The following is a 57,671-nucleotide window of genomic DNA, read 5'->3' as shown; positions in this document are numbered from 1 at the left end:
GGGCGACAAAACGGTGACATGCAATCAATTCGGCTGACGAATGACAGGCTAGTGCCACTATTCTCTGACCACAGTGGATGGGCCATTGTCGGCACGTGGAGATGCCATCATGGAAAACTCAGAGCAGACACGCACGCCACCCTCAACCTCATGCCAGGGCTCGCCAACAACAGCTGTGTTTCCTTTGAATCTTCAGGGTGCATGGTGGCGTGCGTGCCACTTTTGGCTGGGGGTGCATGCCACAATTTGAGTTGGATGCACCCCAGGGACAAAGAAAGCAGCTTGCAGGACCCTGAGATGTCGGGCTGGACCAGCGTCGCGGCGAGGGGCGATGCGCACGCTGCTCCGCGCAGCCGTTTCGGTTGCCCCGCATCCCACCCGCGGTAGCGTCCGCACATGCTCGCAAGCATGGCAATCTCGCTAGTGCTGCTCGCGCCACCGCAACCGCAAGTCATCCCGCCGCCGTTCGCCGAGGCGCACGAGTACGTGACCCACGACGGACATCGCACGCGGTGGGCATCGGTGACCTACACGCTGCCGTCGGGCGAGACCGCTGAGGTCGTCATGGTCGCGGACGATGCTGGCGGCGGTGACGGCTACATCTACGTCGACGGTGAGACGCTCGTTCACACGAGCATGGCCGCAGGCGCGCTCGGTTGGTCGTCGAACGCACCTGGGGCTGACGCTCTCGCCCTTGTCGCGCTGGACGGCTTGGCGGCAGGTGGAGCCGCGGCCCTGGCTGGCGACGACGCCCTGAGCGGGTACTGCGAGTGAGCGACCTCGTGCCGGTGGATCCCGGCCCTCCTTGGGCACCTTGGCTCCGCGCTGGTCTCGTCGTGGTGACGATCGCCGTCGTCGTGCTCACGGGGGGGGTCGCCGGATCGCCACTCGCCACAGCCCTGGTGATCCTGGCGCTCGGTGGCGCTGGGCGCCTCCTTCTGCGAGCACGTAGGAGGAAGCGACTGCCACAGGAGCCCGGCGTTTAGGCTCGAATTGACGTGCGGCCTGCGACACGCGTTCGGCCCTTGCTACCAGTCGACGACGCGCGCGTGTCCGGACGCGACGAGCTGCTCGTTGAGCTGCTCGTCGGTGTCCGGATCTTCGATCTCCACCAACCAGCGCCCATACTTGCCGGTGCGATCTTTATAGGTGCGCACCCGCAGCGCCGGACCGTGCTGCTCGAGCCAGCTGGTGGCGAAGGACTTGGCCGCCTGCCCCAGCCGCCACTGCGAGCTGCTGCGGGGCACACCGTAGGTCTCTGGGGTGTCGATCCCCCGCAGTCGAACCCGCGCGTTGGTGTGAACGCGCAGGCCCAGGTCGATCTCCAGATCGAAGGTGTCGCCGTCGATCACCTTCAGGAGCGTCGCTCTGTACACGTACATGATCTCTTCCTAGCCGCTCAGCTCACGCTTCAACTGGCGCGGGCGCCTCTTCCGAGAGCTGCGGGGGCTCGTCCGGCTCATCTGGATCGGAGAGATCGAGCTCGACGAAGTCGCCGTCGAGTGACTCGTCGATCTCTTCGGAGGTCCCGCCCGCCGACATGCGCTGATTGATCAGCACCAACGAACGAAGCGCCCGATTGACGATGTCGTAGGATTCGGGCTCGTCGGGATCCGCCAGCGACTCTACCGCGCCCTTGTAGTGATCGATCCGCCAGCGCAGCTGGGTTCGCAGCTCGCGGAAGTCGTCGCCTGGCCGGTTCTCGCGGCTCATTCGCTCGGCGACCATGTCCTCATAGTGGACCTGCATGGTCGTGAGCAGCAGCGGCAGCGCTGGGCCGACGACCGCCTCTAGGTCTTTGCGCAGCCCGTCGGCTTCGATCATGCCCAGGATCGTTGCCATGGTCTGCGACTGCTCGATGAAGCTGCTCATCACCCATGCGGTCCCATCTGCCCCGAACAGTCGTTCGTGCAGGCTGCGCGCCTGTTTCGCGCGGACGCGGAGGGCCGGCAGGTCGACGGTGGCCTGTAGCGCTGGCGGCAACGCGTTGAGGCCCGGGTGGCTCAACACGTCGCGCCATCCTTCTAGCAGTTTGCGCAGCCACACCCACGAGACATCGGCGGCGCGATCAAACTCAATCTCGCTGGCGAGCACCTGTGGGTTGATCTCGCGGAATCGCCCGATGAGCGCGGCGTCGACCACTTCCACTTGGGTCGACAGCTTGCCGGCCGAAGTGTCGATCGTTTGATTGACTACATCTGGTCGATCTCGGAGCAGGGTTTTGGCAAGTCGTTGAAGTACCTTGATAGCGGCATTGGGAACCCGGGCTCGGTCGATTGAGTAGCCTTGTTTCATGGCGGTTAGACTAAGAAACAAGACGCGATGTGCCACCCATTAATTGGACGACTCGATGGGTTTTTTCGCGAGGTGATGCCGCATCGCTTCGGTGAGAAGGCGGCCCGTCGGCCGGCGCGATCCGGGCGCAGCGCGTTCGACAGTGCGCGACGTGTCTCGTTGGCACGCGAGCGAGGTGTCATGCGCTGCTTGTCGGCGCTGGGGACACCGTGCGCGCTCGCAGCGGAGGCCGGTATGGCGCGAGGGTATCTGCGACATGGTCTCGACCGTTTGCGTCAGCCCCCCGCGCTCGATCCAAAATGGTCGAGACCGTTGCGCCGAGGCCCTCTGGGTCGTGCGTCGGTGGTCTCGACCGTGCGCGCCCTACCCCCACGTGACTCCACAGCACGTGCAGACCGCTTCGGCGTGACTTGCCACGACCTCCCGCGTGGTCGCAACGTGGCTCGAACATGGGCCGGGGCGCCGCACGGGAGCTTGGATGGTGCCCTGGAAGTGACCGGCGGGTTCAGTGGCGCGCTCGGACTGCGCCTGATGCGAGGTCGCGGACAGGTCGCGGCGCTCGAGTCCCGCAGGCGGGGTCGCGCGAGGGTCTGAGCGAAACGGTCGAGACCATTTCGGAGCAAGCGAGGGGGTCTGAGCGAAACGGTCGAGACCATTTCGGAGCAAGCAAGGGGGTCTGAACGAAACGGTCCCCGATCAGTCATGATCGGCCACCAAGACAGTGGCCACGATCCCGTCAGCGCAGCGGTGACTGAACTCCGACCACCCCTCCCATCGCGCTCCTGACCGTATATCCGTCACTCAGCTGCGCAGCGGTCGTGTGTGTGGCTTCCAGCGCTGGCACGTGCCTTGCTCAATGGCGCTGCGGTCACCGACCAGAAAGAGACAACCAAACCAATGGCAGAAACCGTTCATTTGTCGCTCAAGTCCAATGGCACCGATATCGTGGGGGAGAGCTCGCAGACCAGCATGGGTCGGGAAGACACGATCGAATGCGTGTACTTCTCGGACTCGGTTCGAACCGCGCGGGAGAAGGGCTCGGGCGTGGCGACCGGGCGACGCACCTACGAGCCAATCGTGTTTCGCAAGCGGATCGACAAGTCGTCGCCGCTGCTGGCCAAGGCGCTGTGCAACAACGAGAACATCGAGGGCACGTTTCGGTTCTATCGGCCCAGCCCGGCCGGCGACGGCACGACCGAGCAGTTCTTCACGGTCGAGATCACCGCCGGCCGGCTCGCCCACATCAAGCGGGTGTCCCCCGATGCGATCGATCCCGCGAGCTCGGAGGAGCCGCCCACGGAGGAGGTTGGGATCGTGTTTCACACGATCACGTGGACCTACGAAGACGGCGGCGTGATGCACACCGACAGCTGGCGCGAGAGCGCCTGACAACCACCGCGGCGGCCCACGATCTGGGTCGCCGCGCCTTTTGCGCTCGCCACGACCATCATGAACACTCACAACAATCGTTTTTGCACCCTCGCCTGGTTCTGCGCGCTGGCCCTCGCCGGATGTAGCGACGATCCGCTCACCCTCGATGATCCCGAGTTCGAGGAGCAGGGCGATAGCTTCGAGAGCACGGGGCACCCGGACGAGGAGGCCCCCGCGATCGTCTGCCAACCGTCGCAGCGGCGCTGCGACGACGCGCGCACCCTTGGCGTGTGTGCGGCCACCGGACTCGAGTGGCAGCCGGCGCCTTGCGGCGCACATCAGCTGTGTGACGACTGCGTTGGCGACGCGTGTGAAGCTGCGTGTGTCGGGCCCTGTGAGGACCTGGGGAGCTCGCCAAGCTCGGCGGGTTGCTCGTTCTACGCGATGGCGACGGACCGGACTGACACGCTGCTCGTCACCAACCCGGACACGGATCGATCTGCGACCGTCGAGCTGCGCGCGGTAGCGAGGGGCACCCACGACGAAGCCGCCAGCTCGAACCCCGTCGTGCTCGATCCGGGCGAGTCACACACCTTCATCCTGCCCGCGACCGAGGACGTCTCCGAATTGTGGGTCTCCCCTTCCAGGCGCCAATCCGGCGGGATCTGGCACGTGGTCGCGGATCTGCCCCTCGTCGCGCGCCTGCACCATTGGGGCAAGGACGGCTCGGTCGGCGCGGCTTCGCTGTTGTTGCCCGAGCACATGATGACCGGTGACCACGTGATCTATGGCTATCCACCCCACCCCCAAGCGGGTGACGTCGCGCCCAACTACTTCACGGTCATCGCCCTCGAGCATCAGACCACGGTCCAGTGGTGGCCGACAGCCGCGACCGCGGGCGACGGCCTGCCGCTGCCCTTCGTGATGCCGGGCGCGAGGGGGCAGCAGCTCCTCAACCGCCACGACAACATCCGCGTGGCCGCGTCGTCGAAGCTGGCGGCGGCCGCGTGCCAGCAGGATCTCTCTGGCACGGTGATCGCCGCCGACGGGCCGATCTGGGTCGAGTCGACGGTGGAGCGAGCGAGCGTCCCCGGCTGCCCAAGTGATGGCTGCGAGGACGACGGGGACGCAGGCGAGTGGTGCGACTCCAATACCCTCGACATCATGATCGAGCAGAACCTGCCGATTCAATTTTGGGGCACGGACTACGTGGGGCCCCACGCACCGCTGCATGGCGACGAGATCCACCGCTGGCGAGTGTTCGCGGGCGCTGACGACGTCACGATCACCGTGCACCCGGATCAGCTTGGCGCGCCGATCCAGCTGGCGAAGCGCGGCGACTGGCGCGAGATCACGGTCCCGGCCGGTGACCACCTGCGGTTCTCGGGCGACGGTCCATTCATGCCCGTTCAGTACGTCGCGGGTGCGGTCGAGGCCGATGAATTCGGCGCACCCGCGATGGTCCAGATGGTGCCGACCTCTCAGTATCTCGATCGCTACGTGTTCGCGGTTGGCCAGGCTTCGGAGCCTGCGGTGGCCGAGATTCACTATGTCCAGATCACCCGCGCGAGCACGGGTGCGGATGTCCTACTCGACGGTGCGGTGATCGGCGCGGGTGAATGGGAGGCGTTCGGTGAGTGGCAGATCGCCACCCTCGAGGTCCTGGCCGGGACCCATGTGCTCGACAGCGTCGATCCATTTGGCGCCGTCGAATATGGCTACGCCGCTGGCGACTCCAACCTCCGATCAGGCTACGCCTGCCCCGTTGGAATGCGGTCACGCGACTTGTCCAAGCCGTGAGCAACGACCCACGACTTCGCTGCCCACGGTGAACCAGTCTACGAAGGCGTCCGCAAGCGGGCGAGAAGCCCTCGCCCGAGCTGAAAACACCCTCCACGCGCCGGATCCCGCCATGCCCGGGGGAGCTGGCGTACGTCAAGAGGCCGCAGCTGCGCGAGACGGCAGACTTGCCGGTGGCACGGTGTGGGCCGGCGTTTGCTGGGTCTCGCGAGCTGCGTCCTCCTCAGGTAGTCGGCAGCCGGGCGCTCTTGATCCCGAATCCAGGATTTTTTTTGCGATTTCGACGCGCGGATCCGCCCGTGGCACATCCATCTGCGATCCACATGACCGCAGCCTCGCCCCTCACTTCAACGCCTGCCCCCTGCCCCCCTGCTCCCCGCACAACATCTGCTCATGTTCGCAGCCCTGATGGGCTCGCCGTCCCCGGCCGCACCGCGCAGGTCTACCGCGCCCGCAGCAGGCGTTGCTCGGCCGCTTGGATCTTCGCCGCGAATTGCGTGAGCGCCGGGTAGTCCCCGACTTCGACAACCCCCGCCTCGAAGCTCGAGCGGCTCTCGAGCACCAGCTCGCGCTGGCCCACGCCGCCGCTGACGAGCTTGCGCGTGTAGCTGCCCCACGGGCCGCTCACGTTCACGTCGGCGGGCACCTCCGAGAAGCTTGGCCCATCGATCTCATAGTGGACCGTGGCCTCGAGCACCGGCGCGTAGGGGACGACCATCCCGCTCCAGCGCTTGGCCAGGCGGGTGTACCCCGTCGCGGGGTCGATCGGCACCGCCGCCGCCAGCATGATCAGCTCACCCGACTGCACGACCCCGGCGTTGCGGGCCTTCGCGGAGAAATTGATCACCAGCGGCAGCTCGAGCTCCCACTCGTTCTCGAACTCCAGGCGCTCGAGGTCCAAGCTGGCCCCCGGCAACATCCGAGACAGCTCGGCCTGGGTGAACACCTCGGGCCGGCGATCGACGTCGACCTGGTCGAACACGTTGCGCCAGATGATCGCCTCGAGCCCGCGCAGCTCGATCTTCCCGTTGACGTGCCCTGCCCCACTGCTGTCGAGCTGGATGTCGAGCTCCCAGCGGCGCAGATCCGCGAGCCGCTCCGGGTTGCCGGGCACGTCGACGTAGCCCCCGGCGGGCTCGTCGTCCTGCAGCTTCAGCCGCACAGCCCGACCGTTGGCGTAGCTGGGCGAGAGGTACCCGAGCGGGATGACCTCGGAGCTGGTCCCGACCAGCAGCGGGGTCTTGCCCGGCTCGATCACGGCGAGCATCGCGGTGTCGTAGGTCTCGACCAAGGGGTTGCCGCCCTCGTAGATGTTGGGCCCAAACCGGTCGCGCAGCAGCCACATCTGGTTGTCGATCCCGACCGCCTCGCACATGGCCCGCAGCAACATCAGGCGGCTGCCTTGGCGCGCGGCGAGGGTGACCGTGGCCGGGGTCGACAGGTCGCCGCCATCTTCGATCTCATCGACGACCCAGCGCCACAGCGCGTCGACCTTGTCGTAGGTGCTGGTGTACTGGCTGGTCAGATCGAGCGCGAGCGTGCGCAGCTCGGGGTTGCTGCGCTGGGCCGGACGCAGCTGGGCGGCCAGCTGATCGAGCCAGTCGTTGACGACCAGCGGCACGTGGACCTGGATCATGGGCAGCTCGTCGAGCATCGAGCGCGCGCCCGGCTCGGTGCCAAGCCGCGGGACTTGCCGGGCCAGGAAGGTCAGCTCGGTGAACTCGCCCTCGCGCAGGGTGACCGCGCGGCGCGTGGCCGTTGGCGGATTGTTGCGCGCTTCGATCTTCACCTGGCTGGCCAGCGCCTGCGGGGTGATGACGATCAGCTCGGAGCGATGAAACGGCAGCTCGGGCGACTGGAACCGGAACCGGCCAAGATCCACGTGGCCCGGCAGCGCGCCTTCGGGGTCCCGTTCAAAGGTGAACTCGATCTCGACGACGTCCCCGATCGCCAGCCCGCGCAGGCTCAGGCCGTCTTTGCCAGCGATCGACTCGGGCTCGACGATCGTGCCGTCGGGCTTGATCGAGTGCAAGGTCAGCAGCTTGACGCCGGGCTGGTTGAATTCGCCGTGGGCGTCGATCGCCTGGTCGCTGAGGATGTGGAACATCTGGTGGACGATGTGCCGATGTCCGCCGTTGGCGTACAGAATGCTGACCTCGCGATCGAGCAGCAGCACCTCGCTGACGCCCTCGGACGCGAGGCCCTGCTCGACGTCGCCGCGGTACTCGGCGAGCGCGGTGGCGCCGTCGATCCGCCAGCGCATCAGGTCGTCGGGGATCCCGATCCCCTGGGCGATCTCGCGGAGCGCCGAGCTGTGGGGGTAGCGATCGATCGCGCTCAGCAGCAGCTCGCGGGCGGCCTTGTTGTCTCCGGCTTGGGCCGCGAGGTCGGCGAGCTCGAGGTTGGAGAGCGCCCGGTACGGGGCCGCCTCGAGCAGGCGCCGCTGCCAGCTGGCGGCCTGGTCGTAGTCACCGGCCGCGATCGCAATGTCGGCCAGGGCCTGCATCGCGTCGAGGTCATCGGGGATCTGGGTCAGGCGCTCGGTCCACAGCCCGCGGGCCTCGTCGTAGCGCTGGCGCTGGGTTGCGAGCCGAGCCCGCACGCCAACGCTGCCGGGGCACTTGGCGAGCTCGGCGGAGATCTGATCCTCGGCGGCGACCTGGGTGCGCTCGCGGATCAGCTCGCGGCGGGCCATGAGCACCTCGCAGTTGTCGGGGTTGATCGCAATCGCGGCGGCCAGCGCCTGCTCGGCCTGAAAATCGCTGCCACGCCGCCGGTAGGCGTCAAACCGCAGCATCGAGAGCAGCAGCGCGCCCGCGCCCGAGACCGCGTCGTGGGGGATGTCCTCGAGCGCCTCGACGACCTCCGCGACCTCGCCACGATCGAGGCGCATCGAGAGCAGCGACAGGTGGGCCCGCCCCAGCGATGGATCGAGACCCAGGGCGATCTCGAGCTCGGCCTGCTGGCGGGCGGCCGAGCTGGTCTTGCCCCGCGAGGGATCCCGATGCTCGAAGTCGGCGAGGATCAGGTGGGCGTCGGCGAACCCATCCGACACCGTGCGCAGATCGGGGGCGATCCCTTCGGCCCGGTCGGTGTCGCCATCGGCGAGCGCGTCGTCGAGGGCCAGGTACGCGCGCAGCGGCGCGTACACGGGGCCGCGCAGCCCCAGCCCACCTTCGCTCCACCCCTGGATCTCGAGCATGTGCTCGGCGCCTGCCTGCTTGGGTCGGGTTGGATCGATGTCGAGGCGCCAGTCGCCCTTGGTCTGGCTGTCGGCTTTGACGGCGAGGCTGTGGCCGTCGAGGGTGGTCGCGCGCAGCAGGACCCAGGCGCGCTCACTGGGGATCGCCGTGCGGACCTCGACACGATGCACGCCGGGCCCAACCGGCAGCACCAAGGTGGGGGCTTCGACGGGGTAACGATCGGTGCGATCGCTGGCCCACACCAGCTGATCATCGACGTAGGCGCGGGCGGGATACTGGGCCCCGACCGACAGGCGAAGCTGACTCTGCGTCGCGGGGACCTCCACGGTGGTTCGCAGCCGCCGGATCGCCGAGCGGGGCTCGGCGTTGGGGACCCGAAACGCGCACGACAGCTGGGTTGGCTTGGCGCCGGTCTGGTCGAGGGTGAACGAGCGATCGATCTCCAGGCGCGCGAGCTCGAGCGGGCCGCGGTAGCCCTCGAGCTCCCCAACGACCCAGTCCTGCACGCATCCTTGCCGGGCATAGAACCCGCGGTAGTCCTCGCCCAAGCGCCGGGCGATCGCGGCCCGGGTGCTCAGCAGCTGCTCGACGGCCTCGCCCGGGAGCGCGTGCAGATCGAGGGCGTCGAACAGCGCGGTGAACTGCTTGGCGTCGTCGCGCCGCATGCCATCGAGGGAGTCGAGGGCGCGGGCAGCCACCGGCGCGAGCGCGAGCGCCAGGCTCCGATCGCGGCGGTCTTCTTGGCCTGGGGCCTCGCGCAGCAGCGCGGCGTGCTCGGTCCAGGCCCGATCGAGATCGAGGTGGCTCTGGGCCACCATCGCCCGCGAGAACCGAGCCAGCGGCGGCGGGGCCTCGAGCGCGGTCAGCAGATCCAGGTGCGTCGTCGCAGACTCGGCGTCCGCGAGGTGCAGCCAGTACACGTGCGCGAGCTCGAGGCGGGCGCGGTGATCGTCGGGGTGCTTGGCGAGCCAGGCCTCGAGCCGGGCGGCGTGCTCGGCCGCGGCGGTCTGATCGAACAGCTGCTCGCTCGGCCGCGGACGGCAGCCGCTCAGGATCAGCGTGCTCGGGATCAACAGGACCAGCAGGTACAGAGCGAGCGTCGCCAATGGACGGCGCGCCCGCGCGGGGGTGGTCAGCTTGGAATCGGACATGGACTCGTTCCAGATCGAGGATCAGCGGGTCGGGGCCGCTTCAAAGGCTTGGGCGAGGGCGGCGTCGACTTCACGCAGGAACTCGCGGAACGCCTCGTACTCGCCGGGCTCGACCCGCGCGCGTGAGAACTCGAGGGTGGTGGTGATCTTCGCGGTCCGCGGCTGCGGATCGATCTCGAGCACGAAGCGCCCAAACGGCGACTCGATCCGGCTGGGCTGCGGGGTGTGGCTGAACTCGAGCCCGCGCGGGAGCGTGTACTCGATCTCCCGGACTTCGCGGTTGGGGACGCCGAGCACGAGGGGCTGATCCCGCCGCGCTTGCGGGGCGATCGAGCGCAGCAGCTCGACCTCGTGACCGAGCACCCGAAACCGCAGACCTTGGATCCCGGAGCCCGCCCCGGCCTGCTGAACCTGGGCCCACCCGGGGATCGAGAGCTTGGCCTCGACGCGGACCGGGACCAGGATGTCCTCGATCCCCGGAAACTTGGCGCTGCGGACCTCGGTGCCCGGGAACGCCCGCGACAGCTGCTTGGTCAGCAGCTCGACGCGCTGTTCCTTGGACTCGAGGGTGCCCCGCCACGCGGCCGCGCCAGTCCCGAGCATCGTCATGTCGTGATCGATCTCGGCGCTGCCGTTCGGCTGCAGGCGAACCTGCTGGCGGTACTCGCTGTGGTTTTGATCGGGCGTCGCGTAGGGGATGGTTCGGAAGCTCGCGCCCTTGCCATCTTCGATCACGACCACGCTCGCGCCCTGATCCCCGGCCGGCAGCTCGAACGCGCCAGAGTGCTCGGCCGTGCCGTCCATGAACAGGTCGTACTTGGGGACGTAGATGATCGCGTGGTTGAAGGCCGAGAGGCTCGCGGGGCTGTCGGCGATCGTGCCGAGGTCGCGGGTCCGGGTCAGGACCAAGTGGCTGGTCACGCCGATCTCACCCAGCATGACCTTGAGCAGCGAGGCCTTGTCCTTGCAGTCGCCAAACCGCCGGTTGTAGATGTCTGTGGTGCGGTAGGGCTTGTACCCGTGGATTCCGAACTCGAGGCCGACGTAGCGGGTCTCGCGGATCACGTGGCGGTACAGCGCGGCGATCTTGTCGCGCTCGTCGGCGTCGTTGGGCAGCTCCGCGAGCGCCGAGGCGACCCCGGCCTTGATCGCGTCGTCGACCAGCAGCTGGCCCTCGACCAGGCCCCAGTACCAGCGGCCGACCTCGTCCCAGGTCGCGTAGCTGCTCACGTGCAGGTACTCGGCGACCTCGGTCCACCCGGGCATGTCGCCCTCGGACCGCAGGCCGGGGCGTTGGTCGCGGGTCAGCCGGTAGATCCGGGTGTTGCCGCCCTCCCCTGCCTCGCTGTCGACGGGGTGGTTGAAGTGCAGCTTCAGCTGCGTGGGGGCCTCGAGCACGTACTCGAAGTGACGGCTGGGCTCGATGCCCTGCAGCGGGATCAGATCGCCGTAGTAGTCGTCAAACTTGTTGCGCGTGGCCACGTCGCGGCGCACGAACGCGACCTCGATCACGTCGCCCACGCGCAGGCCTGGGAACTGCACGGCGACGCCGCGCTGGTCGTAGTACATGCGGTAGCCGGCGGCCCCGACCGAGTAGTAGCGGGTCACGCCAATGTCCTCGATCCGACCATCGGCCCGATACACCCGGGCGCGGCGAACCTCCACGTAGCTCTCGTCGGGCTCGTAGCCAAAATCGTGGCGCGACTGGCTGGCGATCCCGCGATCGTCGAGGATCTTGATGATCCGGTGGTCGAGCCGCTCGCCCAGGCCGCTGCTGCCGATCCGGGTTGCGATCATGCGGTGCAGCACCGCCGAGTCCCGGCCCTTCCAGCTCGCGGGCGTGCCGGCTTCGTCGGCGGCCTCGACCACGTCTTCGAGGTTCACGGCGTAGCGGGTGAACACGTCGTCGGCCGCGGCCCCGAGCGTGGTCAGCAGGTCGCGCAGCTCGGGCTGCTGGGGGTTGAGCTCCAAGCTGCGCTGCAGCGCGAGCACGCTGCCGGCCTGGTCGCCCGCGCGGCTCTGCAAGAACCCGAGCGCGGTGTGCAGCTGCGGATCTTGGGGGGCGAGCTCGACGGCGGTCTCGAGCGCGGCGACGGCCAGCTGGTAGTGGGTGGCCGCCTCCTCGATGCCGGCCAGGCGCTGCCACGCGCTGGGCCGCCCGGGCGAGGCCGCGACCAGGTTCCGGGCGAGGGTCACGGCCGCCTCGATCTCGCCAAGCTGCAGGTGCGCCTCGATCCGCTGATCGATCACCGCCGCGTCGCCGCTGTGGGCCTTGCTGTGCCGCTCGAGCAGCGCCAAGCCCTTGCGGACCCGCCCCAGCCCGATCTCGCGGCCAGCCTGATCGCGCGAGATCGTGGCGGAGTCGGGGTAGCGGCGGGCCAGATCCTCGAGCCAGTTCATCGCGGCGAGATCGAAGCCATCGCCGGCGAGCTGATCGAGCAGCGCGAGCTCGATCAGCGCGTCGTCGGGCGCGACGGCCCGGGCCTGCTCGAGCAGCGCCTTGGCCCGGCGCTCGAGCCCCAGCGCGGCGTTCGAGTAGGCCAGCTCGACCAACATCTGCGAGTGCTCGGCGCGGGCCGCCCCGCCCAGCTTTTCTGCGCGGGCAACCCCAAGCTCGAAGGCGGTCCGCGCTCGGGCGCTGTCGTCTTCGGCGAGGGCCAAGAACAGCGCGCTGCGGGGCGACTGCACGGCGGCGTCGGCTTGGCGGGCGGCGTCGCGGGCGGTGAAGTCCTCGCGCGAGAACGGGCCGACCCAGCTGTAGAACTCCGTGAGCGCGAGTTGATCGGCGCCGCTGGGCTTCTTGTTCAGATCGGGATCGACGGCCCGCTCGAACAGCCCGCGCAGCGACACGGGCGGCTTGGCCTCGGGCGCGTCGGGATCCACCTCAGTGGTGCCCGGGGCCGCGGCGGGCAGCTCGGTCGCGTCGACCGGCGGCGAACCGCTGGCCTCGAGCCCCGGGATCGGGGCCCCGTCGGTCGCGCTGATCCGCGCGTAAAACCCCCACGCGCCCGCTTCGCAGCCCACTTTGACGAGCACGCGGTTCCAGCCCTCCTGCAGGGTGATCGCGTAGGCGTCTTGCAGCGCGTTGGGCCGCCGGTAGGTCTGGCCTTGACCGACCAGCCGCTCGCCGACCCAGATCTTGTGCGCGCCGCCGGTGCCCACGTGGATCACCGCGTCGGTCTGCTTGGGCGCGTGGACCCAGGTCGTCGCGTAGGCCGTGACGTATTGGTTGGGCCGCAGGAACTCGTCAAACGAGATGTAGCCGCCGCCCATCGTGTTTTGCGGATCGTAGGGCCGCCAGTCGAGCGGCTCACCCGCGAGCTTGCCCTCGAAGCTCTGCTCGGGGGTCCACGCTTCGGTCTCTGGGCCAAACACCTGGTCGTGTCCGGTGCGGTTGGCGTTGTCGAAGGGCCCCAGGATCCGCCACGACAACAGCCGGCCCTGCTCGGCGTAGAGCGCCTGCGCGGCGGCGAGATCCCCCGCGTCTTCGTAGAGCTCGCCGCGGATGTCGGCGGCCAGCGAGCGGACCAAGGGGTGGCGGCGGCGATCGTCGCGGATCCCGTCGACGAAGCTGACCAGCGTGGCGCGATCGACCTCCCCCAGCAGCGCGGGCAGCAGGCCAAGCAGCGCCAGGGCGGCGACGTGGTCCCGGCCGCCGTGCTCGGCCAGCAGCGCCTGCCGACGGTCGAGCTCCCGCTGCCAGCGACCCACGTGACCCGCCGCCGGATCGAGCACGCCGGGCTCCCACAGCGGGGCGTCGAGATCGAAGACGCTCGGCCCTGGCCCCGGCTCGTCCGCCCCGACCTGCAGCTGGTTCGACTCCGCAAACCCAAACCCGATCTGCGCGGCGTCCGGCGTAGCGTGGGCCGGGGTTGAGCTCAGCGCGAGCACGGTCACCAGCGCGAGGGAGCAAGCAGACAGGCAGCGACGGACGTGAGAGCGCGGCATGGGCGGGAATTCCTCCAGGATACCCGCGATGGTTCTCACGGGCAGCGCCGCACGCCAGCTGGCGTGCGGTCGCTCGGAGGATGGAACATCCGGCGGCCACGTGCCATAGTCTCGCCCCGCCGTGTTCCTGGGCCTGCTCAAGACCCTCAGGCCGAAGCAGTGGATCAAGAACGCCTTCGTGGGCGTGCCGCTGTTGTTCGGCCAGAAGCTCCTGGACCTCGACGCGCTCTGGCGTGTCGCGGCCGCGTTCGCGTTGTTCTGCCTGGTCTCGGGCTGCGTCTACGTGATCAACGACATCGTGGATGTCGAAAAAGATCGCGCGCACCCCAAGAAAAAGCACCGGCCGATCCCCTCGGGCAAGCTGCCGCCGACCATCGCGCGCAACTTCACGATCCTCGCGGTGCCGCTCGCGCTCGGTGCCGCGTTCGCGCTCGAGCCCTGGTACGCGGCCACGCTCGGCGGCTACTTCGCGCTCAACATCGGGTACTGCTTCTACACCAAGAACCTGCCCTACCTCGACGTGCTGTCGATCGCCGCTGGCTTCGTGCTGCGGGTGCTGTCGGGCGCGCTGGTGATCTCGGTGGCGCCCTCGGCCTGGCTGCTCAGCTGTACGGCCTTGCTGGCGATGTTTCTTGGGTTCGGCAAGCGGGCCCACGAGCTCACGCAGTCGGGCTCGAAGACGCGCTCGGTGCTCGAGCACTACAGCGCCGACGCCCTGCGCTGGATCCTGCACACGCTCGCGCTGCTGACCGCCGTTGTCTACGGGCTCTACACCCAGAGCAGCCACGTCGCGCAGACCTTTGGCGACGCGCCGCTGATCTACACGCTGCCGTTTCCGATCATCGGGATCCTGCGCTTCATCCACCTGGTCACCGCGCGCCCCGACGCCGAGAGCCCAACCGAAGAGATGCTGCGCGACTGGGTGTTCATGGGTAACTTCGCGATCTGGCTGCTCGTGACCGGCTTCGTCTTGTATTTCCTATGACCCGCGTTCGGTTCGGGCGCGACTTTGGTGAGCTCGAGGTCTCGCTTGGGACCACGCTGTTGGCCGCAGCCGCCCGGGCAAAGGCCCCCCTCGGCAACGCGTGTCGCGGTCAGGGTGTGTGTCGAGCGTGCGCGGTGCGGGTGGTGAGCGGCGCACAGCTGCTCGACACGGCCGGCGAGCTCGAGCGTCAGATGCAGCTCGAGCCTGGGTGGCGGATGGCGTGCAAGACCCACGTTCAACGCCCGGGGCTGCTGCAGCTGTGGATCCCGCACTGGGGGGGCGACCCGTCAGCGCCCAGCGGGTGACTCGCGTGCACGAGCGTGCGCGCTTGACGTCGCACCCTCGCTGGAAAAACCTGGCACTCGATGGCCGCTAGCGAGACCCCTGCCCCGACCTCGCTCGTCGATGTGCTGCGTGACCGGGCCCAGCGGCACGGCGAGCGTCCGCTCTACCAGCTGCTCGTCGACCAGGCCGTGGTCGAGACGCTGTCCTACGCCGACGCGGATCGGCGCGCGCGCGCGCTCGCGCTCGAGCTGCGCGAGCACGCCAACCCTGGGGATCGCGTGCTGCTGCTGTACCCGTTTGGACTCGAGTATCCGGCGGTGTTCCTCGCGTGCCTGTACGCGGGGCTAGTCGCGGTCCCAGCGTTTCCCCCGGACAAGCAGCGCGCCGTCAAGACCATGCCGCGGGTGTCGAGGATCATCCGCGACGCGGACGCCCGCCTGATCCTGACCACCGCCGAGCTGGCGCCAACCGTCGAGTTTGCTCGGGCCGAAGCGCGGGATCCGGACGCGCTGAAGATCCTCGCCAGCGACGAGATCGAGGTCACCCAGGCCGACGCCGATCGCTGGACCCGGCCGGCGGCGCTCGAGCAGCTCGTGGCGTTCTTGCAGTACACCTCGGGGTCAACCGGCACGCCCAAGGGCGTGATGATCGGCCACGACAACCTGTACGCGCACCAACGCTTCGCCCACGAGATCTTCGGGCAACCCGAGGCCGCGCGAACGGTCAGCTGGCTGCCCTTCTATCACGACATGGGGCTGATCGGCTCGCTGCTGTATCCCCTGTATCACGGCGGCACGACCCTGCTGATGTCGCCGACCGCGTTCTTGCGCCGCCCGATGGCGTGGCTCGAGAACATCGCCAAGTTTGGCGCCCAGGTCAGCACCGGGCCGAACTTTGCCTACGACCTGTGCGTCGACAAGGCCCGCGACGAGGACATCGCCAAGCTGGATCTGTCGAGCTGGCGGCTGACGGTGTCGGGCGCCGAGCCGCTGCGCGCGTCAACCCTCGAGCGCTTCAGCGCCCGGTTCGCGCCGTGCGGGTTTCGGCCCGAGACCTTCATGCCCTGCTTTGGAATGGCCGAGGCCACGCTGATGGTCAGCGGTTGGCCGCTCGAGCTCGCGCCCAAGCTCGTGTGCTTCGACAAGGCCGCGCTGCGGACCGGCGTCGCCGAGCCGGTCCCCGCCACCCACGATCAGGCGCGCGCCTACGTGTCGTGCGGAGCCCCGATGCGCGCGCACCAACTCGCGATCGTCGATCCGCACACCCGCGCCCGCCTGCCGGATCGGCGCGAGGGCGAGATCTGGCTGCGCGGCCCCTCGGTCGGGCGCGGGTACTGGGGCGACGCCCAGACCAGCGCGCAGCGGTTCGCCGCGACGATCCTCGACGAAGATCCCAGCGTCACATGGTTTCGAACCACCGACACGGGCTTCATCCACGAGGGCGAGCTGTTCGGCACGGGGCGCCTCGCCGATCTGATCGTCGTGGACGAGCGCATCCACCAACCCCACGACATCGAGCGCAGCGTGGGCGAGGGCCAAGACGCGCTGGCAGCCGACTGCGTCGTGTTCATGGCGCCCCTCGCAGACGGCCAGCGTCAGGTCTGCCTGGCCGCGACCGGTCGGCGCACCATGCCCGAGGACCAGCGCGTTGCCCTGTGCGAGCGGATCTTCGCGCGGGTGCGTGACCAACACGAGCTCGCGCTCGACCGGGTGTTGCTGATCCGCCAGCGCAGCGTGGCCAAGACCACCAGCGGCAAGCTTCGGCGGTTTCGCTACGCGGCCGCGCTGCGCGACGGCGAGCTCGACATCCTGTGTGAGCGCAGCTCAGCCGGTCTGTGACATCGTTGGACGCACAGCCGTCTGGGGGGGCGAGCGCAGCGGATCGAGCTGCCGGTGCAGGACCGCGGGCGGCATGATGTCGTGCTGACGAAACGCCCCGAGCACGCGCAGGTTCACGTCGGTCTCGAACGCCTTCTCGTACTTGGTGTCGAGCACGTAGCTCTTGACCCGCAGCCGCACCGCGACGTGGTTGTCGGCGATCATTTGGTTGACGAGCACGACCACGGGCTTGGGCAGGTACACGTAGCGGCTGGTGACCGCGGCCTCGTTGACGATGCTGCGCGCCAAGCCAACGTCCTGATCCACGCCAATGTAGAAGTCCATCACCACCTGCATGTCGAGCGCGCCGTAGTTGCCGTTCGAGGTGATGTCGTTGATGAACAAGTTGTTTGGGATCGTGACGGTGTTGTCGTCCAGGGTCTGCAGCCGGACCGAGCGCAGGCCGATCGCCGTGATGTCGCCGTACTGGCCGCCAAAGGTGATGCGATCGCCGACCTGAAACGGGCGATCGACCATGATCATGATCCCCGCGATGAACGAGGCGACCAGGTCCTTGGCCGCGAAGCCAACCGACACCGCCACGGTGCCGCCGATCACCGTCAGCACCTCGGGGGTCAGCTTCAGGCTCAGCAGGATCACCGTGGCCCCGGCCACGACATAGACCACGAACTGGAACACCGTTGCGACCTTCTGCAGCAGCAGTCGCCGGTTGGCGAACTGCTTGCTCAGGCGGTCCACGAGGTCGCGCATGAACCGGATCACCAGCCAGGTGCCGAACAACACGACGATCGAGGTCAGCACCCCACCCCATCGGATCATCTCGGCGAACTGGCTCACGACCTCGGCGTCGGGCGGCGCGCCGCTGAGCGCCTCTTCGGGTCCGGCCAGGGCCAAGCGCGGGCACAGACCCACGACCGCCGCCGCGGCCAGTCCAGACAGTCCCGCCAGGGCGTGAAGGCGTGAGGACGGATCTTGAGTGGTCTTGGTCATGGTCAGATCTCGAGCAGGTGTTGGCGCCGGAGCATGTCGGTGATCGCCCGATACCAATGCCAGGTCACACAGAAGCGATCGCCGCGCTTGCCAACCCGATCGACCCAGCCGCGGGCGACGGCGAAGCGCAGCGCGTCAGAGACATCGGCGGGTGGAAGCTGGGTGCAAGCGACGAGGTCCTCGGGGCTGGCGATCCCGAGCTGAACGACCCCGCGCAGGACGAAGTGCAAGGTCGCCGAGACCTCGTCGAGCGCCGCGGCCGGCGGCTCTGTGAACAGCCTGACCTTGACCTCCGACGCGCCCTCGGCCGAGCTGACCACGCACAGCGACTCGCGCCAGAAGTGCAGCGCGACCGCAGGGTTGCCCTTCGCGTGGTCCCACAAGATTCGATAGAAGCCGACCTCGGCGCGCTCGCGATCGGTGGGCCGGCCGCTGAACTCGCTGACTTCGCTGGCTTCACCGCCCTCGTCGCCAGCCTCGCTGGCCCGGCCCAGCGCGGGCCGGGTTGGGGTGGTCGTGACGTCGTACTGACGTGGGATCACGATCTCGTCGAAGCTGGGATCGAGCGCGGCGGCCTCACTGCGCGCGCGGATCAGCTCGCCGATCTGCTGCTCGTTCCAGCGCGGCAGCTTGAGGACCTGGTCGAAGAACACCCGCTCACCGCGAGAGCGAGACACGTACTGCCAGGCCGCGGCGCCGATCGTGGCGACCCACGACGCGTCCCCCCCGACCTCGCGGGCGAAGTCGGTGAAGCGATCCAAGCCCTCGAGGCCGCCGATCGCCGGGCGCACCAGGCGGTGGACGTCGTCGATCAGGAACACCAGGGGCGTCTGCTCCGCCAGCGCCGCGATCAGCCGTTTGGCCGGCGTGTCGGGGTCGAGCCCGACGGACTTGGCGATCGCGCGTTGCAGCTGGGTGAAGCCGCCGGTTGGACACTGGATCCGCCGGATCGTGAGCCGGCCGAACTCGGCGTGACGCCGGGCCTTGGCGGCCTTGTCTGCGGCGTCGGTATTCGCGTCGGCGTCGGCATCTTCGCTGGCGTCGGCATCTTCGCCAGCTTCGGCATCTTCGCTGGCGTCGGCGTCGGCATCGGGCGCTTGCGCGAAGTCTTGGGCTTCGCGGATGAACGCGGCCTCGAGCCTGCGCAAGAACATGCTCTTGCCCGACCCACGCTCGCCGATCACCGCGCTGAGCGTGCCCCGGTGCGCGACCACGAGCTCGGTGATCTCGTCGAGGATGTCGCTGGCGATCGCTTCCATGTCCGGGCTGAGCTGCTCGACCTCGACGATCTTTCCCGGATCGAGCTTGGCGTAGTCCCGCGGGGCCAGCGGGCGCACGGGCTGCTCGTCCTCCCGTCGGGCCGTGGCTTGGCGCGCGACCTCGCGGCGGAACATCCACGCGAGCAGGCGTCGCGTGGCCTCGAGCGCGGTCGCCCGGCGCAGCAGCCAGCGCATGAGCCCCCGACCAAACAGGTAGCCGCCCGCGATCGCGGCGGTTGGGAAGCTGGTCCAGCCGGTGGTGTTGGCCCGAATCCAGCGGACCAGGGCGTTGTCCGGCATGTCCGGATCGTCTTTGAAGCGACGAAACGCGTGCTCGCGCCACCACCGGATCAGCACCAGCAAGATCGGGATCGCGGCGATCCAGACCAGCGTGCCCACCCACTTGTGAATGGCGCCAAGCCCCACGATCTGCTCGGTCAGTGACAGCACCAGGCCGGTCCACACGATCGTGAGCCCGACCAAGCGCAGCGACTTGATCCGCAGGCGCGCCGTCACGTTGCTGGCCCGGCCGTGGACCAGGTTCTCGTGGGCCGCGACCGCGTCGACTAGCAAGATCACCGCCGAGCCGAGCAGCAGCCACAAGATCACCAACCACGCGACCTCGAGCTCGAGCATCTCCGAGTCGGTTGGCACGATCCGGTACATCACGCCGAACAGCAAAAGCAGCTCGAGCGGCTTGCGGATCCGGCTGAAGTACCAGACGCCCAGGGCGAGCGCCGCGTTGATCCGCGGGTTGCCCTCTTCGCGGGCCAGAAACCCGTCGCGCATGCGATCGAGGGTCGGCTCGGCTCGCCGTCGCCAGTAGCGAAACAACAAGAGCAGGAACCCCAGCTTGATGGCCGAGAAGATCAGCGGCAGCGGGGAGCTCTCGAGCTGCGCGAACAGGCCGCGCGCGAGCCGGGGCAGCGCTTGAATCCGATAGCGCAGCTCGAGCCCGATCTGGTCGATCTCCCGCTTGACCTGCTCCACGCCGTCTTGGCCAAAGCCGGTCATGCGGCTGCGCAGGTCGCTGCTGCCGAGATCCAACAGCGTCAGGCGAGCGCGGTTGAGCATCACGATGTCGTCGCGACCGCTGTGCGCCGACTCCCACAGGGCCTCGCGCTCGATCTCCCGCAGGGCGGCCTCCGAGGCCTCGAGCTCGGCCCGCAGCTCGCTGAGATCGCTGCGATCGACGTCTTGTGGCAGCCCCGCCAGCGGTTCACCGACTGGGGCGACGCCGCTGTCGCTGTTGGCGATCAGCTTGAGCGTGTCCCGAAGTCGATCGCGGGCGTCACCAAGCGCCTCGCGGAGGTCGCTGTACATTCCGTCCGAGTTGGCCTCGCGGGAGTCGGTCGGGGACTCCAACGCCAGCTCCGTGACCCGCCGATCCCACTCGAGCGCGACCTCGTGGGCGGCGAGCGTGTCTTTTGCTCGCTTGGCCAGCTCGACCTCGTAGATCGCGTGGGCTTCTTTGACGCCGAGCAGGCGCGCCCGCTCTTCGGCGATCCGCCGCAGCGCCTCCGAGCGAGCCTGGGACGCGGCCTCCTGGGCCGCCATCCGCTCGCGCTTGGCTTTCTCCGCTTTGTCCTCTGCGAGGTTGAGATCTGCCTCGACCTCGGGGACCAGCTCCTCGGCTGCCGCGAGCGACTCCGCGGCGGCCTTGGCCTGGTCGGCCTCGCGCTGGCGCTTGGCGTGCAGGTCGAGCAAGGCGCGCCGCTCGTCCGTGCTCAGCGCCAAGAACCGCAGGCGCTGGGCGTCGAGATCGGCTTCGGCGGCCGCGGTCGCAGCCGCCAGGGCCTCGGAGGGTTCCCATGGCTTGGTGGGGTCGGGCCGCTCGCTCGGCTCGACATCGCTCGGCTCGACATCGCTCGGGGCCGTCTCGGAGGGTTGATCGGGCTGCGGCTGATCAGGCTTGGGGTCTGTCTGCGGCTGGTCGGGCCCGGGCGCCGCGGACGTCGGCTCCAGCTCGCCGTAGCCAAGCGCCCGCGCCAGCCGGTCGTCGGTGGCCAGCTCGTTCGGCTTGCTCAGGTCGAGGCGCAGCAGCGGGACGGGATCGACGGCGACATCGAGGTCACCTTCGATCAGGCCCTTGAACCACTTGGCCTGATTGCTCAGCCGCACCAGCCGGGCCTCGGCCCGGGTCTTGGCCTCGCGGTTCTGCGCGATCATGGCCTGGTGCTCCGCGTGCTGGGCCAACAGCTCGGCGCGGCGCTCCGCGGGCAAGGTCAGAAACTGCCAGTACGCCAACGCGAGCTCGGAGCGGGCGCGGGTCAGCGGGTCAGCGTCGGGTCCGGCCAGCCGGGGCTCGGGGGGGAGCTCGATCTTGGGCTCGTTCTTTTTTCGTTTGCCGTCCTGCTCGGCGGCTTCCTGCGCCTGCGCCTCGGACGCGACCCGGGTCGCGTAGATCGAAGCCAGCACCACCCGCAGCTCATCGCCCAGATCTGGATCAACCAGGTTGATCGTGAGCAGCTCCGAGACATCGACCGCAGGATCGAGCCGACCCTCGACCAAGTCGGTGATCCGGGCCGCCCGCTGCCGTACCCGGGCGACCCTGGCCGCGAGCTGTTCGGCCGCTTGTTGGCTCGCTTGGGCCTCTGCCTTGGCCTTTTCAGCCGGATCTAGGGGTTGCCCTACAGGTTGATCGGAAGGTGCAGCAGGGGCAGGCGCAGCAGCTCCAGACCCGCCGTCATCAGCGGGCGGCGCCGCCGAGACGCCCGCGCTCGACAGCCAGATCAGCGCGCAGAGCAGCAGAAACGCCAGCCGACGCGAGCTCCTTGACGGGCCTGAATCCGAGGCGGCTGCGGCGGCGTCATTCATGCGCGCGCAGTGTAGAGCGCGCGGCTGAACTTGCACAGGAGATTGATGGAGGGCGCTGACCGTGGTGGGGTCAGAACTCGAAGCCGGCCGCGAACCCCGGCCAGATCTGGACCCCGACGTCCGTGAGACTCGAGTCACCGATCCGCGCTGCCCAATGGTAGCCAGGCCGAAACGTGCTGGTTGGCGTGGGTTGGAGATCGACCATCACGTTGGCAGTCACCGCGCCCCAGATCGCAAAGTGCCGAGCCGGCCGCCACGCCAGCGAGAGCCGCAGGGTGTCGAGTAGGTAGGGCAAGCGAGTCGCCGTGAACCCCGAGTTGACCACCGAGACAACGTTATCGAGCTCGAGGCTGACGTGTTCGCGCCACACCAACGGGCCACCAAAGCCAAAGCCAGCGCTGAGCGAGCGCGAGTTGTCGTCGCCGAGCGGGTGAATGCCCGCTGTGAAAAAGCTGTAGGTCTTGCGCGCCCGGAACTTGACCGCCGCGTGGATCAGCTGGGTATCGCTGGTCCAGAGGTCGAACCAGACCCCGTGCTTCTTGGACACCGCGACCAACCCGATCGAGGCGTCGGCTTCGTCGGCGTAGTTGATCAGACCGATCTGGACGCCTTTGATCGCGCCGCGGCTCAGGTTGAGCATGCCGATCTGCACGCCTTTGGCGTCCTCTACATAGTTGACCGCCCCGAGCTGGACCCCGCGCAGGTGCTTGGCGTAGCTGAGCGCGAAACCGACCTGCAGCCCGTTTACACGCTCGCGCCCGAGCGCGACGGTGGCGGTCTGGACCCCGCGCAGATCGTCGCTGGCGATCGTGGCTCCGAGCGCGCTCTGGATCCCATTCATTGGCCCTGTCGAGACCGCTGCGCCCACCGCGGCTTGGACGCCGTTGACATAGTCGGTCGCCCCCACCGCCCCGATCCCGAGCTGGAACCCATCGATCGCGGCCGCGTGGGTGGCCCCCAGCGAGACCGAGAAGCGATTGCGGATCTTGTCGGGTCGGTGGGCCGTGTTGAGCTCGGACCCCCGCGACACGCCAATGTTGAAGGGGACCTCTCGATAGCCGCCGAGCGGCGGTGGCGGGCGACCGCGCGGGTCCGCGACTGGGTCGCCGCGCAGCCGCGTGCCCTCGAGCGGGATGCCGACCAGGCCCGCGACTTCCAAGGTCTCGGTCTTGCCGCTGCGAACCTCGACCTCGGCCCGGTGCAGGTTGTGACCGTCGTCGATCGTGATCGCGTAGTTGCCCGGCTCGAGCGCCAAGGTGATCGGCCCGGCGCCCTTGGGCTTGAACAGCTCGGCGACCAGGTTGCCCCGGCGGTCGCGTACGTAGATCCGCCCCGAGACCGCACCCGAGATCTCCAGCTTGGCCGAGGTCTTGCGCAGATCGGTCATGACCAGATCGCCGGTCCCCGCGAGCTGAATGTCGTAGGCCGCGTGCTGGGGGCCGCCGCTGGTGGTCTCGGTCCGGGCCAGGGTCTCGTCGAACGCGAACCGGTAGGCCTCGTTCAGCGTCACGCGTCGATCCCCGTCGAAGTCGGCCGCGCCGCGCAGGCCGGTGACCAAAAAATGCGTGAAAAAAGATCCGCCGATCCGATCGCTCTCTTGCGCGGCCTCGTCGGCCGAGCTCGAGGTCAAGTACGCGTGGCCCTGGACCTCTGCCGAAGATCCGACCAAGAACGGCGCCTGCTTCTTGCCGCCCTTGAAGCGGGTGAACGCGCCGCTCGAGCACGAGTCGAGGATGCCGATCCGCACGTCGGCGGGGACCTTGTCGATCAACGCACGCAGGCGCTTGTAGTCGACGTGAACGCCCGCGAGCAGCAGCCCGGCTTCGTCGCTGTGGCCCGAGTAGTAAAATACAAACTGGACGCGCTCGCCGGCCTTGTGGGCCTGGCGGATCTTCGCGCCGATGTCCGCGAAGCCCTGCTCGAGCGCGGCCGGATGGGGGTTGTCGAGCACCACGCGATCGCCCTTGTCGAGGCCGCCGAGCTCGATCAGGGCCTTGCTGAGCATCGCGGCGTCGGTGCTCGCGTAGCGCAGCAGCTCTCGGTCGCCGCCGCCATCGTTGGCGCCAACCAGCAGCGCGAACCGGCGCACGGTGCTGGGGGTGGGATCGGCGGCCTGCGCGGCGTCGAGGCCGACGGCCCAGCAGCCGACCACGGCGATCAGGGCCAGCAGCAAGCGCTCGAGCGCTCGCCTCACGGCACCTCCCCTGCCCCCGAACCCGGCGAAGGTGAAGCTGGGGTCGGGTCGGGCGGCGCGTCGTCAACGGCCGCCGGGGGCTTGCGCAGCAGCAACGAGTGCTGATGCCAACCGGGGCCCGCCAGCGCCAGCGAGCTCGAGCGCGCCGTGCTGGGGTTGGTGGCCAGCTGCTCGGCGGCCGCGAGGACCTCGGCGACCGAGGGCGACGCGCCCTCGCGGGTCACGAACAAGAAGCGCTCGAAGCCGGGCGCGTCGTCGAGCTCATACGCGTGGGCGAGCGGCACCTCTTTGCCCTCCGCGAGGATCGGCGGAGCGCTGGGGTCGCTTGGATGGTGCAGCGTCACGGCCCCAAGCCCGTCGAGCGAGAGGATCACGCCCTCGCGCTGCCCAGCCGACACATAGCTGAGCTGCAGCAGATCACCCTCGCGCACGGCCTCTCCGTCGGCGAGCCGCTCGTGGCCCGCGCTCGTCTGCCGATCGATCACCAAGTGGGCGTCGACGGCCCCCTTGATCCGGGTGACCTCGGGATCGCCGTCGCCAACGATGTCGCCACGCGTGTCCCCGATCGCAACGTGGGTCTGCTCGGGGGGGCGAACGCTGATCCAGACGACCGCCGCGGCCGCGGCCACGGTTGGCGCGAGCACCCACGGGACCCACCTACGCTTGGGCTCGCGCGCTCGCTCGATCCGCCGCTGAATGTCCGCCGCGAGCTTGGGCGCCGGATAGTCCGCGAGGATCTCGGCGTTGGACGCTTCGATCCGCGCGAGGGTCTGGGCTGGATCCTCGCCGGCGCGCGCGAGCGCGGCCTCGACTTGCTTGGCCTGCGCGGGGTCGAGCTCACCTAGCGCGAGCTGTTCGACCAACAGCGGCGGGACCGGACGCGGTGGGAGCTTGGGATCGGTCACGCGCTCGTCTCCATCTCTTCGAGCTCTTGCAGGCTCGCCTTGAGCTTTCGCAGGCGCTTGCGGACCCCCGAGACCGACAGGCCGACCGCGTCGGCGACCTCTTGCAAGGTCATGCCGTCATGCAGGTGCAGGACCGCGATCGTCGTGGTCGAGATCGGTTCACGGCCAAGCACGCGATCGAGCATCGCGCGGGCCTGGGTCCGGGATTCGTCGCCGCCCGCCGCCGCGATGCGCTCGAGCAGATCGGACTGCGCGTCCTCGGGCCGGCGCTTGCTGCTGCGGATCCGGTTCAGGCACACGTTGGTGGCGACCCGGTACAACAAGCTCGACATGCCCCGGTCCTCGAGCCGGTCGTTGTTGCGAAGGATCTGTACGAACACGTCCTGCATGGCATCGGTAGCCTGTTGCTCGTCGCGGAGCATGGTTCGGCAGCGGCGGAGGACCATGGGCCCGTAGCGGCGGTAGGCGTCTTCGACGTCGATGGCCATGAGCCTCAGGCGTCCACGGCTCGAAACACCGCGGCGCGGCGAGAGTGTCACCCGAATTCGTGGCGGGGCCGAGATCGGTCACGGACAAACACCGATGTATGTCACATGCCCACGTCTGGCACTCGGCCGGAACGGTGTTTGCGGGCCACTTCAAGCACTTCTCAGGTTCCGAGATTTACGGGAACTTTTCTGGGGCCAGCACGTCAGGGAGTCCTCGACCCAATGCCTACTCGACCGCGACCCCGATCTGGCTCGTTTACAGCTGTCATCGTCTCCAGGATCGCCTTGGGGGTCCGGTCCCGGCCAGGGCGGAGGTCCCGATGATCGAGGTGGGCGAGGCGATCCAACCCGAGATTCGCGCGCGGCTGGTCGACAATCCGTTTTATGTGCTCGAGCTCGCCCCCGACTGCACCCGGGCCGAGGTCGAGCGGGCCGGGCAAAAGCTGCTGGCCATGATCGAGCTGGATCTCGCGGGCGGCCCGACCTACCCGACCCCGTTTGGCTCCGGGCGCCGCGACGCCGCGAAGATCCGCGAAGCCATGGCAGAGCTGCGAGATCCCCAGCGCCGTCTGTTCCACGAGCTGTGGGTGCTGGCCCGGCCGTGGGCGGGCGAGACCGCGGGCCTCGCCCACGCCGACGGCGAACGAGAGCTCGGGTTCAGCGCGGCCCGCTCCGCGCTCGGTTGGCGCAGCTGAGGATCAGGACTTCATGCCGATATTTCCGCTCGCGTTCACGACCATTGCGATCTTGTTGCCCACGCTGCTGCACCGCTGGGAGCATGTGGGCGTGTCCCCTCACCTGCCGCCCAAGCAGTGGGCGCGGGGGCTGTGGTCGGTGGTGCTCGCGTTGATCCTGAGCTTTGTCGCGGCCCTGTTCGCGCTCTCGATCGGGCGCGGGCACCTGATCAACGTGATCCCGTTCGCCGCGGTCTTGGTCCTGCTGTTTCCGTGGCCGATCACGCGCCTGGTGCTGATCCCCCTGGGCTGGTGGCGGGCCGCGTTTCACATGGCGCAGCTGTCTGGTTGGGTCTGGCGCGGGGACGTGAGCGGGGGGCAGCTGGTCGCGGGCGCGTGGGCCGTGCTGCGTCAGCGCATCCCCAGCCCCTCGGCGATCGTGTGGCTGTCGGCTCGGCGCGACGAGATCGAGCCGCTCGGCGCCCCGGGGGTGCTCGGTAGCGCGCTGCTGGCCGACGCGGTTGGTGACCACGCCGTGGCCCGGCGGCTCATGCAGATCGTCGCAGACTTCGACGACGATCATCGCCCGCCGCTGACTCGATACTTGGCCAACGAGTGGCTGGTCGCGGACGCGGCCTCGCGCGGGCTCTGGGCCGAAGTCGAGCTACGCGGCCGCTCGCCGCACCGTCGGTCTCGCGCGACCAAGCTCCTGGGTGATGTCGCGGCCCGGCTGATCGGCTATCCGCCCGTGCCACACAACTTCGCGCTGGTGTTGCGGTGGCTGCGCGCGCCCTCGCGCGCGCGCACCTTCGCGCTGGTCTGGCGTGCGCTGCTCGAGCCCCGGGCCGAAGTCGTCCCCGAGGTCCGCCGGCCCAGCGCCGCGCCGCCGATCGCTCTCGAGGGTCCGGCGCTGCTGGCTGCGCACAGCGGGGCGATCGCCCTGGGCCGGATCCCAACCGCGGCGCTGCATCAGCTCGGTCGTGGCTGGGATCAAATGCTCGCGGATCCGGGCGTGCGCAGCCAGACGGCTCGTCGGGCGCTGGCCCTGCGCGCGGGCGATCCCGACTTGGTGCTCGAGCGACTCGGTCGCCAAGTCGAGGCGGATCTATCGGCGCTCGCCCGCGCTGGCGCCGTGCCGCTGGCCGAGCTCGAGGACGACTCGAAGACCCTGCGCCGGGTCGCCCGCGAGCTTCGCCACGAGCTGTTGGACGAGCTGGCGATCATGTCCGAGGGTCTCGAGGCCCGGGTCCGCGCGCGTCGCCAGCTCGCGCCGCTCGATGAGCTGCGCGAGTTCTTGGCGCTGCGCGAGCACTACGAGCGCGTCTGTGAGCTCGGCGGCCCCGAGCTGGTCCGCATCGCGTTCTCGCAGATCCACGATCCGCTGTGCAACCTGGCGGTGTGGCTGTGGGACGAGCGCGGCGAGAACGGCATCGCCAACGCGATGTTTCGCTGGCTCGGCCACGAGGCCGTCATGGCTGGCGACGAGCAGGCCGCCGAGCTTCAGCGCCGCAACGTCGCCTGCGGCTGAGCCAACTTCACTCAGGACAAGGAGCGGACGACGTCACGGCCGATCACCACGCGCTGGATCTCGCTGGTGCCCTCGTAGATCATCGTGACCCGCACGTCCCGGAGGTAGCGCTCGACCGGGAAGTCCTGGGTGTAGCCGTAGCCACCCAGCATCTGCAGCGCCCGGTTGCAGGCCGTGAACGCGCGCTCCGAAGCCCAGAGCTTGGCCATGGAGGCCTCGCGGGTGAACGACTTGCCAGCCTGCTTGAGCCACGCGGCGCGCAGGGTGAGCAGCCGGGCGGCCTCGAGCTCGGTCGCGCTGTCGGCGATCATCCATTGGATCGCCTGGAAGTTGGTGATGGATTGGCCAAATTGCTGGCGCTCGAGCGCGTAGCGGTTGGCGAACGCGCTGGCCGCCAAGCCCACGCCCAGCGCCAAGCTGGCGATGCCCACCCGGCCACCGTCGAGGGCCATCATGGCGACCGGGAACCCACGCTCGAGCTCGCCGAGCAGCGCGTCGTCACCGACCTCGACCCCCTCGAACTCGAGCGCCGTGGTCGGGCTGCCGCGCTGGCCCATCTTCTCTTCGGGCTTGCCCGCCGTGAGCCCCGGTGCGTCACCGGGGACCAAGAAGCAGGACACCCCGCGGGCCCCAGGGGCGTCGCTGGTCCGGGCCCAGACCACGAACAAGCCAGCGTCGGTGCCGCTGGTGATCCACAGCTTCGACCCGTCGATCACCCAGCCCTTGTCGGTCTTGCGGGCGCGCGTGGTCATGCCGCCGGGATCGCTGCCGGCCCCGGACTCCGAGAGCGCGAAGCCACCCACGACGTACTCGCCGCTGCACAGCTTGGTCACGTGCTCCTCACGCTGCGCCTCGTTGCCGAACGCGCAGATGACCTCTGCGACCATGTTGGACACGCAGATCGCCACGGTGGTCGCAGCACAGGCGCGGGCGAGCTCGGTGACCGCGAGCGAGTAGGCCACCGCGCCAGCCTCGACGCCGCCGTACTCGGCCGGGACGTTGATGCCGAGCAGTCCGAGCTCGGCGGCTTCCGCCAGCGTCGCGCGGGGAAACGCGTGGCTCCGATCCAACGCGGCCGCGTTGGGCTCGAGCGCACGCTCGGCGAATTGCCGAGCGGTGCCGCGGATCATTTCTTGGGTCTCGCTGGGCGTGAAGTCCATGCGAACTCGAGCTACCAGGCTTCGCCGACTTGTCCGTTGTAGGTGTGCGTGTAGGTCACTTCGGGCGGGGGATCGAACTCCCACTTGTAGACCAGCGAGGTGATGCACGACCCAAAGTTCTCGGCCTTGCGGGGGGCGGCCCCGCCCGAGCTCACGAACTCACCCTTGGCGTTGAGGGTGCGCCGCTCCTGAATGTCCTCTTGCAGCAGTTCGGCTGCGCTGACCATGCCCGAGGGCTCGATCGTGAACTCGATGGCGAAGGTCCCGGCGACCCAGCGGTTCTCGAGCCGGTCCATCTCTTTCTCGACGCACTTCTCGAAGTCCGACACGTAGACCGTGCTGATCGTGTCTTGGATCGCCGCCTGGGTCCGCGGGTCAATCGAGTCACCCTGGTTCTCGGTGACCTCGTAGTCCGTTGCGACCATGTCCTCGGTGTATTTCTCACCGCCGTAGGCGTTGAGCAGGTCCTGGTTGCTGGCGACCTTGGGCTTGCAGGCGACCGTGGCGGTGACGCCAACGAGTAGGCCTACCAGGGTGATCAGTTTGCTGTAGCTCATCGTCATTCGTAGCTCCTCATGGCTGAACTGGCTGAACTGGCTGACTGCGCAGCCTTGACTGCGCAGCCTGGATGGTAGCGCGATTTCGCCGCCGGTCGGAGCCCCCTGGATGTTCGGAGACACGTTGAGAGCCCCCTCCTAGGGGGCCACTCATACCCCCGAGAACAAAGAGCCCCGAGGAGCGAAGCGACCGGACGCGAAGCGGCCGCAGTCGGCGAAGTGCAGGATGCATGTGGGGGTCTAAACCAGTCGGGTTTAGGCCAGGCCCCTGATGATGTTGGAGGCTATCACCACGCGCTGAATTTCGCTCGTACCCTCGTAGATCTCGGTGATCTTGGCGTCGCGGTAGTAGCGCTCTGCCGGGTATTCGGTCACGTAGCCGTTGCCTCCGAAGATCTGCACGGCGTTCTTGGCGACCTTGTTCGCGACTTCGGATGCCATGAGCTTGGCCATCGCGGACTCGGTCGTGTGGCGCTTGCCGGCGGCCTTGAGTGACGCCGCCCGGTAGGTCAGCAGCCGCGCGGCGTCGATCTCGGTCGCCATGTCGGCGATCATGAAGCTGATCGCCTGATGGTTGGCGATCGCCTTGCCAAAGGTCTTGCGCTCGGTCGCGTAGCGGGTGGCGGCCTCGAACGCGCCGCGGGCGATCCCCAGGGCCTGCGCGGCGATGCCGATCCGGCCGCAGTCGAGGGTGCTCATCGCAACCTTGAAGCCGTCGCCGACCTTGCCAAGCAGCTGCTCGCCGCTGACTTGGTGATCCGTGAAGAAGATCTGACACGAGTGGCTGGCGCGGATGCCCAGCTTGTCGTCCTTGGGGCCGCGCGTGACCCCTTCGGCGTTCATGTCGATGATGAAGCTGGAGATCCCGCGGTGGCCCTTCTCGCGGTCGGTCATGCACATCAAGATCCCCACGTCGGCCTGCGGCCCGTTGGTGATCCAGTTCTTGACCCCGTTGATCACGAAGCCGTCACCGCTTGGGGTGGCGACCGTGGTCTGGGCGGCGGCGTCCGAGCCGGCCTCGGGCTCGCTGAGCATGAAGCAGCCCAGCTTCTCGCCGGTTGCGAGCGGGCGCAGCCACTTGTCTTTTTGGGCGTCGTTGGCCCACTTGCGCAGCGGATCGCAGACCAGCGAATTGTTGACCGACATGATCACGCCGGTCGAGGCACACGCGGCGCTGATCTCCTCCATGGCGATCACGTAGGCGAGCGGATCGAGGCCGGCGCCATCCCACTCGGGCTCGACCTCGATCCCCAGCAGCCCCAGCTCACCCATCTCGTCAACGAGCTCTTTGGGGAAGCGGGCGTGCTTGTCGATCTCGGCGGCGATCGGCGCCACGCTGCGCGCAGCGAACTCGCGGGCGGTCCGACGGATGGCCTCGTGCTCTTCGGTCAATTCGAAATTCAAGCTGGTGCTCCCCTTCGTGCTTGGCTGGTCTGGATCTGGGTTGCCCTGGCAGGCAACGGTTGTCTACTTGCCCGTGAACGTGGGCTCGCGCTTGTCGAGGAACGCCTGCATGCCCTCGCGCTGATCCGCGCTGGCGAACAGCCCGGCGAAGGCCTCGATCTCGAGTTGGTTGGCGGCCTCGAGCGGCAGCTCGGCGCCCTGATGCAGCACGCGCTTGGCGGCCGCGACCGCCAGCGGGCCCATCTTGGCGACCGCGGCGACGATGCCCAGACAGGTGTCGAGCAGCTGATCTGGCGCGACGACGCGATTGGCAAGGCCGATCCGCAGGGCTTCGTCGGCGCGGATCATCTCGCCGGTGACGCACAGCTCGATCGCGCGGGCCAAGCCGACCCGACGGGTCAGCCGCTGGGTCCCGCCGAACCCGGGGATCACGGCGAGCTTGACCTCGGGCTGGCCAAACTTGGCCTTTTCACTGGCGATGATGAAGTCGCAGGCCATGGCGAGCTCGCAGCCGCCACCAAGCGCGAACCCGTTGACCGCCGCGATCGCGGGGATCTGCAGGTTGGCGAGCATCTCACCGACGGCGTGGCCCTGGCTGGCGAAGCGCATGGCCTGATCGGGATCCATGTCGCGCATGGCCGCGATGTCGGCCCCGGCGACGAACGCCTTGTCGCCGGCGCCCGTCAGGATCAGCCCGCGCACGCTGGTGTCGCCCGCGTGGATCTGCTCTGTCAGGGCCTCGAGCACGCGGCTGAGCTCGGCGACGACCGTTTGGTTGAGCGCGTTGAGGGCCTTGGGCCGGTTGATCCGCACGATCCGTGCGGCGTCGCGGTCTTCGATCTCGAGGGTCTCGTAGCTCATGATGGGTGTCGCTCAGCGTTGCTTGTAGTCGTAGAAGCCGCGCCCGGTCTTGCGCCCGAGCCAGCCGGCCGCCACGTGCATGCGCAACACGTTGGCCGCCCGATATTTGGTGTCGCCGAGCTCGTTCAACAGCACGTCGGCGATCGCCAGGCAGGTATCGAGGCCGATCAGATCCGCGAGCTCGAGCGGCCCCATGGGGTGGTTGAGCCCGAGCTTGGCGCCGGTGTCGATGTCTTCGGCGGTGCCAAGGCCCTCTTGCAGGGCGAAGCAGGCCTCGTTGATCAGCGGGATCAAGATCCGGTTGACGATGAAGCCCGGCGAGTCCTTGGAGGTGATCACCGTCTTGCCCAGGCGGATCGCCAACGCCTTGGTTGCCTCGTAGGTGGCGTCGTCGGTGGGCAGCCCGCGGATCAGCTCGACGAGCTTCATGACCGGCACGGGGTTCATGAAGTGCATGCCGACCACGCTGGACGGGCGGTGGGTCTCTGCGCCGAGCAAGGTGATCGAGATCGACGAGGTGTTGGTCGCGAGGATCGCTTGCTTATTGAGCGCCCGATCCAGGCTGCGAAACAGCCGCTTCTTGAGCTCGATGTTCTCGGTCGCGGCCTCGATCGCAAACTGGACCGGGCCGAGATCTTCGATTGAACCGACGCAGGTGATGCGGTCGACGGCGGCCTGCTTGTCCTGCGCGCTGAGCTTGCCCTTGTCGACGGCGCGGCTCATGAACTTGTCGATGCGGGCCTTGCCGGCCTGCGCGTGGGCGAGGTCGACGTCGGCGAGCAGCACGTCGTAGCCAGCCTGCGCGGCGATCTGCGCGATGCCGCCGCCCATCTGGCCAGCGCCGAGGACTCCGATGGTGGTGATGTCGATCATGGTGGTGGTGTCCGTCATGTCCGTCATGGTCTGGGGTGTAACGATCAGCGCTCGACCATCAGCGCGACGGCTTCACCGCCGCCGAGGCACAGCGACGCGACGCCGCGCTGCTTGCCAAGGGCCTCGAGCGCGTACAGCAAGGTCACGAGCACGCGCGCGCCCGAGCAGCCGATGGGGTGGCCAAGCGCCACCGCCCCGCCGCGCACGTTGATGCGATCGCTGGCGATCCCGAGCTTGTCCTGGTTGGCCAGGGCGACGACCGCGAACGCCTCGTTGATCTCCCATAGATCGACGTCGCCGACGCTGAGCCCGGTCTTGTCGAGCAGCGCCTGCATGGCGCCAGCGGGCGCGGTCGTGAACCACTCGGGCGCCTGCGCGTAGCCGGCGTAGCCCTTGATCGTGGCCAGCGGCTTCAGGCCGCGGGCGTCGGCCTGCTCGCGCGACATGACCACCAGCGCGGCCGCGCCGTCGTTGATCGACGGGGCGTTGCCAGCGGTGACCGAGCCGTCTTTGCCGAACGCGGCCCGCAGCGAGGGCAGCTTGGCAATGTTGCCGCGGAACGGCTCTTCGTCCTTGTCGACGATGATCGGGTCACCCTTGCGCTGCGGGACCGCGACCGGGACGATCTCTTTGGCGAACAAGCCCTCGGTGACCGCGTTTTGGGCCAGGCGATAGCTGTGGGCGGCGAACTCGTCTTGGCGCTCGCGGCTGATCCCGCACTCGCGCCCGCACAGATCGCCAGCGTTGCCCATGTGATAGTCGTTGTAGGGATCCCACAGCCCGTCGTGGACCATGCCGTCGACGACCGACTTGTTGAACATGCGATAGCCGTCGCGGGCCCCTGGCAGCAGGTAGGGCACGTTCGACATCGACTCCATCCCGCCCGCGACGAACACTTCACCGTCGCCAGAGCGGATCGCCTGGGCGGCGAGCATGACGGCCTTGAGGCCCGAGCCGCACACCTTGTTGATCGTGAGGGCGCCGACCGAGTCGGGGATGCCCGCGCCCTTGCTGGCTTGGCGCGCGGGCGCCTGCCCGACACCTGCGGGCAAGACCATGCCCATCAGGACCTCGTTGACGTCGGCGCCCGAGACACTGGCTCGCTCGAGCGCGGCCTTGATCGCTATCGAGCCAAGCTCGGTCGCTTGGACCCCAGCGAGGGCACCTTGGAAACTACCGATCGGGGTCCGAGCGGCGCTGACGATGACAACTTCGCGTGACATGTTCACCTCTTCGCATCGGCTGTGAGCGCGCTCCGCTGCGAGCGACTCCAGCGATGTCCTGCGTGCGCATTACCACGGTGCCGGGCGCCGTCCAAGGACCACCACGGGCTTCTAAACGTGTGTTAGCGCCAGAATTCGCAGGCTGGGCCGGAGCCGCGGCGGCGCCTCAGGACGGGGTTTCGGGCTGCGCTTCGGACTGCTCTTCGGGCAGCTCGGCCAGGAAGCTGGCGATATGAGCGGCGAGCTCGTTGGGGAACTCGGCGGGCAGCGCGTGGGTGGCCCCCTCGATGACCTCCCAGCGCGCGCCGGGGATCGCAAAGGCCATCGCGCGCAGCCGCGAGACCGGCACGAATTCATCGCGCGCGCCCGCGACGACCATGGTTGGCACGCGGATCTTGGCGAGGATGTCTTCGGCGGTGTGGCGCTGGGCTTGCTCGAGCATGGCCGCGAACAGCTCCGGGTTCATGTCGGCCATCTGGCGCAGGTACAGCTCGAAGTCGCGGCTGTCGATCCGCTCGCTGTTGACCTCGTGGCGCAGCGCAAAGTCGATCGCGCGCTGGCTGGGCAGGACCGACGCCCACACCCGGCGGGTCATCTGTTGAGCCACGCGCGTGATCCCGACGACCAGCGGCAGCGCGAACGAGAACGCGTCGGTGCCCCGGAACGACGCGAGCGGCTGACCGGGCGGGCCCGCCAGCGAGATCAACGCCGCGGTGCGCTGGCGGTGGCGCCGGTAGAACTCGAGCGCGACCTGAAACCCCATGGAGAAGCCCAGCGCGATGACACGCCCGACCCCGAGCGCGTCGCAGACCGCGGCCGCGTCGTCGGCGAGGGTGTGCATGCCGAGCTGCCAGGGCCGCGGCGGGCTCGGCGATTTGCCGTGGCCGCGGTAGTGCATCAGCACGACCTGACGCTCGCTACCTGGCCCATGTCCTGAACCTTGGGCGAGCTGCGGGCCGAGCTTGCGAAACGCCCACCCCGCGCAGCCGATGCCGTCGAGGATCAACAACGCGGGGCGCTCGCTGGGGGCACCCAGGCTGCGCACGTAGAGCCGCGCGCCGTCGTCTCGACGGACCCAGTGCCTGACCCAGTGCTGGCGGTCCGACATGCTCACCACGGACATCGGGACCCGCTCGGCTTGGAGCAGGTCGCAGATTCACTCTCACGATGGCGAAGCGTTGGCGCCACGCCGAAGCGCGGGCGCCCGCTGCGAGCGATCACTCGGCCTTGCCGCGATGATCGTCCTCCATGTCGTCCTCGATGTCGTTGACACTCGGGAACTTCATGATCTCGCGGCGGGCCAGCTTCCAGGCCTTTTGGACGATCCAAGATAGAGAGCGGTCCTGACGGGTCGCCTCGTGCTGAATCTCTTTCAGCATCTCTTCGGGGAAGTAGAGGCTCTGCTTGCGCTTGTCGGAGGTGGCCATCCGTTTGAATTCTCCCTGGAGGAAGCGGCGAAACGGTAGGATAAGGTGGGATCACAGTCAACCGTCTCGCGGCATGTGCCCTCAAGGCGATCCATGTGGGGTGAGGGAGGGTCCACGCTTGCCACGCTCGCGGGTTGCTCGAACAATGCGAAGCAATGAACGGGACAGATCATCGCGATCTGGGGTGGATGTCTGACGAGATCCCCGGTTTGGAACGCGGTACGCACGCCCCTCCCCGCTCCACCGCGTCTTTAGTTGCCCTGGCTGAAACACTGCCCATGCACCAACGAACGACAGGCCAACCAAACTCCAACCGCAGCCGCGCCGGCGTATTTTCCCTTGTCCCTGCCGGCGCTTGCCGATACGCTCCCGGCCCCACGGATCGTGTGGATTCGATGGAGCCAGCCGAAAGGACGGTGAGTCAGTGACGTCCTCACACTTGAGTCAAAAGCAGCTAGACAACTTCAAATCGCTGCTCAACGACAAGCGCCGACGGCTGCTCGAGCAGGCCCACGAGACCTTGTCGAACGAGATGATCCTGTCGCCCGACGACCGCTTCGACGAGGTCGACCAGGCGTCCAGCGAGTACATGCAGGCGTTCTCGTTCCGTCTACGGGGCCGCGAGCGGCATCTCATGAGCAAGATCGAGATTGCGATGCGCAAGATCGAAGACAGCTCCTACGGGATCTGCGAGGAGTGCGAGGAGCCGATCTCCACCAAGCGCCTCGAAGCCCGGCCAGAGGCCCCCTTGTGCATCCAGTGCAAGGAAGCCCAGGAAAAAGAAGAAGCCGTCTACGCCGACGGCTGAGAACCTCCCTCCCACGGCCATCCTGTAGGTGGTCGGCTGCAGCCGCTCGCGTGTGGCTTCGTTTCTCGGGGTTGCCGCTCGCTCGGCGTGGCCGCCCCGTAGAAACTGGCGGCGGCCGGGTCGTCGCTACATCGGCGGCCGAACCGATGGCTGTGAGGCGCTAAAAACGATACCGTGCGGCGGCTTTGGGCCGCGGTGGGCGCGGTCCGTCAACCAGTTCTGACCATGCATCCTGTTTTGTTCTCTCTCGGCGAGACGCCGATCCACGCATACGGATTTCTGATCGCGGTCGCGCTGATCCTCGGGTGGATCCTGAGCCTCGCGTTCGCGCGCGCTGACAAGTTGCCGGCCGATCAGCTCGGCACTGGTTACGTGTTCGCGGTCGGAGCCGGGTTGCTTGCCGGCCGCGCGATGTGGCTGTTCTCGAACCGCGAGCAGTACGAGGGCGCGCTCTCGTTGATCCAGCTGCAGGCGGGCGGGCTGTCTGGATTTGGCGGCGTACTCACCGGGCTGATCGTCGCGGGGGTGTACTGCCAAAACAAGAAGATTCCGCCGTGGGCGTGGCTCGACTGCGCGGCGCCAGCGTTCTTGCTTGGCGTGGTGCTCGAGCGGTTGGGTGCGTTCTTGGCCGGGGCAGACTTCGGCGCCTACGTCGATCCCGACTTCTTCTTGGCGGTGCAGTTTCCCGCTGACTCGCCGGTCTACGACGTCCAGCGGCGCCAGCTGACCGGGCTTCGCATGGCGCTGGACCGCTCGCTGCCGGTCCATCCCTCGCAGCTGTACGCCGCGGCCGCGGCCGCGGTCGGCGTGGGACTCAGCCTGGTGATCCGGGCACGCCGCCAGTACTCGGGGCAGGTCGCCCTGTTTGCGATGGGCTTCTACGCGGCGGTCCGCTACCTGATCGAGGATCCCTTCCGCTACGACGTCACGCCGGAGCTCGCGGGTCCAATCACGCTCGGGCACCTCACTGGCGTGGTCGTGATCGGGGTGGTGATCGGCGTCCACTTCACGCGTCGCACTAAGCTCGCCGAGGCGCCCGCGAGCGTGGTCCAGTGGACCGGCGGGCCATGGACGCCAGGGGCGGAAGAGCCGGCCAAGTCGGGCAAGAAAAAGAAGAAGTCGGGCAAGAAAAAGTCGGGCGCGAAGAAGTCGGGCGCGAAGAAGTCGGCTGCCAAGTCGGCCGACGCCAAGAAGACCGACGCCAAGAAGACCGACTGACCTGCATGGGCGAGCGAGTCCCGGTCGTCCTGCTGCACGGCGCCCTGCGATCGCCGCTGGGCATGCGACCCACAGCGCGCTTTCTCGAGCGCCACGGCTTCGACGCCCGCAGCTTTGGCTACGCGACGCGCCGCCAGTCGCTCGAGGGGCACGCCGAACAGCTCGAAGGCGAGATCCGGGGGTGGCTCGCGGACAGGCGCCCCACCCTGCTGGGTCTGCTCACGCACAGCATGGGCGGCTTGGTCGCCCGGGCGCTGCTGGCCCGGCCTTCGCTGCACGAGCTGGTCCCGCGCCAGCGCTTGGTGATGCTGGCCCCGCCCAACCAGGGGGCCGAGCTGGCGGTCCGCAATCATGGGTTCGCCCCGTTTCACTGGCTCTACGGGGTGGCCGCTGACGAGCTGCAGCCACCGCGGGTGGCCGAGCTCCCCGCTCCCCCGCCCAGCTGCGAGACCCTGATCCTCGTTGGCGGCACCGGAGACGGTCGTGGCTACAACCCGGCGCTGCGCGGTGACGACGACGGCGTGGTCGCGCTCCACGAGACGCCGCTCCCGGGCCTCGAGCCCGAGTTCGTTGGTGGGGTCCACTCGACCCTGCAGTGGCGCCGCGACGTGCTTGGGCGGGCCGCGGAGTTCTTGAGTCAGGGCACAAACAAGCCCAGCGCGGCGCAGTGAATGGCTCCGCCCGCAGCGATCATCTCGCTGGCGTCGACGACCACGACCGGGACCTCTGCCACGGCCAGCTGCACGGCCGCGCGCGCCCGATCTTCTAAGTCCTGGCCGAGCTCGGGATAGCCCGGCATCAAGTAGCGGTCGGCCAGGCGCAGACCGTTGACGTGGGTCCGGGGGTTGTGGCCCGGTGTGCTCGGCGGGGTTGGGACGGGAATGATCTCCAACGATCGCCCGAGCGCGCGGGCGGCCTGGCGAATCCCCAGCTCGGCCGCGGCCAGCCGCAGCGCGTCCTCGCTGGGGCCGTGCGGATCTTCGATGCTGGCGATCATGAGCCGGTTCGGGCCAACGAACTGCGCGATCATGTCGACGTGCTTGGTGTGCTCATCGAGCAGCGTGGGGATCAGCGCGGTGGCTCGGCAACCAAGCCCGCCAAGCAGCTGGCCGAGCACCGCGGCGCCGACCGGGTCACCCTTCGTGATCCCGCGCAGCTCGAGGTACTCGAAGCTCAGCACGCACAGGCCCGCGCCGTCACTGATGAACGCGCCGCCATCCAGGGCCCACGGCAGCGCGAGCAGATCGACGCCATGGTGGTCCGCGATCCACCGCGGGGCGGCGTCGTCGTGCTCGCGGCCATCACCGGGGTGCTGGGCGTCGAGCCACAGGGCGGCCGGGCTGCGACCCTCACGATGTAGCTGGAGGGGGCCCCAGTCGCGGACCCAGGGCGTGTCGACCCGATCCGTGTGGGCCTCGACGCGGCCGCGCGAGGGCTGGGTGAGCTCGTTGACGAAGCGCGCATACGCGGCCGGCGAGCTGCCAGCGTCGGCCACCAGCGCCAGGCCGGCGCCGCTGTCGAGCACCTGCTCGGCGATGCGGGCCGTCGCGCGGGGCCAGTCGGCTGTGAACACCAACAGCACCCGCCCCGGGATCTCGAAGTCGCCACGCAGGCGCCGATCGTCGGGGGCTTCGCTCAGCACCACCACGGCGTCCGGCACTTGACCGGGGATCGCGTCGGCCGGACGCAGCAAGCTGGGGTCGAGCGTGCCACCCAACAGCGTCGTGAGGAGCAAGCTCGGGTTCATGGGCGGTCGCTGCGAAAATGCCGACGAGCGGTCGCCAGGCCGATCTAAAGCCGGTTTTCAGCGTACACCACAAACCCGGCGCGAGCGACTTGGAGGCTCGATCGGCAAGCGCTACGGTCGTGATGTTGCGCCTCTCCGTCAACATGGGTCGCGCGCTCCGGCACGTCGCGCTGATCACATGGGTGGGTGTCAGCGTTGGCTGCGATCCTGCACATCGGGGCGACTCGCCCAGCCATCCCACCACCAGCGGGGCCGAGGCGAGCGTGGGTCGCTGGCAGGGGCAGGTGGTCGAGCGACACGCCCAGTTCGTCCGCTACAGCTTCTCCGCGCCGGGTGAGCCGGCCATGGTCGTCGAGCTCGCGCGGCGCCGTCCGGAACACGACGCGACGTTTGGGACCGATGAGCTCGCGGTCCAGCCAGCCCCCGGCGCCCACGTGACGCCAGAGCTGCTGGAGGCGGTCACGGCTTGGTTGCGCACCGATGGTCCTGGGCCTGACGAGGTGTTTGCGGTTCAAGTGGCTTCCGACACCTCGACCGCGGGGGCGGCCTCTCGAGCGCCCCCACCAGCGCATTCGGGGGTCCGCTCGGTCGGTCTTGTCGTGCTCGTCGGGTGGTTGCTCGCGGCGGTTGGCTCGTGGCTGTCCGGGCTCGGCTCGGGCAAGACGCGTCGCTCGCTCGCGGACAACACTCGTGAACGGTTGGCCCCCCGACCCGCGACGTCGCGGGTCAGCGTGGGCGCCATGTTGGCGATCACGCTGGCCGTGATCGGGCTGCGGCTGGCGTTCGCGGCTCCCTCGCCCCTCGATGACGACGCCATGGGCGACATCGGCATGGGGATGGCCTGTGCGGCTGGCAACCCATGTCTGCACGGCGCGACCGCCTCGTTCGGCGGATTCGAGCACGGGACTGGGTTTCCACGGCTGCTGGGACTGCTGCTCTCGCTCGGCTCGAGCATCGGCGGGCTGCAGGTCGCGTTGATCGGCTTGGCCGCGCTCTCTGTCGCGCTGACCTTCGACGCAGGCCGTCGCTCGACACCCCACGACGGCCTGCTCACGGGGGCGCTGGCGGGCGTCGTGTTGGTGGCGCTGTCGCTGACCGAGCTGGCCAGCACCGGCGACATCCTGTGGAACCCGGCCGCGATGGCGCTCCCCGCTGCCCTCACCCAGGCTGCCCTCCTGCGGGGCGCCGCGACGGGGCGCTCGGGGTGGTTGTTGCTGGCGGGCCTGTTCGCGGGGATCGCCTTCGAGGCCCACGTCGCTGGCCTCGCGCTGTGGCCTGGGGTGGTGGTCGTGGCGGTGGCGACGGCGGGTGCGCCCGGATCCGAGCCCGGATCCGAGCCCGGATCCGAGCCCGGGGCAGGGTCTGGCTGGTCGACGCTGCGCGAGCTCGGTGTCCGCATGGTCTGGCTGCCCGCGATCGCAGGGGCGGTGGCGGTCACGATGGTGGTGTCCCCTGCCGCGGCGCAGGCGAACGGCCGGGCGCTCGTGGACCACGTCGGCTGGGCCGGGTGCGTGGCCGCGCTGGTTGCAAGCTTGGCGCTCGGCTCGGTGCTGCGTTGGGGGATCCGCCGACACGCGCACCGCGGGACCGGGAGCCACGCATGGATCCGAAGCGCGGTCGCGTTGGGCGTGCCGATCGCAGCGTTGATCGCGATGTTGGCCGCCGCGGCCGGCTTCGTGGGGGCGCTGCCGCTTCGCTACCTCGCGCCGGTGTTTCCTGCGGTCGCGCTGGCGCTCGGGTGGCTGGGATCGCTCGCGCTCGCTCGGATCACCCAGGTCCGGGTCCGACTCGCCGCGGCGGGGCTGGGCGCCGGCCTGGTCCTCATAGCCGCGCTGCCCGCCTATCTGGATCGAATGGCGGTCGATCGAGATCGCTGGACCTACGCCGATCTCGACGCGATGGCGAGCTTCCTCGGCGAGCGAGGCGTCGGCACCACAGAGCTGCACCACGCCGTCCGCGGGGGACTGTGTGGCTCCGCGAGCCACGGGGATCGCGGCCAGCGTCTCGCCGATCTCGTGGTCGGCGGCCTGCGAGCCTTCGGCGGACTCGACTCGCACCCTCGTCCGCCAACCGGCCCCGGCGTCCAGCCGGCGTACTTGGTCGCCAAGCTCCGCAACGCCGAGCTACCTCCGCTGCCCGAGGGCGCGAGCGCCCTCCCCTCGGGCGACGCCCACACGATCGTCATGGCCCCCTACCAGCCGATCTTCGACGTCGCCGGGATCCGGCACTGCGCCCGGTTCGAGCGGGGCGAGGATCGGTGTGTGCTCGCAACGCCGCGGCCGGTCAACCTCGCGGCTCGTCAATTGCTGCCCCAGCACGGCCACGTCGCGGGGCCCGGGGACGGCGGTGAGGCGCCGGTCTCGTACTACTATGAGCTGCCGCTGCGCTGGCCAGCCGAGGCCGACGCCGTCCGCAAGTCGACGCTGCGGCTCGATGCCCGCTCGAGCTCGGGGGCCTGGCGGTTCGTGAACATTCAGGGCACGGCTCGCCACGACGATCAGCCGTTCCCGGCGACTACACTCGACGTCACGCTCGCGCCTGGGGACGCCGCCGTGGTCAGCCTGGCCCGCGTGTCGGCTGAGGCCGGCCCGCCAAGCCCAGATGCGTGGTGGCCCGCGGTCGTCGAGATCCCCGACGATCCCCAGCTGCGAGCGATCTTCTTGCCACCGAGCCCCGGCGGCAGCTGAGCTCTGCCGGTTGGTAGCAGCGCTCGCCGCAAACCGGGGCTACCCTCGCGCCCGCAACCGATGATCCACCACGTCGAAGTTCAAGTGTTGGTGCTCTTGCTCGTGGCCGCGTTCGTGGGCATGGGCGCCCGGCGGTTTCGTCTGCCGTACACCTTGGCCCTGGTCGTGGCTGGGCTCGCGCTCGGCTTCTTGGATCTCGGGGTCCTGAGCGACGTCGAGCTCAACGCCGATCTGCTGCTGTTGTTGTTGCTGCCCGCCCTGTTGTTCGAGGCGGCGTTCCACATCGACTTCACGGAGTTTCGTCGCAACCTGGGGACGATCTTCATGCTGGCCGTCCCCGGCGTGCTCGTGGCTGGGGGCGTGACCGCGGTCCTGCTCTACTTCGGGCTCGGGTCCACGGGCTTGGTCGCCGACTTTGGCTGGCGCGAGGCCTTGCTGTTCGCCTCGGTCTTGGCCGCGACCGATCCGGTCTCGGTGCTCGCGCTGTTTCGTCAGCTCGGCGTGCCCAAGCGGCTGTACTTGATCGTCGAGGGCGAGTCGCTGCTCAACGACGGCGTCGCGGTCGTCGTGTTCGTGATCGTCACGACGGTCTACGGCGTCGGTGGGGCTCACGGCGCCGAGACCCCCGACTCGCTCACGGCCTACAGCCTGCAGACCTTCCTGCGCATGGGCGGCGGCGGGATCTTGATCGGCGTCGCCCTTGGCGGGGCGTTCTCGGTCCTCACGCGGCAAGTCGATGACCACCTGATCGAGACCACGCTGACCGCGGTGCTGGCCTACGGCTCGTTCTTGATCGCCGAGCAACTGCACTGCTCGGGCGTGCTCTCGACCGTGTTCGCGGGCATCGTGGCGGGCTCGTACGGCGCACGGGTTGGCATGAGCCACTCGACGCGCAACGCTGTCGTCGACTTCTGGGAGTTCGCGGCGTTCATCGCAAACTCGTTCATCTTCTTGCTCGTCGGGCTCGAGCTCGAGCCTGTCGAGCTGCTGCACGGCGGGGTTGCGATCGTCATCGCGTTCATCGCCACCGTGCTGGCCCGCGGCACCTACGTCTACGCCGCGATCCCCCTGGTCGGCCGCCTGACCACCACCCCGCTGCCGGCGTCATGGCGCCACGTGCTGGTCTGGGGCGGGCTGCGCGGCAGCCTGTCGATGGTCCTGATCCTGACCCTCCCAACCAGCTTCCCCGGTCGCGGGATGCTCGTGACCTTGGTGTTCGGCGTGGTCGGGCTCTCGCTGTTCGTCCAGGGCCTGAGCATGGCGCCGCTGCTGCGCAAGCTTGGCCTGCTCGTGGGTGAGAACCGCCACCACGAGTATGACCGCGCCCGCGCGACCCTGATCATGAGCCGCTACGCGCTCGATGAGCTCGCGGAGCTCGAGGGCCACGGGTTGATCGAGTCCGGCGTCGCCGCCCGCCTGCGTCGCCACTACGAGTCGCAGACCAGCAAGGCCGAAGCCCAGGCCCGCGAGCTCGTCAGCAACGTCGATCTCAGCGCGCAGACGGCCGAGGCGCTCGAACGCCTGATCGCGGCCGAGCGGGTTGGCTTGCGGGCGGCCCAGCACGCCGAGCTGCTCGACGACGTCACGGCCGAGGCGCTCTCGGTCGAGCTCGCCAAGCGCCTCGCGCTGCTCGACGAGCGGCCCGGCGGCACCGAGGCGGAGCTGGCCGAGATCCTTGGCCAGGCGCTCGGGCCGGACTCGGAACGCGCAAAACCAGTGGAGTAGCGGCTCGGGGTAGCATCGGGCATGAGCGATCTGGCGACGGCCCCACGCGCCCGCAGCTTCGAGCTCGAGCGGGTCCTCGATGACGCGGACCTCGCTGCGGTCCGCGGGGCCCTCGACGAACACCAGGCTTCGAGCTGATCTCTGGCCAGCAGGTCGCAATTACATGCGCAGCGGCGGTGTCTCGGGTCGTCCGGTCGATCTGCGCGATGGCTCTGAGCGCGAGCACGCCCGACGCCGATCAGCAGCCGCGCAGCGAGAGCGCCTGCGCGGCCGCGTCGCGCAACGAGTCGTCGCCTTGCTCGTGGACGACCCGATACGCGGCGCAGGCCTCCTCAACGCGACCGAGCAGATCGAGACAGAACGCAACGTTGAATTTCAGGTCGGGCAGCGGGACCTCGGCGTAGGCCTGTTCGTACAGCGACAAGGCCGTGGGGACGTCGCCCTGCTCGAACGAGCGGCGCGCCTCGTCGAACAGCTGCTTGGCGTGTCCGGTGCGGGCCGGGTCGGCGTCCTCGAGTGCCGACCCGGTCGAGGTCGTCGTGGGTGCGCCAGACGGACGGACGTCCGAGGTCGGCGCCGGGTCCTCGACGAACGCCTCCGGCTCCGGCTCGGGTTCAGACTTGGGCTCGCGTAGCTCATCGCGCGCCCCCGTCTGGGGGGCGCAACCAATCAGCATTGCCAGCAGCCCGGCGCTCACTCGCAGCATCGCCACCCCCCCACTATGCCCCAGCTGGGGCTGTCACTGGAGACTCGCGCGTCGATCGAGCTGCCACTGCAACGAGAAACGGCCGCCAGGTAGATCTGGCGGCCGCTTGGGGAGTGCCGGGGGGCGGACTTGAACCGCCGACCTGAGGGTTATGAATCCTCCGCTCTAACCAGCTGAGCTACCTCGGCGCGGGCCGGTGTACTTAAACGAGTTGTTTCGCGTCGTCAAGCCGCGGTCGCGCGCGGGTCACACGATCGCGCGGCGGCTCGGCAGAAGGTCCCGAATTGCAGCGCTGGGGCACACCGCGTCGGGCAACGCCGGCCGCGAGCCCCCGATCAGCCCGCTCGAGAGATCTCTGCGCTCACCCCAAACCCTCGCCTGGCGGGCCCACTCGGCGCGCGATCGGGGGCTACACGAACAGTCGAGTCCACCAGCGGGGCTGCGTGAATAGCGGGATCTGACCCGCTCCAAACTCGTACCGCTGCGCGGCGTCTTCGGGCTTGGGCGAGGGTGGCGCCCCCACGACCAAGCGGATCAAGCTGCGATTGACCCCATCCACGCGCCGCTGGGCACCGTCGAGATCTCGATCGGCCTCAGCGAGCGCAGATCGCAGCGCAGAGATGATCTCGAGCAGCGACCGGACCAGCTCGGGGCCCGATGGCTCCGCCCGCGTCTGGTGGGCGGGCGCGAACATCACGGCGCCCTGGGCGAAATCAAGCCGATCGAGCAGGCCCTGCTCACCATCGATCGGTATTCGCATGCGCGCGGCCTGAGAGGTGGGCACCCCCACTCGCCACAACATCATCGGCAGCCAGCGCTGGGTGAGCTCGTCGATCTGTTTGCGGAGAAGAGCGCGGTCAGGTGATGTCGCAGCAGCCATCGCCGCATTGACGTTGCAAGCAAAGTGCCGGCATTTGGATCGAGGAGGCCAGATTCCGGAGTGGGTATGCGGACAGTCAATTGGTCACAGGTACAGGGTGAATCCTATATTGAGGGGCTATTTCGTACCCTGCGGGCAATGGGGCATTGTTCCACAGCAAGTTTCGTAATTATTGCGGGTCGAATGTGATGCAGGCCATGTTACATATTATTCATGGGATGGACGACCCGAACTGACGTCAACGGGGACATTCACGTCCGGCTCAGCGGCTACCTCGATACCAAGGGTGGCGTGAATTCGGCCAACGAAGTGTTGCGATTATTCGCGGGGCAAACGTGTGACTTGGTGCTGGATGTGGCAGACATGACGGGCTACGACCGAGGCGCGCGTCAGGCTTGGCAAGGGCTGCTGTGGGACCACCGTGGGCTGATTCGTCGCATCGTGATGGTCGGCGCCGATGCTGGGGTCGAGACGACGGGGCGCGTGATTGCGCGACACCTCGGCGTGCCATTGTCGATGGTCCCGGGGGACAGAAGCGTCGACGCGGACGCTCCCGCGCTGCCCCTTCGCTCGAGCTCGTGTGCCCACACCAGCATCTCGGGGCAGGACCCGACACCGATGCACGACCGTTGAGCCGCGAGAGCACCCCCACGCGCAGCTGCGCTATGGTCGGTCATGGCTCGACCACCGCACGAGACCTCGCGGGACTACGCGAACCCCTATCGTCCCCTGGCGGTGCGTCTGTTCAACGCGCTGGGGCGGGTCAAGCCGTTCGACCTCGACGATCTCGTCGCGGCGGCGACCCGCAGCGCCGGGCACGAGCGCTTCGCTAGCGACGCGTTTCGGGAGCCGCTCGCGCGCTTGATCGAGTCGCTTCATTCCACGGCCAAGTTGTCGCCAATCGGGCGGTTCATGACCGCGCAACACATCGCCGGCGGCCTCGCCACCAACCTGCGCGCGGGCGAGCTGTTCACCCGCCACGGCGCCCTGCAAGACCTCGAGCTGGCCCGTCCGGTCATGGTCTGCGGTCTCGCTCGCAGCGGCACCACCTTGCTGCAGCGCATGCTGGCCCAGCTCCCAGGCGCCCGGGCGATCCCGGCCTGGGAGGCGTACGACCCGATCCCCGCGCGAGGCCAGGAGCCGGGCGGCGATCCGCTCGCGGATCCTCGCGTCAAGCGCCAACGGGCGGCCGATAAATTTTTGCGGTGGCTGAGCCCCGATCTGTTCGCGGTCCACCCCATGGATGCGCTCGCCCCCGAGGAGGAGGTGCTGATCCTCGCCAACCTGTTTCAAAGCGGCGTGCCCGAGTCGACCTACGACGTGAGCGACTACGCCGCCTGGCTCGAGCAGCAGGACCCCACGCCTGCCTACGCGTGGTTGGCGGACTGCATGCGGGTGCTGCAGTGGCAGCGCCCTGGCGATTTTTGGGTGCTCAAGTCGCCGCACCACCTCGAGTGGCTCGACGTCGTGTTCAATGTGTTTCCAGATGTCACGGTGATCCAAACCCACCGCGATCCCGTCCAGACGGTGCCCTCGTTCTGCAGCCTGGTCGCCCACGGCTGGGGGATCATGAGCGACGCGATCGATCCCCACGTGGTCGGTCGCCACTGGGATCGGAAGATCGATCGCATGCTGACGCGCGCGCTCGCCACCCGCGACGCCCGCGACGGCGCCGGGTTTGTCGACGTGGACTACCGCGATCTCCTCGGCGACCCGCTCGCGGTCATGGCCCGGGTGTGCGAGGCGGTCGGCCTGCCCTGGGACGACTCGATCCGCGCCAAGCTGCAGGTGTGGCTGGCCAACAATCGCCAGCACGAGCACGGCCTGCATCGCTACGCGGCGGAGGACTTCGGACTCAGCGCCGAGGGCCTGGCGTCGCGGTACGGCCGCTACCGCGAGCGCTTCGATCTGGCGTGACTCGTGAGGCTCGTGTGACCGGGGGCTTTCATGGGCCGGTGCCCCCTGCTGTTCAAACTCGGCTACGCTGACGGCCGGACATGGCTCAGTTCGACCCCGAGCGCAAGCGCATCGTCATCCGTGTGGTCTATGACGGCCCCGGCCACGCGGGCAAGACCACCAACTTGCGGCGCCTGAGCAAGAGCTTCGCGTCGTGGCGGCGCAGCGACTTGGTGTCACCGAACACGCTGGGTGAGCGCACGCAGTACTTCGACTGGCTCGAGGTCGACGGTGGGTTGCTGCGCAGCTACCCGATCCGCGCCCAGCTGCTCACGGTGCCAGGTCAGGTCGAGCTGACGCTGCGCCGGCAATTCGTGATCGAGGGCGCCGACGTGGTCGTGTTCGTGGCGGACTCGCAGCCGGAGTCGGTCGCCGAAGGGCGCAGCTTCTACGCCCAGCTCTGCGAGCAGCTCGCGGCGTTCCCCTACGGCGTGCCGATCGTGCTGCAGGCCAACAAGCAAGACCTGCCGGGGGCGCTGCGGCCTGCCAAGCTCGCCGCGCTGATCAGCGAGGGGCTGCGCGCGCCCGATCAAGTCAAGGGCAGCGTCGCTAGCAGCGATCGGGGCGTCAAGCAGACCCTGATGGTGGCCCTGCGCTTGGCGTCCGAGTCGGTGCGCGGTCGCTGGGGACGCGAGGATCCCAAGACCCAAGTTGGCGAGCTGGGCGACGCGGACACAACCCTCGCCGCGCTCGAGTACAGTGAGGCGCAGCGGGCCAGCGGCCGCCAGACGCCGCCGCCAACCCTGCCCTCTCCCGACCTTCCTGCCGCGCAGCTGTGGCCTGCGGTCAGCGGGCGGTCCCTGCTCGCGCGCCTGCACGGGCGACCGCTGCGGCCGTTGACCTCGGCGGCCCACCCCGAGCGAGTCACCCTCGAGGTTGACGACTGGCGGCTCACGACCTCGAGCGAGCGGCTGTTCCCGGATCTGGCCACGGCCACCCGCGCGCTGGATCAGCTGTGCAGTCGCAAGCTCGCGCTTGGCTCGTGGCTGCCCGAGCCGTGCGCGGTGGCGGTGGTCGCGGATCCCGAGGGCCAGGGCGCGTGGCTGTGGACGATCGATCAGGTGCTGCCCAGCCTCGCGACCCAGCTCGAGCATGCCGATCCCGAACAGCGGCGCGACGCGCTGGACCGCTTCGCCGAGATCGCGCTTGGGGCCGTGGCGCTGGCCGAGCGTCATGGCTTGGTCGTGGACCTCGATCCCGACAGCTTCGCGGTCCAGACCAGCGTCGCGGAGCCCGGCTCGGCGGAGCCCTCCGGCGCCAGTCGAGCGGGCCGCCGCTGGACGCGTTACGTTGGCCACGCGCTCGAGCCCGGCGGCTCGATCGACATCGCGGGCCCGGTGTTGGAGCTGGCCCGGCGGTTCGCAACCGACGAGATCGCGCTGGCGGACTACACCGAGATCCTGTGCTTGGGGCTGTACCACTTGCCCGCCGACCCAGAGCTTCGCGCCGCGCTGCGGCGCTCGTTCGCCGACCTCGCCCTCGATCAGGCCCAAGACATCGGGCCGCGTCGAGTCCGCGACGCCGCGCTCACGCTGCTCGGTCGTCCCGCGATCGGCTACGCGCCCGGACTTCGCTGATGTCTGCAGAGCAACGACGCGCGCTGGTGCGCAGCTTGGCGTCCGCGGCCACCGCGATGACTCGCGCCGAGCCGCGCGAGATGGCCGAGCAGCTGCGCCGCGCGTGGCGAGACAGCAAAGACCCCAGCTTGGCGGGCATCTATGAGCTGCTGCTGAGCGCGACGCCGAGCGAGGCGCTGGAAGGCGATGACCCCAGCGAGCGCGCGCGCGCGTGGCGTGAGCGAGCGATGCGGGCCCGCGGTGAGCCGCTCGAGCTCCCGGTCCTGCTGGCCGAGCCCTCGCACCCAGACTTGCCGGAGATCGAGCGTCTGCAGCTGCTGGGCCGCTGGACCCCCGATCCGCTGCTCGCCGGGGCCATGGTCGAGCGCCTGCGCCTGGCCCTCGTGACGCGCGAGCGCGTGGGTGCAGCGCAGATCATCGCGGACACGATCCGGTTGCTGGCGGCGCAGCGTGATCCTCGACAGCTCGACACCCTCGAGCTGCTCGCCCGCGATGCCCGCCTGAGCTCCGACCTGACGCGGCAGTTGCAAGCTGTGATCGCCGGCCTCCGCTCGGTCTCGCTGACGCCGCTCGACGCCAGCGCGCGCGCGGCCCTGGCTCCGCTCGAGCAGCGCGCGCGAGCGCTGCGGAGCGAGCAGGCGGTCCGGGCTGCGCTGCTAGAAGCCGTCCACGCCGATCCCGACGCCGACGAGCCACGCCTCGTCTACGCTGACTGGCTGACCAGCCATGGCGACCCGCGCGGCGAGTTCATCACGCTGCAGCTCGAGCGCAGCGGCCGGCCGATGGCGGCCCCGTCTGCGCGCGAGCGGGCGCTGTTGCGTCGCCACGAAGCCGAGTGGACGGGCGTCTTGCACAGTGTGCTCAGCCCCGAGGGCCGGGTGTTCGAGCGCGGCTTCATCGCCGCCGGATCGATCGAAGCCTCGAGGCTCGACCGTGATCTGATCCGAGCCGGGAGCTGGGCCACGCTGCGCGGCCTCGACGGGCACGTGCCGATCCAGCTGGTCTTCAGCGGCCGTCTGGATCGCCTGCGCACGCTGTACGGCTTCTTGTCGTTCGAGCGCTTCGTGCAGATACGCGCGAGCGGTCGGCTCGAGGCTGTCGAGGACTATGAGTGCTCGCTCGCCGACTACAACGTGCGCTTCGACACCCCCCTCGGTCTGCGCTCGCTGCTGGTCCGGCAGGCCCTCGACGAGCGGCTGCGCGCGTTGCTGGGCTCACCCGCCTGCGCCGGCCTCGAGCAGCTGGGCGTCTACTATGAGCCAGAGCGGATCGGATCCGCGTCGCGTCGGTGGACGGGTGATCACCGCGAGCGTGCTTCCCTGCGCGCCCGCTACCAGCTGTTGTCAGTCGAGCTCCCGCCCCACATACAGCGCCTGCGGATGCTCGACGCCGAGACCAGCCGGGCCTCGCGCCCGCTCGGCTGCGAGCTGAACTTCGAGCGCGACGCAGACGGCCGGCTCAGCCGCGTGCGCCTCGATCTGCACCCCAAGCCCAGCGAGGCGCACCTCAGCGACCACGCACGAGCGCGCGAGGTCGTTGGCATGCTCGAGCCGCTGCTTGGGCAGCTGACCCGCGTCACCCTGGGAGATGTCGGCGACTACGATCGGGACGCACTCGCCGAGCAACTGCGCGCGTGGACCCACGACCGCCCTGACCTCGAGCTGGTCCTGGGCTGACCCCGACAGCTCAGTCGTCCTGGCCGGCGTCGCGGCCGTCTACGGCCGCCTCGGCCGTCTCGGCCGTCTCGTCGGCGGTCACCCAGCGGACCAGCCCCTTGACCACGTTGACCCGGCGCAGCGCCGCGGGATCCTTGAGGTGGTACAGGGGCTTGGGATCCGCGATCAGGCGGCCGAGCGAGCCCTCGCGTTGGTCGACCGCCTTCATGACCTCGCCGAGCGCCCCGTCGAGGTCCGCGAGCAGCTCGAGTCCGGCGCCGATCACCTCTTGCGTACCATCGCCGAGCCCGGCGGCCTCGGCCTGGAGCCCGTGCTCTTCGTTGATCAGGACGGCGACCAAGCTGGTGTTGTTGGGATCCTCGATCGCCGCCATCAACGCCTCGACCTTGCCGGCGGCCCGCTCGACCTGGGCGATGCTGCGCTTGGACTGGCGCTGCAGCGCGTCGACGTCCGCCTCGGCCGAGCGCGCGGCGTTTCGGGTGTCGCGGAGCGTGCGGCTGATCTCGCTGCGGGTGCCGGGGTCATGCAGGACCGCGCCGACCAAGCCCTCTGCCTGGGCCACCTGGCGCTGAATCTCTGTGATGTTCTCGCGCAGCGCCTTGATGTGGGCTTTGGTCGCCTCGTCGCTCAGCGAGTCGGTGAGCGCCGAGACCCCGAGCAGCCCGCGATCGATGTCGTCGGTGATCTTGTCGATCTGATCTTTGAGCCCAAGCACCTCGTCGATCAGCGATGGGACCGTCTGCAGCCGGTAGCCATCGCTGATCGGCTCGTCGTTGACGCCCACGGAGATGTTCACGCACGGGCTGGCGAGGATCCCGTTGAGCGCCAGGCCAGCGCGGCTGTCGGTCTTGATGTACTGCATCGCGGACCGCTCGATCTCCATGTTCACGCGGATCCGTTGGCTCTCGGCGTCGAACTTGACGCACCAGCCAGCCTGGCCCCACCAACGCACGTCCCGGTAGCGCTGCCGAAATGGCTGGGTCACGCACACGTGATCGGGATCGCAGCTGCTTGGTCCATCGCAGCCTTGATAGTCGCTGGTGTGCCCGCTGTACTCTTCGAGGGTGGCGCAGACCCCCTGGCTCGGGTTGGACCCGTCTGGCGCGCAGAACATCCACGGCTCGCAACTGTTGGTCCGGCCCTGGTAGGGGTGGCCAAAATCCTCGGTCTGGGGATCGCAGGGGTAGCGCTGCGCGATGAACTCGATCTCGGTGACCTTGCCGATCTGCTTGCCAGCCAGCTGGACCTCGGAGCCCGCGCCGATGCTCCCCGCGGCCCGGAAGTCGGCGACGATCTGGGCCTTGGGCACCAGCATGCCCTCGCTCAGCCCCACGACGATGAACGACACCACGCTCAAGCTGCCCAGCGCCAGGCTGAACATGGCCACGGCCGTATGGACGCGTCGTTGTTCTTGCCGGGTGGGCATGCGGGTCGCGCGATCAGTCGTTGGCGGCGGTCGGCCGCGCCGAGTCTTTGGCCTCGTCTTGCTCGATCACGAACCGCACCAGCTTCTTGACCACGTTGACCCGCTCGATGTTGCCAAGCAGCTTGACCAAGTCGTCGTAGGCCTTCGGGTCCTTGAGCAGCTTGCCGATCGTGCCCTCGCCCGCGGTCACCGAGTGGCGAACTTCGGCGACGACGACCTGGAGATCGCGGATCGCCTCGTGGGCAGAGTCGACCGCCCCTGCGGCGCTCTTGATCGCGTCGGCGGCGTCCTGACCGAGCTGTGGGTCATGCAGCGCCCGCCCGATCACCGACTGGTTCGCGGGGTTCTCGAGGTCTTCGAGGATGTCGCTGACGCTGCCAGCCGCCCGCGAGACGTTGCGCAGCGCAGGGCCGGCTTGGCTGTTGACGGTTGACAGGGTCTCGTCGAGCTGGCCGGCCGAGTGGCGCACGGACTTGAGCGTGCGGCCAAACTCGTCCTTGTACTCGGGCTCGTTGAACAGCGCGCCGATCAGACCCTCGCCATCTTTGATCTGGCGGGTGATCTCGTTGGCGTTGGCCAGGATGCCCTGCAGATCGCGCTTGGTATTCTCGTTGTTGAGCGACGAGAACAAGCCCGAGATGCCCGACAAGCTTGTGTCGACCTTGTCGATGATCCCACCGATCTGATCTTTGAAGATGTTGAGGTCTTCCATCAGCGACGGGCTGGACTGGATGCGCCCGTCGGCCTCGATGCGCAGCTCGCTGCCGCCCACGGAGATGTTGATCAGCTGGTCCCCAAGCACGCCGTTGGAGGCGATCGTGGCCCGGCTGTCGGCGCGGATGTACTGCAGCTTGTCGGCGTCGATCCGCATGCTGACCTCGACCCGGCGGTGCTCGGTCGTGAACGGTACGCACACGCCCTCGGCCCCGGCCCACCGCACCCGCTTGTAGCGCTGGCGGAACTGCCGGGTCAGGCAGACCTCGGCCTCGGCGCAGGAGCTGTCGTCAGCGCAGCCCGCATAGGCCCGCGGATCACCGTTGAAGTCTTGCAGCTCCGCGCACAGCCCTTCGCCACCCGGCACGACCGCACAGAACAGCGTGGGCTCGCAGTCGTCGCTGCGGGTCTCGTGGAACCGGCCGAGGTCCTCGCTGACCGGGTTGCAGGCGTAGGTTGGCGAGATGAAGCTGACCTCTTCGACGACGCCGATCTCTTTGCCAGCGAGCTGGACCTTTGACGCCTTGGTGAGCCCCGAGACCGTGCGGAAGTGCGCGCGCAGCCCGGTCTTCTCGCTGAGCACGCCCTCGCTGATCGCAATCAGAAACAGCGAACCGATCAGCAGCGTGCCAAACCCAACCACAAACAGACCCACCAAGAAATTGGTGCGCTGCTCGTCGCGGCGTTTGCCCGCCACTAGTGACGCGCTCCGGTCACGAGGTTCGCCCTTCGATGAAGTCCCGGACGATCGGATCGTCGATCGCGCGGAAGGTTGGCACGTCGTCGACGAACGGGAACTGCTTGTTGTGGAGCAGCGCCACTCGATCGGACACGTACCAAGCCGTTGTCATGTCGTGGGTCACGACGATGCTGGTCACGCCGAGTTCGCGCTGGAGCTTGCGGATCATGCGGGCGATGCGATTGCAGTTGCTGGGGTCGAGCCCGGTGGTTGGCTCGTCGTAGAGGATAACCTCGGGCCGCACGGCAATCGAGCGGGCCAGCGCGACCCGCTTGCGCTGTCCCACGGACAGGACGGCCGGCATTTGTTCCATGATCTCGGGGTACTCGTCGGGTCCAAGCCCGACGAGGGTCAAGCTCTCGGCGGCGCGCTGGTTGATCTCGGCGTCGCCCATGTCGGTGTGCTCGCGCAGGGCGTAGCCGACGTTGCGGGCGATCGTCATCGAGTCGAACAGCGCCCCGCCCTGGAACACCATCGAGACCCGCATGCGGAGCTCTCGCAGCTGCTCGGCGTTCATGCGGCCGACGTCCTCGCCGTAGTAGCAGACCTGGCCGCCCTCGGCGTGGAGCAGGCCGATCATCAGCTTGAGGCACACGCTCTTGCCCTGGCCGCTGCCGCCGATGATCGTCAGCGTCTCGCCAAGCCGCACTTTCAGGTTCATCCCGCGGTAGATGACGTTGGGGCCGAACGCCTTGTCGACTGCGTTGAACTCGATGACCGGCTCGCCGCGGGCGCAGGTTCGGCCGTGATACTGGCCGATCGTGGTGCCGATCGCGCGACGCACCCCCGAGCTGTTGGACATCGCCGACACGCCTGCCAAGACGCCAGATTGTGTGCTGGCTGGACCCGCGACTGGGCTGGGTTTGGCGTCGTTCATCCGATCGGCATGAAGAAGGTCGTGAGCGCGAAGTCGGCGAGCAGGACCATGACCGAGACCGCGATGACGGTCTCGGTGGTGGCGAGCCCGACCGCCTCGGTCCCGAACTTGGTCGTGAAGCCCTGGTAGCAGCCCACGATCCCGGCCAGACCGCCGAACACCAGGGCCTTGGTCTCGCTCATGATGTAGTGCAGCGGCTCGAGCTCGTCGATGTAGGTGTGGTAAAAGTAGCCCGCTGGCACGTCGAACACGGTGTCCGAGATCAGCATGCCGCCGAGCATCGCGACCACGTTGCCCCACGCAACCAGCAGCGGCATGGCGATGCTCGCCGCGACCAGCCGCGGCCACACCAGCTTCTTGATGGGATCGGCGCCCAGCGCCGAGATCGCGTCAATTTGCTCGGTGACCTTCATGGACCCGAGCTCGGCCGTCATGCCGGTCGCCATCTTGGTGCCGACCGTGACCGCGAGCAGGGTTGGGACCAGCTCGCGGACCAACGCCAGCGACGTCACGTAGCCAAGCGAGTTCTTGGCCCCGAAGTCCGCGAGGGCCTCACCAAACTGCCACGCGAGGATCATGCCGACGAACAACGACATCATGGTCGTGACCGGGATCGAGCGGATCCCCAGCTGCACGATCTGGTACGAGATGTCGAACAGCCCGAACGGGCGCCTGGGTCCGCGGATCGCCGCCTGGCCAAACATCACGGCCAAGCCACCGCACCACTTGATGCCGGCGTTGATCGTGGTGCCAACGTTGATCACCCACTCGCGCAGCGCCGATGGCTCGTCGGACTTGGGTTCAGCCCCAGCACCGGAACCGGTTGGGTCGCCAGTTGGGTCGCCAGTCGGGTCGCCAGTTGGGTCGCCAGTTGGCTGGGTCACGGAAGCTCCGTGGATGCGTGGTCGTGAGCAGACATGAAACGCGCTGGCCTAGTCGCGGATCGGGAACCCGAATCCGTCGATGACCTTCTGAAATTCGCCGGTGTGTTGCTCGAACGCCTTGGGCACCGCGATGTAGGTGAGATCGAACAGGCAGCCGTCCTTCTTGAGGACGACGTACTCGAGCATCACCCCGGCGCCATCGAGGTTGGCGCTGACCGTCGTTCGCAACGCCTCTCGATCGGCGATCGTCGTGTAGTACTGCTGCTTGCGCATGCGCGGTCGGCCCTCGGCGTCGAGCTCTCCGGTTGGCTCTTCCATGATCTTCCACTCGGAGTAGTCGATCCGCTGGTGATCGGTGAAGTCCTCGAGGTCGCTGTCGCCGTGATCCTCGCACTCGCCGTGGACTTGGATGATCGCCGGGTCGGTGCTGTGCTGCCAGACCGCCTGCAAGCCGTCGCCTGCGAGCGGCTCCCAGCCTGCACCTGGCAGCCCCACGCGATAGCTCGGGAGCTTGTGTCGCCCCTTCCACACTGGCTGGTAGGGCGGCACGTAGATCTCACCGCGAACGCCACGGCTGCAGCCGAAGCCCCCCATAGCGAGCAGCAACACCAACACGATCAGCGACGAGGGCCTCCGATGAAGGCACGCGGCCAGCGGTGGGGTCAGGGCCGTCACTGCGCGCGCAGTTTAGCTCGTTTGGACCTGCACAGACACCGTGGACTCAAACCCGCGTATGATGGGGGATGCCTGACGGACCCGCGCCTCGTCTCGACGTCCCTGTTGCTGGTGCTCCGACCCAGTCCCACGCTTGCCTGGGCCGGATCGTGAGCGTCGACGCGGACGGGCGGCCGCGGGTCTCGTTCGCGGGGCTTCAGGGACCGCCGCCCGTCGCACGCTTGATCGGTGTGGTACCCGCGCAGTTGGTCGAGGACGCGCTGCTCGATGGCCGGCCGGTCTTGTTGGGGTTCTTGGAGGGGCGTGCGGATACGCCGGTCATCATGAGCTTGGCCTCCATGGCGGATCTCTCCGCCGATCTCTCGGCCGATCTCTCGTCGACCCAGCCGCCGCACCCGGTGACACCCGAGCCGGGCCCGGCTGACGAGAGCGAGATCGCTAGCGAGCTCGAGAGTGAGAGCGAGGTCGAGATTGAGGTCGATGGGCGCCCGGGCGCGCACGTGATCGAGGCCCGCGAACAGCTCGTGCTTCGCTGTGGTGCCGCCGCGATCACCCTCAGCGCCGACGGGACCGTTCGGATCACCGGGCGGGACATCACGAGCTGGGCGCGGCGACGTCAGCGGATCCGCGGCGGCTCCGTAGCGATCAACTGAGCACCCACCCACCCGAGATGCCGAGCCAGCTGCGGAGCTCGGCGTCGATCCACAGGTCGCCACCGACGAGGTGGTGTTGGGCGCCGAGCGAGTCGACCAGGGCCGGGCAGCTTCCGCGTGGATCCACACCGGCGCCGTCGAGAATCCACGCTTGGCGCCCGTGGAGCAGGGCCAGCGCGAGCGGCGAGGGATGGCAGTGATCGTTGTCGTGGCCCGCCGAGATGACCGTCAGCTCCGGGTTGGCCAGGGTGATCGCCAGCTCCGAGCTGGCGTTGGCGGCCCCGTGATGGCTGAGCCACAGCACGTCGACGACCCCGCACGCCGCGGCCGCGAGCTCGACCCGGGGCGCCGACAGATCACCGGGCAGCAGCGCCCGGACCCCGCCAACCTCGACGCACAGGGCCAAGCCGCGATCATTTTCGGGGGCGGCGGCCGGGAGCGGATCGAGATCGAGCACCTCTATGCGCAGGCCGGGGACGGCGTAGACCGAGCCGGGCGCCGGCGCTTCTCGAGCGGTGCCGGCGAGGGCCAGGTACAGGGCGAACGCCTCGCTGTCGGGGAGCGGGCCGGCCAAGCCACGGTCCCACAAGCGCGCGACGGTGGGGTCGTCGGGCGAAGGCCGCCGACGATCGAGGCCGGTCATGGCGAGCGAGAAGCCGCCGATGTGATCGGCGTCGAAGTGGGTGTGGATCCACAGATCCACCTCGTTGGTGCCGTGTTCCGCGAGGGCGTGCAGCAGCGCGTCGGACCCGGCCGCCGGACCCGAGTCGACGAGCACCCGCTCGCCGGCCTCGCCCTGGAGCAGCAGCGCGGCCCCTTGGCCGACGTCGATGAAGTGAAGCCCCGGTCCGGCGTCGGGAACCGCCAGGCCAAGCAGCGAATGGAAGATCGTGGTCGTGAACATGCTGGGTTCTCGGCCCCGGTTGCCCTGGCTTGCGTGCAGCCGCAGATATTTTTCGAGAGCGGCGACAAAAAGCCTGCAACTCGGTCGCCGCCGGTCCGACACCTGGTGCGTGAGCGCATCAACCATCTTGTCCCTGGCCCTGCTGCTTGGTCCCCCGCTCGAGTCATCCAATGGACCACCCGGGGTCGTGGATCTCGACAGCGGCGCGTGGGCGGTCGTCCACGCCGGGCAGCTATGGGTGTGCTGGACCCAAGCGCCCAACTGCTGGCGCCGGGTCGAGCTCGCGGCCCCAGCGGGTGATCGCGTCCACGACCTCGAAGCGGTGCAGACCGAGCTTGGCGAGGACTTCATCGACGACGTCGGGACCGAGCCGCTCGACGGCAGCCCCGATCGTTGGCGCCTGGGGTTCTGGGGGCCCCGCACCCTGTGGATCGAGCTGGATGAGCAGCGCTGGCGGGTCGACCTGGGTCAGCAACGCGCCCGCGCGAGCTTGGACCCCGCGCCGCTGCGGCTCGAGCGGCCCGCTGTGTACGCGTGCGGCCCGGCGGGGCGCGAGCCGGCGAGCGTCGGAGATCGGAAGAGC

General features: G+C 68.6%; 45 protein-coding genes and 1 tRNA gene. 19 read left to right on the top strand and 27 right to left on the bottom strand.

The features are described from left to right. The first annotated feature begins 408 nt into the window (after nucleotides 1-408). Entirely contained in the window at nucleotides 409-774 is a 366-nt protein-coding gene (locus DB30_RS24050) for a hypothetical protein (RefSeq protein ID WP_146660366.1), read from the top strand. Between the two features lie 254 nt (nucleotides 775-1,028). Here the strand turns inward: DB30_RS24050 and DB30_RS24045 are convergent, their stop codons facing one another. Together DB30_RS24045 and DB30_RS24040 are read right to left on the bottom strand one after the other, a co-directional pair. Further along, complete coding sequence (locus DB30_RS24045; RefSeq protein ID WP_052552967.1) at nucleotides 1,029-1,382, bottom strand: thermonuclease family protein; 354 nt, start codon at nucleotides 1,380-1,382, stop codon at nucleotides 1,029-1,031. 22 nt (nucleotides 1,383-1,404) lie between these two features. Next, nucleotides 1,405-2,148, bottom strand: coding sequence for a hypothetical protein (locus tag DB30_RS24040; RefSeq protein ID WP_052552965.1), 744 nt, complete (start codon nucleotides 2,146-2,148; stop codon nucleotides 1,405-1,407). A 1,044-nt stretch (nucleotides 2,149-3,192) separates the two neighbouring features. On the opposite strand from DB30_RS24040, the gene tssD reads away from it, so the two are divergent. Further along, nucleotides 3,193-3,684: a type VI secretion system tube protein TssD gene (tssD, locus tag DB30_RS24035; RefSeq protein ID WP_052553063.1), complete on the top strand. Its 492-nt coding sequence runs from the start codon at nucleotides 3,193-3,195 to the stop codon at nucleotides 3,682-3,684. 60 nt (nucleotides 3,685-3,744) lie between these two features. After that, nucleotides 3,745-5,466 (top strand): IgGFc-binding protein, encoded by a 1,722-nt coding sequence (locus DB30_RS24030; RefSeq protein ID WP_052552956.1) that lies wholly within the window; start codon nucleotides 3,745-3,747, stop codon nucleotides 5,464-5,466. 442 nt (nucleotides 5,467-5,908) lie between these two features. Here the strand turns inward: DB30_RS24030 and DB30_RS24025 are convergent, their stop codons facing one another. Together DB30_RS24025 and DB30_RS24020 are read right to left on the bottom strand one after the other, a co-directional pair. After that, the gene (locus DB30_RS24025) at nucleotides 5,909-9,820 is read right to left on the bottom strand and encodes a DUF3857 domain-containing protein (RefSeq protein WP_052552955.1); all 3,912 of its coding nucleotides are present in this window, start codon (nucleotides 9,818-9,820) and stop codon (nucleotides 5,909-5,911) included. A gap of 21 nt (nucleotides 9,821-9,841) precedes the next feature. Further along, the gene (locus DB30_RS24020; protein WP_146660364.1) at nucleotides 9,842-13,768 is read right to left on the bottom strand and encodes a DUF3857 domain-containing protein; all 3,927 of its coding nucleotides are present in this window, start codon (nucleotides 13,766-13,768) and stop codon (nucleotides 9,842-9,844) included. Between the two features lie 121 nt (nucleotides 13,769-13,889). Here DB30_RS24020 and DB30_RS24015 point away from each other — a divergent pair, with 121 nt between their 5' ends. The 3 genes from DB30_RS24015 to DB30_RS24005 are packed head-to-tail and all read left to right on the top strand — an operon-like array spanning nucleotide 13,890 to nucleotide 16,876. Beyond that, the gene (locus DB30_RS24015) at nucleotides 13,890-14,753 is read left to right on the top strand and encodes a decaprenyl-phosphate phosphoribosyltransferase (protein WP_052552952.1); all 864 of its coding nucleotides are present in this window, start codon (nucleotides 13,890-13,892) and stop codon (nucleotides 14,751-14,753) included. Beyond that, a complete protein-coding gene (locus DB30_RS24010) occupies nucleotides 14,750-15,058 on the top strand; it encodes a 2Fe-2S iron-sulfur cluster-binding protein (protein WP_052552951.1) in 309 nt (102 codons plus the stop codon). The genes DB30_RS24015 and DB30_RS24010 overlap by 4 nt, the downstream gene beginning before the upstream one ends. Before the next feature lie 60 nt (nucleotides 15,059-15,118). Then, nucleotides 15,119-16,876 carry a fatty acyl-AMP ligase gene (locus DB30_RS24005; protein WP_052552950.1) on the top strand — a complete coding sequence of 586 codons (1,758 nt, stop codon included), beginning with the start codon at nucleotides 15,119-15,121 and terminating at the stop codon, nucleotides 16,874-16,876. Here the strand turns inward: DB30_RS24005 and DB30_RS24000 are convergent. The 5 genes from DB30_RS24000 to DB30_RS23980 form a co-directional block, all read right to left on the bottom strand. Then, the gene (locus tag DB30_RS24000; protein WP_146660362.1) at nucleotides 16,862-17,866 is read right to left on the bottom strand and encodes a mechanosensitive ion channel family protein; all 1,005 of its coding nucleotides are present in this window, start codon (nucleotides 17,864-17,866) and stop codon (nucleotides 16,862-16,864) included. The two genes, DB30_RS24005 and DB30_RS24000, sit on opposite strands and share 15 nt — an antisense overlap. Nucleotides 17,867-17,868: 2 nt before the next feature. Continuing rightward, nucleotides 17,869-21,942, bottom strand: coding sequence for a hypothetical protein (locus tag DB30_RS23995; RefSeq protein WP_146660360.1), 4,074 nt, complete (start codon nucleotides 21,940-21,942; stop codon nucleotides 17,869-17,871). A gap of 70 nt (nucleotides 21,943-22,012) precedes the next feature. Further along, entirely contained in the window at nucleotides 22,013-24,136 is a 2,124-nt protein-coding gene (locus DB30_RS23990; protein WP_052552946.1) for a caspase family protein, read from the bottom strand. Further along, on the bottom strand, nucleotides 24,133-25,041 hold the full coding sequence (locus DB30_RS23985) for a hypothetical protein (protein ID WP_052552944.1): 909 nt from the start codon (nucleotides 25,039-25,041) through the stop codon (nucleotides 24,133-24,135). Before DB30_RS23985 ends, DB30_RS23990 begins: the two co-directional genes overlap by 4 nt. Next, nucleotides 25,038-25,529, bottom strand: coding sequence for an RNA polymerase sigma factor (locus DB30_RS23980; RefSeq protein WP_052552942.1), 492 nt, complete (start codon nucleotides 25,527-25,529; stop codon nucleotides 25,038-25,040). The genes DB30_RS23985 and DB30_RS23980 overlap by 4 nt, the downstream gene beginning before the upstream one ends. Nucleotides 25,530-25,849: 320 nt before the next feature. Here DB30_RS23980 and DB30_RS23975 point away from each other — a divergent pair, with 320 nt between their 5' ends. Both DB30_RS23975 and DB30_RS23970 read left to right on the top strand, forming a co-directional pair. After that, nucleotides 25,850-26,224, top strand: coding sequence for a hypothetical protein (locus DB30_RS23975; RefSeq protein ID WP_052552940.1), 375 nt, complete (start codon nucleotides 25,850-25,852; stop codon nucleotides 26,222-26,224). 13 nt (nucleotides 26,225-26,237) lie between these two features. Further along, entirely contained in the window at nucleotides 26,238-27,731 is a 1,494-nt protein-coding gene (locus DB30_RS23970) for a hypothetical protein (RefSeq protein WP_052552938.1), read from the top strand. Between the two features lie 11 nt (nucleotides 27,732-27,742). On the opposite strand, the gene DB30_RS23965 is transcribed toward DB30_RS23970, so the two are convergent. The 8 genes from DB30_RS23965 to DB30_RS23930 all read right to left on the bottom strand — a co-directional run bounded on the left by DB30_RS23965 (nucleotide 27,743) and on the right by DB30_RS23930 (nucleotide 35,236). Further along, nucleotides 27,743-28,891: an acyl-CoA dehydrogenase family protein gene (locus DB30_RS23965; protein WP_052552937.1), complete on the bottom strand. Its 1,149-nt coding sequence runs from the start codon at nucleotides 28,889-28,891 to the stop codon at nucleotides 27,743-27,745. 11 nt (nucleotides 28,892-28,902) lie between these two features. Next, nucleotides 28,903-29,448: a hypothetical protein gene (locus DB30_RS23960; protein WP_146660358.1), complete on the bottom strand. Its 546-nt coding sequence runs from the start codon at nucleotides 29,446-29,448 to the stop codon at nucleotides 28,903-28,905. A 255-nt stretch (nucleotides 29,449-29,703) separates the two neighbouring features. Further along, on the bottom strand, nucleotides 29,704-30,852 hold the full coding sequence (locus tag DB30_RS23955; RefSeq protein ID WP_052552935.1) for an acyl-CoA dehydrogenase: 1,149 nt from the start codon (nucleotides 30,850-30,852) through the stop codon (nucleotides 29,704-29,706). 63 nt (nucleotides 30,853-30,915) lie between these two features. Next, entirely contained in the window at nucleotides 30,916-31,713 is a 798-nt protein-coding gene (locus DB30_RS23950) for an enoyl-CoA hydratase-related protein (RefSeq protein ID WP_052552933.1), read from the bottom strand. Nucleotides 31,714-31,725: 12 nt separating this feature from the next. After that, the gene (locus DB30_RS23945) at nucleotides 31,726-32,604 is read right to left on the bottom strand and encodes a 3-hydroxyacyl-CoA dehydrogenase NAD-binding domain-containing protein (RefSeq protein WP_240480314.1); all 879 of its coding nucleotides are present in this window, start codon (nucleotides 32,602-32,604) and stop codon (nucleotides 31,726-31,728) included. 26 nt (nucleotides 32,605-32,630) lie between these two features. Next, nucleotides 32,631-33,809, bottom strand: coding sequence for a thiolase family protein (locus DB30_RS23940; RefSeq protein WP_052553058.1), 1,179 nt, complete (start codon nucleotides 33,807-33,809; stop codon nucleotides 32,631-32,633). Nucleotides 33,810-33,975: 166 nt separating this feature from the next. After that, nucleotides 33,976-34,917: an alpha/beta fold hydrolase gene (locus DB30_RS23935; RefSeq protein WP_165703920.1), complete on the bottom strand. Its 942-nt coding sequence runs from the start codon at nucleotides 34,915-34,917 to the stop codon at nucleotides 33,976-33,978. Nucleotides 34,918-35,026: 109 nt separating this feature from the next. Beyond that, the gene (locus DB30_RS23930) at nucleotides 35,027-35,236 is read right to left on the bottom strand and encodes a TIGR04563 family protein (protein ID WP_052552930.1); all 210 of its coding nucleotides are present in this window, start codon (nucleotides 35,234-35,236) and stop codon (nucleotides 35,027-35,029) included. 439 nt (nucleotides 35,237-35,675) lie between these two features. On the opposite strand from DB30_RS23930, the gene DB30_RS23925 reads away from it, so the two are divergent. The 3 genes from DB30_RS23925 (at nucleotide 35,676) to DB30_RS23915 (ending at nucleotide 37,933) form a co-directional block, all read left to right on the top strand. Next, the gene (locus tag DB30_RS23925) at nucleotides 35,676-36,044 is read left to right on the top strand and encodes a TraR/DksA family transcriptional regulator (RefSeq protein ID WP_052553057.1); all 369 of its coding nucleotides are present in this window, start codon (nucleotides 35,676-35,678) and stop codon (nucleotides 36,042-36,044) included. A gap of 225 nt (nucleotides 36,045-36,269) precedes the next feature. Further along, a complete protein-coding gene (locus tag DB30_RS23920; protein ID WP_146660355.1) occupies nucleotides 36,270-37,262 on the top strand; it encodes a prolipoprotein diacylglyceryl transferase in 993 nt (330 codons plus the stop codon). A 5-nt stretch (nucleotides 37,263-37,267) separates the two neighbouring features. Next, complete coding sequence (locus DB30_RS23915; protein WP_052552928.1) at nucleotides 37,268-37,933, top strand: alpha/beta hydrolase family protein; 666 nt, start codon at nucleotides 37,268-37,270, stop codon at nucleotides 37,931-37,933. Here DB30_RS23915 and DB30_RS23910 read toward each other — a convergent pair. Further along, entirely contained in the window at nucleotides 37,900-39,009 is a 1,110-nt protein-coding gene (locus DB30_RS23910; RefSeq protein WP_052552927.1) for an agmatine deiminase family protein, read from the bottom strand. The two genes, DB30_RS23915 and DB30_RS23910, sit on opposite strands and share 34 nt — an antisense overlap. Nucleotides 39,010-39,131: 122 nt before the next feature. Here DB30_RS23910 and DB30_RS23905 point away from each other — a divergent pair, with 122 nt between their 5' ends. Both DB30_RS23905 and DB30_RS23900 read left to right on the top strand, forming a co-directional pair. Beyond that, a complete protein-coding gene (locus DB30_RS23905; RefSeq protein WP_052552926.1) occupies nucleotides 39,132-41,696 on the top strand; it encodes a hypothetical protein in 2,565 nt (854 codons plus the stop codon). Nucleotides 41,697-41,756: 60 nt separating this feature from the next. After that, a complete protein-coding gene (locus DB30_RS23900) occupies nucleotides 41,757-43,421 on the top strand; it encodes a cation:proton antiporter (protein ID WP_052552925.1) in 1,665 nt (554 codons plus the stop codon). Between the two features lie 238 nt (nucleotides 43,422-43,659). On the opposite strand, the gene DB30_RS23895 is transcribed toward DB30_RS23900, so the two are convergent. The 3 genes from DB30_RS23895 to DB30_RS23885 form a co-directional block, all read right to left on the bottom strand. Continuing rightward, nucleotides 43,660-44,133 (bottom strand): tetratricopeptide repeat protein, encoded by a 474-nt coding sequence (locus tag DB30_RS23895; RefSeq protein ID WP_146660353.1) that lies wholly within the window; start codon nucleotides 44,131-44,133, stop codon nucleotides 43,660-43,662. Nucleotides 44,134-44,241: 108 nt separating this feature from the next. Beyond that, a tRNA-Met gene (locus DB30_RS23890) sits at nucleotides 44,242-44,315 on the bottom strand. Nucleotides 44,316-44,536: 221 nt separating this feature from the next. After that, on the bottom strand, nucleotides 44,537-44,887 hold the full coding sequence (locus DB30_RS23885; RefSeq protein WP_146660351.1) for a hypothetical protein: 351 nt from the start codon (nucleotides 44,885-44,887) through the stop codon (nucleotides 44,537-44,539). Between the two features lie 411 nt (nucleotides 44,888-45,298). Here DB30_RS23885 and DB30_RS23880 point away from each other — a divergent pair, with 411 nt between their 5' ends. The 4 genes from DB30_RS23880 (at nucleotide 45,299) to DB30_RS23865 (ending at nucleotide 50,216) form a co-directional block, all read left to right on the top strand. Continuing rightward, on the top strand, nucleotides 45,299-45,640 hold the full coding sequence (locus DB30_RS23880) for a hypothetical protein (protein WP_146660349.1): 342 nt from the start codon (nucleotides 45,299-45,301) through the stop codon (nucleotides 45,638-45,640). A gap of 42 nt (nucleotides 45,641-45,682) precedes the next feature. Then, a complete protein-coding gene (locus tag DB30_RS23875; protein WP_052552920.1) occupies nucleotides 45,683-46,924 on the top strand; it encodes a sulfotransferase family protein in 1,242 nt (413 codons plus the stop codon). An 80-nt stretch (nucleotides 46,925-47,004) separates the two neighbouring features. After that, nucleotides 47,005-48,540 (top strand): GTP-binding protein, encoded by a 1,536-nt coding sequence (locus DB30_RS23870; protein WP_052552918.1) that lies wholly within the window; start codon nucleotides 47,005-47,007, stop codon nucleotides 48,538-48,540. Then, entirely contained in the window at nucleotides 48,540-50,216 is a 1,677-nt protein-coding gene (locus tag DB30_RS23865; protein ID WP_052552917.1) for a TIGR02996 domain-containing protein, read from the top strand. The genes DB30_RS23870 and DB30_RS23865 overlap by 1 nt, the downstream gene beginning before the upstream one ends. A gap of 10 nt (nucleotides 50,217-50,226) precedes the next feature. Here DB30_RS23865 and DB30_RS23860 read toward each other — a convergent pair whose 3' ends face one another. The 5 genes from DB30_RS23860 to DB30_RS23840 form a co-directional block, all read right to left on the bottom strand. After that, complete coding sequence (locus DB30_RS23860; RefSeq protein ID WP_052552916.1) at nucleotides 50,227-51,597, bottom strand: hypothetical protein; 1,371 nt, start codon at nucleotides 51,595-51,597, stop codon at nucleotides 50,227-50,229. Between the two features lie 58 nt (nucleotides 51,598-51,655). Further along, complete coding sequence (locus DB30_RS23855) at nucleotides 51,656-53,053, bottom strand: MlaD family protein (protein ID WP_052552915.1); 1,398 nt, start codon at nucleotides 53,051-53,053, stop codon at nucleotides 51,656-51,658. A 16-nt stretch (nucleotides 53,054-53,069) separates the two neighbouring features. Beyond that, nucleotides 53,070-53,897 carry an ABC transporter ATP-binding protein gene (locus tag DB30_RS23850; protein WP_146660336.1) on the bottom strand — a complete coding sequence of 276 codons (828 nt, stop codon included), beginning with the start codon at nucleotides 53,895-53,897 and terminating at the stop codon, nucleotides 53,070-53,072. A gap of 71 nt (nucleotides 53,898-53,968) precedes the next feature. Continuing rightward, nucleotides 53,969-54,856 carry an ABC transporter permease gene (locus tag DB30_RS23845; RefSeq protein ID WP_052552913.1) on the bottom strand — a complete coding sequence of 296 codons (888 nt, stop codon included), beginning with the start codon at nucleotides 54,854-54,856 and terminating at the stop codon, nucleotides 53,969-53,971. A 48-nt stretch (nucleotides 54,857-54,904) separates the two neighbouring features. After that, complete coding sequence (locus tag DB30_RS23840; RefSeq protein WP_052552903.1) at nucleotides 54,905-55,531, bottom strand: hypothetical protein; 627 nt, start codon at nucleotides 55,529-55,531, stop codon at nucleotides 54,905-54,907. A gap of 149 nt (nucleotides 55,532-55,680) precedes the next feature. On the opposite strand from DB30_RS23840, the gene DB30_RS23835 reads away from it, so the two are divergent. Beyond that, on the top strand, nucleotides 55,681-56,184 hold the full coding sequence (locus DB30_RS23835) for a DUF6484 domain-containing protein (protein ID WP_052552899.1): 504 nt from the start codon (nucleotides 55,681-55,683) through the stop codon (nucleotides 56,182-56,184). Here DB30_RS23835 and DB30_RS23830 read toward each other — a convergent pair. After that, a complete protein-coding gene (locus DB30_RS23830) occupies nucleotides 56,177-57,088 on the bottom strand; it encodes a ComEC/Rec2 family competence protein (RefSeq protein WP_052552898.1) in 912 nt (303 codons plus the stop codon). The two genes, DB30_RS23835 and DB30_RS23830, sit on opposite strands and share 8 nt — an antisense overlap. Before the next feature lie 109 nt (nucleotides 57,089-57,197). Here DB30_RS23830 and DB30_RS23825 point away from each other — a divergent pair. Continuing rightward, the coding region (locus DB30_RS23825) for a hypothetical protein (RefSeq protein ID WP_165703919.1) at nucleotides 57,198-57,671 on the top strand (474 nt) is incomplete at its 3' end.

It is taken from the genome of Enhygromyxa salina (assembly GCF_000737335.2).
GTDB classification, from domain to species: domain Bacteria; phylum Myxococcota_A; class Polyangia; order Nannocystales; family Nannocystaceae; genus Plesiocystis; species Plesiocystis salina_C.
The sequence above is the reverse complement of the archived record's forward strand: the minus strand, read 5'-3'. Positions and strand labels throughout refer to the sequence as shown.

What these genes read in the sequence shown, in the direction of transcription:
- DB30_RS24050 (WP_146660366.1), top strand. Translation starts at nt 409, where the DNA reads ATGGCAATCTCGCTAGTGCTGCTCGCGCCACCGCAACCGCAAGTCATC.
- DB30_RS24045 (WP_052552967.1), bottom strand. Translation starts at nt 1,382, where the DNA reads ATGTACGTGTACAGAGCGACGCTCCTGAAGGTGATCGACGGCGACACC.
- tssD (WP_052553063.1), top strand. Translation starts at nt 3,193, where the DNA reads ATGGCAGAAACCGTTCATTTGTCGCTCAAGTCCAATGGCACCGATATC.
- DB30_RS24030 (WP_052552956.1), top strand. Translation starts at nt 3,745, where the DNA reads ATGAACACTCACAACAATCGTTTTTGCACCCTCGCCTGGTTCTGCGCG.
- DB30_RS24025 (WP_052552955.1), bottom strand. Translation starts at nt 9,820, where the DNA reads ATGTCCGATTCCAAGCTGACCACCCCCGCGCGGGCGCGCCGTCCATTG.
- DB30_RS24020 (WP_146660364.1), bottom strand. Translation starts at nt 13,768, where the DNA reads ATGCCGCGCTCTCACGTCCGTCGCTGCCTGTCTGCTTGCTCCCTCGCG.
- DB30_RS24010 (WP_052552951.1), top strand. Translation starts at nt 14,750, where the DNA reads ATGACCCGCGTTCGGTTCGGGCGCGACTTTGGTGAGCTCGAGGTCTCG.
- DB30_RS24005 (WP_052552950.1), top strand. Translation starts at nt 15,119, where the DNA reads ATGGCCGCTAGCGAGACCCCTGCCCCGACCTCGCTCGTCGATGTGCTG.
- DB30_RS24000 (WP_146660362.1), bottom strand. Translation starts at nt 17,866, where the DNA reads ATGACCAAGACCACTCAAGATCCGTCCTCACGCCTTCACGCCCTGGCG.
- DB30_RS23995 (WP_146660360.1), bottom strand. Translation starts at nt 21,942, where the DNA reads ATGAATGACGCCGCCGCAGCCGCCTCGGATTCAGGCCCGTCAAGGAGC.
- DB30_RS23980 (WP_052552942.1), bottom strand. Translation starts at nt 25,529, where the DNA reads ATGGCCATCGACGTCGAAGACGCCTACCGCCGCTACGGGCCCATGGTC.
- DB30_RS23975 (WP_052552940.1), top strand. Translation starts at nt 25,850, where the DNA reads ATGATCGAGGTGGGCGAGGCGATCCAACCCGAGATTCGCGCGCGGCTG.
- DB30_RS23970 (WP_052552938.1), top strand. Translation starts at nt 26,238, where the DNA reads ATGCCGATATTTCCGCTCGCGTTCACGACCATTGCGATCTTGTTGCCC.
- DB30_RS23965 (WP_052552937.1), bottom strand. Translation starts at nt 28,891, where the DNA reads ATGGACTTCACGCCCAGCGAGACCCAAGAAATGATCCGCGGCACCGCT.
- DB30_RS23960 (WP_146660358.1), bottom strand. Translation starts at nt 29,448, where the DNA reads ATGAGCTACAGCAAACTGATCACCCTGGTAGGCCTACTCGTTGGCGTC.
- DB30_RS23950 (WP_052552933.1), bottom strand. Translation starts at nt 31,713, where the DNA reads ATGAGCTACGAGACCCTCGAGATCGAAGACCGCGACGCCGCACGGATC.
- DB30_RS23945 (WP_240480314.1), bottom strand. Translation starts at nt 32,604, where the DNA reads ATGACGGACACCACCACCATGATCGACATCACCACCATCGGAGTCCTC.
- DB30_RS23940 (WP_052553058.1), bottom strand. Translation starts at nt 33,809, where the DNA reads ATGTCACGCGAAGTTGTCATCGTCAGCGCCGCTCGGACCCCGATCGGT.
- DB30_RS23935 (WP_165703920.1), bottom strand. Translation starts at nt 34,917, where the DNA reads ATGTCGGACCGCCAGCACTGGGTCAGGCACTGGGTCCGTCGAGACGAC.
- DB30_RS23930 (WP_052552930.1), bottom strand. Translation starts at nt 35,236, where the DNA reads ATGGCCACCTCCGACAAGCGCAAGCAGAGCCTCTACTTCCCCGAAGAG.
- DB30_RS23920 (WP_146660355.1), top strand. Translation starts at nt 36,270, where the DNA reads ATGCATCCTGTTTTGTTCTCTCTCGGCGAGACGCCGATCCACGCATAC.
- DB30_RS23915 (WP_052552928.1), top strand. Translation starts at nt 37,268, where the DNA reads ATGGGCGAGCGAGTCCCGGTCGTCCTGCTGCACGGCGCCCTGCGATCG.
- DB30_RS23910 (WP_052552927.1), bottom strand. Translation starts at nt 39,009, where the DNA reads ATGAACCCGAGCTTGCTCCTCACGACGCTGTTGGGTGGCACGCTCGAC.
- DB30_RS23905 (WP_052552926.1), top strand. Translation starts at nt 39,132, where the DNA reads ATGTTGCGCCTCTCCGTCAACATGGGTCGCGCGCTCCGGCACGTCGCG.
- DB30_RS23900 (WP_052552925.1), top strand. Translation starts at nt 41,757, where the DNA reads ATGATCCACCACGTCGAAGTTCAAGTGTTGGTGCTCTTGCTCGTGGCC.
- DB30_RS23885 (WP_146660351.1), bottom strand. Translation starts at nt 44,887, where the DNA reads ATGCGAATACCGATCGATGGTGAGCAGGGCCTGCTCGATCGGCTTGAT.
- DB30_RS23875 (WP_052552920.1), top strand. Translation starts at nt 45,683, where the DNA reads ATGGCTCGACCACCGCACGAGACCTCGCGGGACTACGCGAACCCCTAT.
- DB30_RS23870 (WP_052552918.1), top strand. Translation starts at nt 47,005, where the DNA reads ATGGCTCAGTTCGACCCCGAGCGCAAGCGCATCGTCATCCGTGTGGTC.
- DB30_RS23865 (WP_052552917.1), top strand. Translation starts at nt 48,540, where the DNA reads ATGTCTGCAGAGCAACGACGCGCGCTGGTGCGCAGCTTGGCGTCCGCG.
- DB30_RS23860 (WP_052552916.1), bottom strand. Translation starts at nt 51,597, where the DNA reads ATGTTCAGCCTGGCGCTGGGCAGCTTGAGCGTGGTGTCGTTCATCGTC.
- DB30_RS23850 (WP_146660336.1), bottom strand. Translation starts at nt 53,897, where the DNA reads ATGTCCAACAGCTCGGGGGTGCGTCGCGCGATCGGCACCACGATCGGC.
- DB30_RS23830 (WP_052552898.1), bottom strand. Translation starts at nt 57,088, where the DNA reads ATGTTCACGACCACGATCTTCCATTCGCTGCTTGGCCTGGCGGTTCCC.